The sequence below is a fragment of the Mesorhizobium sp. SARCC-RB16n genome (genome assembly GCF_008520305.1).
Lineage (GTDB): Bacteria > Pseudomonadota > Alphaproteobacteria > Rhizobiales > Rhizobiaceae > Mesorhizobium.
In genome coordinates this window covers 57672-115342 of sequence record NZ_ML703278.1, presented here as the reverse complement: position 1 = coordinate 115342, position 57671 = coordinate 57672, and the positions used below count along the sequence as shown (strand labels likewise).

The window sequence follows — 57671 nt, the reverse complement described above, 5'->3', positions numbered from 1 at the left end:
TCACCGTATGCCGGGGATTGAGTGCCGCGTCCGCCGACTGATAGATCATCTGTATGCCGCGAAGCTGACCGGCAGCGCGCTGCTTCAGCGAAGACGCAAGTGCGGCACCGTTCAGGCTTATGGTGCCCGATGTCGCCGGCAGCAGACCTGCAATGACCCTGGCAAGCGTCGACTTTCCTGAGCCGGACTCGCCGACGACAGCAAGAGTGCGTCCTCGCGGCAAATCCAGGCAGATGTCCTCAAGAACCTTGAAGTCTCCATAATGGGCATCGACATGGCTGACCTTCAAAATGGGCTGAGTCGGGGCTTCCTCCGGCTTCTCGAGATTCCGCACGGTCCACAGCGAGCGTGTATAGGCCTCCCGCGGGTCAGCCAGCATCCGCCCGGTCTCTGCCTCTTCAACCAGTTCCCCATGTCGCAGCACCATTATACGATGGGCCAGTTGGGCGACGACGGCCAGATCGTGGGTGATGTACAGGGCGGCAGTGTGATGGTCGGTCACGATCCTGCGGACAGAGGCCAGTACTTCGACCTGCGTCGTCACGTCGAGCGCGGTCGTCGGCTCATCGAAGACAATGAGGTCGGGCTTGCAGATCATGGCCATCGCGGTCATGGCGCGTTGCAACTGACCGCCGGATACCTGATGAGGGTATCGGTCGCCGATCTCATTTGGATTCGGAAGCTGCATTTCGGCGTAGAGTGCCTTCGCCTGCGCGATGGCTTGCTGGCGCGTCAATCCACCCAGCCTCATGGCACACTCGATCGTCTGATCGATAATGCGGTGCGCCGGGTTGAACGACGTCGCAGCGCTCTGGGCGACATAGGCGATGCGCGTGCCGCGGATTTGCCGCCGGGCTGCCTCGCTTTCCCGCAGCAGATCGATGCCGTTGAAGCTGACACTGCCCCTGGCGATGCGACAGCCCGGCCGGGTGAAGCCCAGGGCCGCGAGCCCGAGCGTCGATTTTCCCGCGCCCGATTCCCCGATGAGGCCCAGCACTTCGCCACGCCGCAGCGACAGGCTTATCCCCTTGACGATCGGCTGCCAGGCGCCGGAATTGTCGACTTCCACCACTAGGTCACGAATGTCGAGCAGGACTTCGCCTGTATGGCGCGCGGCGGTGTCGTGAGGCTTACTGATCATCGCGCAGCCCGCTGGCGATATCGAGGAACCAGTCGATGACGAAGTTGATGCTGACGGTCAGCAGCGCTATTGCCATGGCAGGCAGCAGCGGCGTGATGTTGCCATAACTGATGAATGTCGCGCTTTCGCGCACCATGGTGCCCCAGTCCGCGGAAGGCGGCTGGATGCCAAGGCCAAGGAACGACAGCGCCGAAATTGTAAGGAACACGAAACAGAAACGCAGACCAAACTCGGCAAGCAGTGTCGGCAGGATGTTCGGCAGGATTTCCCTCGCGACAATCCAGCGCGCCTTTTCCCCGCGCAGATGTGCGGCCTCAATGAACTCCATGACCGCGATGTTGCGTGCCAGCGATCGCGACAACCGAAAAATCTGGGTCGCGCTGAGGACGGCGATGATCAGCACGATGCTGGGGATGGAAGAGCCGAATAGAGCCAGCAGAATGAGCGCAAAGATGAGCTGCGGGATCGCCATCAGCGTATCGGCCAAAGTGGAGAGCAGGTAGTCGAGCCATGGATGCGAAATGACCGACAGAATTCCAAGCGAGCCGCCGATGAAGAACGCGATTGTCGTGGTGATGAAGGCGATGCCCACGGAGTTGCGGGCGCCGTAGATCAACCGGCTGAATACGTCCCGGCCAAGCTGATCCGTACCGAACAGGTGAACGAGGCTCCATGGCGCAAACGGCTCGGTCGAGACGACGTCCGCCTCGCCAAAAGGCGCAAGCACAGGGGCGAAGATGGCCATCACGGCATAGAGGATCACCACGGCGAGACCGATCCTTGCTGGCCACGATGTCCGTTTCAGGTTCTTGCGAAGCATGGAAAGGCGCGATCTGCGGTATTTGATCGGCCGCAACGGCGCGTCGGCGTGGTCGATATGCATCGTGCGCCTCATCGTGGGTGCGCCAGGCGCGGGTTGGTGGCAATGGCGATGACGTCTGCAAGCAGGTTGAGCAGGATGTAGGCCGTGGCGAAGATCAGGGCGCAGCCCTGGACGACCGGAATGTCGCGTGAGCGCACCGCGTCGACCATGGCCTGGCCGATGCCCGGATATACGAACACGACCTCGACGACGACCACGCCAACGATGAGATAGGCCAGATTGAACGCGATCACCGCGGATATCGGCGCCCAGGCGTTGGGAAGCGCGTGCCTCAAGATGATGATCCAGGGCGCCGTCCCCTTGAGCTTGGCCATCTCTATGTAAGGGCTGGAAAGAAGGTTGATGATTGCGGCGCGGGTCATGCGCATCATGTGAGCAATGATACCGAAGCAGAGCGTGGCCACCGGCAACGCCAGACGCTCGGCAATCTCCACCACCCCCATGCCGGGGGTAATGCGTGCCAGCGAGTAGAAAATGGGCAGTTTGACGGCCAGCAGAAGCATCAGCACGTAGGCCACGAAAAACTCCGGGAAGGAGATGCCCACAAGGGTCAAGGCGTTCAGCGACCTGTCCAGCCAGCTGTTGCGCCGGATCGCGGCAATGATGCCAAAGAGAAGCGCCACGGGAACGGAAATCAAGGCAGCTAAAGCTGCCAGGAACAGCGTGTTCTTCAGGCGCGGACCAATGATGCCGTTGACTGTACGCGGCGTTCCAGAACCCGACGAGAAGGAGAGACCGAGATCGCCCTTCAGGGCGCCGCCGATCCAGGAGACGTAACGTTCGGTCACCGGCCGGTCCAAGCCGAGCGACCGCTGGAAATTGGCCACGGTCTCGGGCGTTGCGGAACGTCCGAGGGCGACTTTGGCAAAATCGCCCGGCAAGACGGCGATTGCAGCGAAGATTATGAGAGATACGATGAAAAGGGTGACAAAACCTGATCCCATTCTCGCAATGACGGTTCTTGCAAGAGGCGTAATGGCTGGCGAGTGCAATAGATCATCTTCCGATCGGGGCGCCGGCAGCATTGGTCGAGCTACCGGCAAGGATTGGCTACGGGCGCGTTCCGGCTAGGCAAGCCACCAACGTTCGGCCATTCGAAAGTTGTCGCACTGCAGCATATTGCCTATGGGCCCGTGCGCGATCTTCTTCGACATGGCATCGATGAACAGTGCGTAGGCAAGCACAAGCGCGCCGCCATCGTCATGCAGGATCTGCTGCATTTCGCCGTAGATTTTCTGGCGCGTGGCTTTGTCGGACTCAGCCCGGCCTTTCACCAGCAACTCGTCGAAGCGCTTGTTTTTCCACGCGGTGTCATTCCATGGCGCACCGCTTGCATAGGCAGTGGTGAACAGGGAATCACACGTTGGCTTGCCTAGCCAGTCGACACCCACAAACGGCTTGTGCTGCCAGACATTGTCCCAGTAGCCATCGTCGGCTTCCCGCACGACGTTGATCTCGATGCCGGCCTTGGCGGCATGGTCCTTGAACAGAAGCGCGGCATCGATGGCATTGGGAAATGCCGTTTCGGCGACGGAAAGATCGACCGTGAGCGAGGTCAGGCCGGCCTTGGCTAGATGTTCCTTGGCCTTCTCGATGTTGTAGCTGTGAACAGGCAACGGATTGATCGCGAACGCGATCTGCGGGGCGACGGGGTTGTCATTCGCCGTCTTCGCATTGCCGAGGAATGCCTTGTTGACGATGTCGTCGCGATCGATCGCGTATTTCAGCGCCATGCGAACGTCGGGATTGTCGAACGGAGCCACCGTTGTGTTCATGCTGAAGCTGAAATGGCGCACCCCGCTGACTTTCGATATCTCGATGGCCGGATTTTGCTCCAGCATTTTCAGCGTCTTGATATCAGCATCGACCATGTAGTCGATCTCACCGGTCAGCAGCGCGTTTGTGCGCGCGGCGACATCGATGATGTTGACAAATTCGACCTTGTCGAAATAGGGCTGGCCAAGCTTGTGATAATCGGGATTGCGCTTCATCCGCACGCCGATGCCGGGCTGGTTATCCTCTATCGAGTAGGGCCCGGTGGCCACGCCCCTTGCCCAGTCAATTCCGCCACCGGCCTTTGCAGGCATCACCACAAGGTGACAGTCGGCAGCGAGGTAAGGAAAATCGACATTGCCTCCGCTCAGCGTGAAGACCACGTTTCTGTCGCCATCGGCTCTGATATCCACGATGGACTCGACGACGGCCTTCGCGGCGGAACTCGACGCGGGGCCCATATGATGGCGATAGGATTCGATGACGTCATTGACCGTGACTGCCGCGCCGTCGTGGAATTTGAGACCGGGCCGCAGCGCAAACGTCCAGACCTTGAGGTCGGCAGAGGATGAAAAGCTCTCCGCCAAGTCCGGAACCGCGGCACCCGTCGCGTCGAGTTCCGTCAGCGCGTTGCAAAGCGTGCCGCCGAAAATCACCTGCTGATATGAACTCTGCCATGTCGCCGGATCAAAGGAATCCGCCGGCGTGCCATCGTTGATCGCGAACCGGACCGATCCGCCCTGGCGCGGTGCGGATTGGGCGGCGCGCGCATCCAATGGGGAGAGCGAAGCACCAAGCGCAAGCAAGCCCGCCCAACCAATGAACTGGCGACGTGTTGAAGTAGTGAACCCCTTGAGGGCCTCGCCGGACTGCGAACCTTGTTCATTCTTCATATGCTTTCCCCTTTTCCTTTTATGGGCCAGTCGGCGGCCATGCAGCCTTGCCGGCAAACGGGGAAAGCTGCCCGCCCCGTGCAATGCAAGTCACAATCGAGACTGTCAATTTGCCGAAGTCGGGCGGCTGGAACTATAGCGGCCACGGCGTTCAGTCACTTTGCATTCCCTAGAATGGCATACTGGCTTCTATTGCAGGAAATAGATCACACGAACGCCATCCCTGGAATACGGGTTACTCTCATGGTGATATAACTGAGTGTTATGGGTTTTGCGAAAAGACTGCCGTCGGCCCAGACGCTCTTCACGTCCGAAGCGGCGGCTAGAACACTGAGTTTTTCTGAGGCCGGACGGCTGCTGAATGTGACGCAACCGGCGGTCAGCAAGAACATTGCGGCGCTCGAGGCTCACATCGGTACGAGATTATTTATCGCAAGAAGTCGAAACTCCGCCTGAACGCGGAGGGTGAATCGCTACATCGCGCGGTGCAGCCTCCGTTCCTGGCGCTCGAGACTGCGATTGATCAGATCTCGAAAGGGAATGAGATGAGTTGTCGATGTCCCGACGTCTGCCGCGCTCAGATGGAGAATTCCGCCGTGCGTTCCCTGAGGCGACCTTGGATCCGCAACTTACTGGCAGTGAAGCCGTCGGCCCGATTGACCCTGTGATCTGGGCCTGCGACTCGGGCAAAGCCCCGACCACGGTCGACGGTCAGTCGATCCAGCCGGTATAAATCCCAAGCCCCCGCTTCTTAATCTGGCTGCCGATCACTACCCGTTGGATTTCAGATGTGCCTTCCCAGATTCGCTCAACCCGAATATCGCGATAGAGTCGCTCGACCGGGTTCTCTCGCATGTAGCCACGACCGCCTAGAATCTGCAGCGCCTTGTCAATAACACGGCCCGCCATCTCGGAGGCTTGCAACTTCACCGCGCTGGCATGGGCGTGCGCAAGCTTCCGGTCTGGTCTTTGCGAGGCCTGCCATGCGATGCGGTAGAGGAGCGATTTCGCGGCCATGATCTCGACTGCCATGTCCGCGACCATGAACTCAATTCCCTGAAACTCGCGAATGGGCTTACCGAACTGGACGCGTTCCGCTGCGTAGTTATTCGCGATCTCGGTGGCCCGTGTTGCCGCTCCGACGCAATGGGCCGCAATCTTGAGGCGGGTCTCGACAAACCAGTCCTTCGTCAGCTCCAGTCCGCCGCCAACGGTACCCAGGATATCCTCCTCTCCGAGTTCCACCTTCTCAAAGATGTACTCGGGGTGCTCGGACATGAAGTTATGCATAAACTTTGGCACGCGCTTGACACGGATACCCGGCCGATCCTTGTCGACAAGAAACACCGTAGGCTTCTCTGGATCGCCATCGACAAGGGCGTGCACCATAATGAAGTCGGCGATGTCCCCGTGCGTGACGAACCATTTTTCTCCAGAAAGGTAGTACCGGCTGCCGAGCCGCACAGCGGTAGTTTTCACATGGCGTGGATCCGATCCCGCGTCTGCTTCTGAAATCGCAAAACAATAGGTGCGCTCGCCACGGCAACTCGGTTCTAAATACCGACGTAGCTGCTCGGGGGTGCCTTGCTTGAGCGGAATTGCGGGTTGCCATGCCACGCCCCCGATGCCGCCAGTCGCCATCCCAAACTGCTCGTTGACCAGGGTCTGTTCGAAGAGCGATAGGCCCTGGCCACCATGTTCACGCGAATGGTTGATGGCATTGAATCCCGCCGCGAGCACCTCCTTCCTGAGTCGTGCCAGGATATCGCCGGGCAGCGATCCGTGCTCCTCGATTGCCATTTCATTGGGAAAGAGGTGGGTCCTGGTGAACGAGGCGGCTCTTTCCTGCAGGTCGCGCTCGCGCGGTGAGAGTGTCAGGTCCATCTATCTTGTTCCTTGCTTGGACGGCCGCGCGCAAGATGCTTGCCACCATCGATTAAGAGCGTCGTGCCCGTGATGTAGTCGCCAGCTGGTGACGCAAGGTAGGCTACCGCCGCTGCGACCTCATCGGGCTCACCCATGCGTCGGATTGGTAAAACTTCGATTCCAGCTTCGAGATGCGAGATGTCATACTGCGCAAGGGCACTGGTGCGAATCGTCCCAGGTGCAACCGCGTTCACGGTAATATGCGGGGCCCATTCGGCGGCGAGCGTTTCCGTCAGGCTGATAACCCCTGCCCTCGCCGCGGCGCTGTGGGCGTAGCCTGGCAGGCCGCCTGCGATTGAGAGCACGATATTGATGATGCGACCACGTCCCCCCGAGGCTATGCGTCGTGCCGCGAACGCTTGCGACATGTGCCAGGTTCCGGTGAGATTAAGGTCGACGACGGCACGGAAGCCGTTGGCTGAGATGCGCAGGGCGTCCGCTTCGAACTGGCCGCCGGCATTATTGACGAGGATGTCAGGAACGCGGCCCTGAGAAGAGAAGTTATCGAAGGCAGCTGCCACTTGCCGCTCGTCCCGGATGTCGAGACTCTGGACGTTCACATTGACATTTCTTGATTTGAGACGCTGGGCGGCCTTCCCAAGCCGCTCGGCATTTCGGGAGGCTATGATCACGCTTGCACCAAGAACGCCGAGCTGCTTGGCGATGGCGAAGCCGATGCCACTGCCGCCCCCAGTTATCAGCGCGACCCGGCCGTCGAACAGATTTGGCGCAAAGACCTGACCAATCATTTACGTCCTCGGCAAAGCTCAGCATGACAGAAAACGGCTGTGCAGGTGCACACGCCTTCAGGGAACCAAAGAACGGAACGGAACTCATGCTTCATGTGGCCCTCAGTCAGCGAGTATCACGCCACCTGCCGATGCGAGTAAGCGCTCGCGCCTGCCAGCCGCCGCTTCCAACCAGCCGGCCTCCAGTTGTGGCACGGAGTCCACGAGGATTTTCGTGTAAGGATGCTCGGGCCGGTTCAGGACTTTGTCTGTAGGCCCGCGCTCGACAATTTCGCCTCGGTACATGACAGCGATCTCGTCGGCGAAACTCGCGGCCGTGGAAATATCGTGCGTAATGAACATAAATGCCAATCCTCGCTCAGCCCTCAGGCGACGAAGGAGGTCGATGACCGATGCGGCGACCACAGGATCGAGTGCGGACGTGATCTCGTCGCAAAGGATAAGTTCAGGCTGCGCAGCTAGCGCCCGCGCAAGGTTGATACGTTGCTTCTGGCCGCCGGATAGCTCACTAGGCTTTCGCCCAGCGAAATCGGCCGGCAGTTGAACCATTTCAAGAATATCCCTGACCAGCGCACCGCGCTCCCGGCGGCGCTTGCCGCCAAACAACGCCAGTGAGCGGCCAAGGATCTGCTCAACTGTATGAGCGGGATTGAGAGCGACATCTGGCGACTGGAACACGATTTGAATACGCCGCAATTGGTCTTTTGAACGTTGCTCGACGGTTTTCGGCAACCGCGTTCCAGCAAGGTGAATCTCTCCCGACGCCGACGGAAGCAATCCGGCGATAACCCGGGCGAGTGAGCTTTTGCCCGAGCCCGACTCGCCAATGATGGCGACGACTGAAGACCGGCGCACCTCGAGGTCAACCGACTTCACTGCTACTACCCGGGGACCGCGGGTCGGATTTTGTCCATAACCCGCAGTAATGTTCGAAACTGTTAGGAGTGGGGATCCGACGGTCGCCGTCGGGGCGGCAACCGTCCCTGGTGCCCATTGCTTGTAAGCTGAAAGGAGAGTGCGCGTGTACGGCGCCTTTGGCGCGTTGATGATCGCTTGGGAAGGACCCTCTTCTTGAGTGACACCATTGTGTAAGACCACTACGCGATCAGCGATCTGGGAGACGACAGCGAGGTCGTGACTTATATAAAGGGCTGCGGCCCCTTGCTGCCGGATTGCGCGCTTAAACGCCTCGAGGACCCCGATTTGGGTGGTTACATCTAAGGCGGTCGTGGGTTCATCCAAGACTAGAAGCTGCGGCCCACAACACATTGCCATCGCGGCCATGAGTCGTTGCAACTGGCCACCCGAAACTTGGTGGGGGTATCGAGTTCCGATATTGGCCGGGTCTGGCATTGACAGATCGTGATAGAGCTCAAGCGCCCGGGCGCGGGCCTTGTCAGCCGGCATAATGCCGTGGACGAGCGCTGGCTCGATGACCTGCTCTCCGATCATCAGCGAGGGGTTGAAACTTGCGGCCGCGCTCTGTGCCACGTATGCGACTCGCCTTCCACGCATAGAGCGGAGGGCGGAGGGGCCCATTGAGAGAAGGTCGGTGCCATCAAGCAGCACACGTCCCGAGGCGACCTGCAATCCGGGTCGAATGTGACCCAGCGCGGTGAGGCCAAGAGTGGTCTTGCCGGAGCCTGACTCCCCTATGATGGCAAGCACTTCTCCCGGTGCGATCGCAAGGCTAACGCCGCTCACGACTGGCTTCCTCGTCGCGACGCTCTCGATTGTAAGGTTCTGGATGTCGAGCAATCGACGGTTCATTCGCGGGTCCTGCCGTATATGCGCCCGGTTCGCATGGATAATTCATCCACAAGAAGGTTCAATGCCACGGTAATGCTGGCGATCGCCGCGGCCGGGATGATGGGCGCCAGGGAACCAGAACCCAGTCCCTCCATGTTCTCTCGCACCATACTTCCCCAATCGGCGGTCGGCGGCTGCACGCCTAGTCCAAGAAAACCAAGGCTGCTCATGAAGAGAATTATGAAGGAAAGTCGGAGCGCGAAATCAGTGAGCAGCGGCAGTGTGGTGTTGGGCAGAATTTCCCGGGAGAGAACCCACCAGGTGCCCTCCCCCCGCGCCCGCGCGGCCTCGATGAACTCTTTTTCCCTCAACTCCATGGCAAGGGCCCTAGCTATACGATACACGGCCGAGGCGTAGACGAATCCGCTAGTAGCGATGAGCACCGGGATCGATGAGCCGAGCGCCGCGATAACGACGAGACCCATCATGATATGGGGGAAAGAAAGGAGCGCGTCGTTCAGCCTGCTCATCACTGAGTCGACGATGCCGCCGCGGATAGCCGCGAAGAAGCCGAGACAAATACCAAGGCACTCTGCGATCAGCGTCGCGATCAATCCCGTAGCCAGCGTTGTCCGGGCCCCGTAGATTAGGCGGGAGAAAACGTCCCGTCCGATATAGTCCGTGCCCAGCAGGTATTCGGCCGTCGGTCGCATGAAATTGGCGTCCGAGACGATGTCAGCCTCGTTGTGTGGCGCAAGGAACGGCCCGAACAGAGCCACAAGAATCCAAAGCAGGAGGATCGCTACGGCAAACACGCCTGTGGCGCTCAGAGTTCGGCGTTTTGCATTTCGCAGGTTGGCGGCAGCCGAACTGGGTTTGACTGCGGTCATTTCTTCATTTCCTGGTGTCGAAGCCTAGGGTTACCGATGATTGCAGCAATATCGGCCAGCAGCATGAGAGCGATATAGACGGCACAGAAGATAAGAACACAGGCCTGGATCACGGGGAAATCGCGGGAAGAGACAGCGTCGACAAGGAGCCGCGCTAAGCCCGGATACACGAATACCGTCTCAACGATCACGATACCGCTCACGAGATACGCAAGATTGAGGGCTACGACATTGGCGATCGGGCCGACGGCGTTTCGTAGCGCGTGAACAAGGATGATGCGCCGGTAAGACACGCCTTTCAGCACGGCCATCTCGACGTAGGGCAACGAAAGGACGTTCACCACGGTCGCACGGATCATGCGCGCCATCTGTGAAACGATGACGGCAGCGAGCGTCGCCACCGGCATGGCCAGCGAAGTTACCATTTGCCCGAACGACCGGAATTCGGTGACGTACGCAATGGCCGGCAGCCAGCGAAGGTTAACTGCGAAGATCAGCACCAGCAGCGTTCCCAGAAAAAACTCCGGCAGCGCGGACACACACAAGGCACCGATCGAGCTGACCCGATCGAATACGCCGGCAGGTCGGGTCGCGGCCCCAAGGCCGATGACGAAGGCAATCGGAACTGCTACCGCCGCTGATAGACCCGCCAAGATCAGCGTGTGTCCAAGCCGCTCCGCGACAAGCGTTCTCACCGGGACCTGACTCGCGAGTGAAACGCCAAAGTCAAGGTGGATGACGCCGGCCAGCCAGCTGAGGTAGCGAAGCGGTGCCGGCCGGTCGAGCCCGAGTTGGACGCGCAGCTCCTGGAGGCTTTCTGGGGTGGCATGCTGCCCGAGTACAGCCTGTGCCACATCGCCGGGCAGCAATTCCGTTCCCGCAAAAACCAGAAACGAAACCACCAGCAACGTTAGCAGCCCCTGCAGCGCGCGGCGACCAATCAAATTGAGCATCAGCAAATTCCCAAATGGGCGGTGAGCGTTCCCACCGCCTGCGGTTCACTGAAGGCTCAGCTCTCGAGCCAGACGCTGTCGGCGAAGTTAAAGCCACCAAGATTGCCAGTTGGGACGGGGGTCAACCCTTTCACCTTGCTTGAATGAGCGTCAATGTAGTTGACGAAGGCGGGGATCGCGTTTCCGCCCTGCTCATAAATGATTGACTGAATATCCCAGAATGTTTGTTTGCGCTTGTCCGGATCGACGGTGCCGCGTGCCGCGTCGATGAGCTGGTCGAGGTGGGGATCCTTGAACTGGGTGTCGTTCCACTTGGCATCCGACTTCCAGATCAGCGTCGCCATGAGGCTTTCCGTTGGTCGCGGATTCCACACCACGGCATGGAAGGGTCGCTTTATCCAGATGTTCGACCAGTAACCGTCGGATGGCTCGCGCTTGAGGTTAATCGTAAGTCCGGCCAGGGCTGCTTGGCGCTGCAGCACTAGCCCCATCTCAATGCTGTTCTGAACGGCGTCCGTGACATGGAGTTCGATACTGGCGTTTTCCATTCCTGCCTTTTTCAGGTGGAATTTTGCTTTGTCGATGTCGACCCCACGCTGAGGCAAGGAGCTATTATAGACTGGGCTCTTCGGCATGACGAAGTGATCATTGGCGACGACCCCGTAGCCATTGAGTACCTGCTTCACGATGCGCTCCCGGTCGAGCATGTTCTTGACCGCAAGACGAAGATCGAGATTGTTGGTTGGCTCCCGATCACACATCATCGCGAATTGCACGAAGCGCGGGCACGGCGTGGAGAACACTTCGACGCTCGACGCTTTTTTGGCCTCGTCAATCGCGTTTGGGCGCAGGTCCGACATCATGTCGATATCGCCGGCTATGAGAGCATTCAACCGCGCGACCGGATCTGCGATCCCGAAATACTCGATCTCGTCGAGGTAAGGTCTTCCTGGCTTGAAATAGTTGTCATTGCGGGTGACTACGGTGCGGACGCCGGGGGAGAACTCTTTCAGCCGGAAAGGTCCAGTCCCGATGGCCGTCGAAAAGTCGGTCGTCCCTTTCTTGACAATCATAAAGCCGAACGTCCCAAGCAGCACGGGAATGTCAGCGTTCGGGCTCTTGAGCTTGACGCGAACACCGTCCGTGCCGTCCGCAGTCACCTCGACGAGATCATCCACCAGCCCCTTGGAGGCTGAGGCAACCTTGGGGTCCTTGTGACGCATGATCGAATAGATGACGTCGTTGGCGCCGAGTGCCTTGCCGTCATGGAAGGTGACGCCTTTCCGAAGTTTGAAGACCCACTCCGTGACGTCTTGATTGGCCTCGAACGACTCCGCAAGTTCCGGTTGGGCCTGCCCATTACCATCGATGCGGGTCAGCGCATTATAGAGCATATGCCCCCGGGCATAGTCCGTGCTTTGTACGAATTTCGCGGGATCAAGCGTGTCCTGCGCGCTTTGCACATGACCGGCGACGCGCAGCCGCCCACCACGCCTGGGTTGCGCCGTGGCGAGGTTCAATGACGATGCCCCTGCCGCGAGCGCGGTTCCGGTAGCGATCAGCGATTTCGTGAATTGGCGACGGTTCAGCATTTCTTCCCCAGTGGTTGATACGATTTCACCTGACACCCATCGCTCGTTGTAAGTGGCGACGTTGGTTGACATTTTGTCTTGTCGTGTCATTTTGTCAACAGAAAAACAGGTGAGGCGACTTATTTAAGGCCGCCGCCCGTGGCCCGGGGAAAGCCCGCTATGTCAACTTCCGTAATCCACTACTGCACCCCCTCAGACTCAAGGCGCATGCCGCTGCACAATTGGCTACTGTGGAAGGCACAGAGATCCCGGCGATACGGTCTCCACTCGCGATATCCATATTACGGCCTATGCGTGGCTTCGGCCGATGAAGATGCATGCAGCAGGGGAGCATCGGGGGTCGAGCGCTACCCGATTCAGAAGGCCCTATATTGCACAGCCTCAAGCCGACGCACGGCGAGAAAGCTCAGCCGGCACAAAGTCCATTCCAGGGATGTGACAGTTCCGCGAGTTCACAGCTCCACGCCATTTCCGCCTTCTCTCGCGCGTTCCGACAAACGCTGCAAACGTGGACAACGTGCATGACTGCGCGGCAGCCATATCAATCTGGTTCATGCAGGGCCAGGAACGTCAGCGAGAATGTCGGCCATGAGCCAATTATCCTCGTGTTCTATCTGGTCCCGCACTTTACCATGCTGGCTTTCTCCTCGGCGGTAGAGGTATTGCGCCAGGCCAATCGTGTGTTGGGTTATGAGGCGTATCGTTGGCGGGTCGCATCGGAGTCCGGTGGCGCGGTTGAAGCCATTTGCGGACTTTCAGCCGTAACCAACAGTTCCATTTTAACTGAACGTCGTCGCTTATTCGAGGAATGTCGCCCGAGCATGGTCGTTATCTGTGCCGATCAGGATGTGGAGAGCTACTCGAGTAAACCTTTGGAAGCTTGGCTTCGTGAATGCAGGCATTGTGGGGTGGCCGTGAGCGGCGTTGGGACGGCCACCTACATACTGGCTAAGGCCGGGTTGCTGAACGACAAGCACTGCACGATTCACTGGGAGAACCTTCCCGGCTTCAGCGAGCGATATATGGAAGTTCCTGTGAACGCAGTCTTGTATCAAGTAGACGGTAATATTTGGACATGTGCAGGCGGTTCGGCTTCACTGCACATGATGTTGCATCTCGTTCAACGGCATTTTGGTGACGAGACCGTGGCAGGTATATGCGAGCAGGCAATCGTCGAGCGTGTAAGGGCGCCGAATGAGCGCCAGAGGCTGCCGCTTTCGCAAAAGCACGGCATCTTGAATCCGATAATGATCAAACTCATTGAGCAGATGGAAGATCATCTGGCGGAACCACTGTCGATCGAAAAACTTGCAAAGGACGTAAAGCGCTCCCGCCGCCAAGTTGAACGCCTATTCCGTAGCGAATTAGGTCGCTCGCCTCTTTCTTACTATCGAGAACTACGGCTGGAGCGAGCTCGAATGCTGCTTACTCAGTCTGCCATACCGATTGTCGATATCGCCATCGCCTGTGGATTTATCTCGGCGTCCCACTTTTCCAAATCCTTTCGTGAAACATATGGGATGGCACCACAAGAAATTCGTAGAGGGCGAGCGACGTCAAAGCAGATTGTCTTAGACATCGCGACGAATGATCTTGAAGAGGTCGCATAAATCTTGACGGTTTTTGTAACAATGATCAGCACGCGGCGCGTATTTATGATCTTCTTGAGGCCAAGCCTGTAGTTGGTGACTAACGACCGCAGCTTACGTCGCCTCAATCTGACAGGTTGCTGATGGCAAGATCCATGAGAGAACGCGAGTCAAAAGGAATGATGACCATTAGGTAAGTATTTATGCAGCGCGAAGATTCACTATTGTCCACTCTAGCCCCTCTTCAGAATCGTGCATTCCGCGCGATCTGGGCGGCTACGCAAATTTCAAGTCTCGGGTGGTTGGTGCAGACAACCGCCATCAGTTGGCTCATGGCCACGACTTCGACCTCCGATCTGATGGTGGCGCTTGTGCAGGCCTCGTCGACGCTGCCTGCGTTCTTTCTCTCCATTCTCGCTGGGGCCATTGCCGACAGCTTCAGTCGCCGCGGCGTTATGCTCGCCGGGCATTGCCTGATCGCTTTGGCTTCCGCAACGCTGGCGATTTCTGTTGCGCTGGGATTTGTCAGTCCATGGCTGATACTTGGATTGGGTTTCCTGGCGGGGTGCGGCTTTGCGCTGAACGATCCAGCCTGGCACGCGTCGGTTGGCGATATCCTGGAAAAACGCGACATTCCGGCGGCCGTGACGCTGATGTCGGTGGGCTATAACACCGTACGCAGCATCGGCCCGGCTCTCGGCGGCCTTATCCTTGCTTTCCTCGGACCACTGGCTGCATTCGTCCTTGCAGCGGTGAGTGATCTGGTGCCGCTGACCGCCGTCTCCCGCTCGAAATGGCATGTGCGCTCTTCTCCGCTCCCGCGTGAGCGGATTAGCACGGCTATTCAGGATGGATTGCGCTTCACCGCGATATCCTCGGAGATCAGAGCGGCAATCGTGCGCGGCACGTTGTTCGGGCTGGCGAGCATTTCCATCCTCGCGCTTCTTCCCCTGATCGTTCGCGATCATTTGGCAGGCGGCCCGATCGCTTACGGCGCTCTCCTGGCCGCTTTTGGCACGGGCGCCTTTGCTGCCGGCCTTGGCAGCAGCTATATGAGGCGGACGGTGTCCCAGGACCGGCTGATCGCGCTCGCGTCCGTTGCCTGTGCCCTATGTTGTCTCGCGCTGCCTCTTACATCGTCCCTTCCTGTTGCCGCTCTTGCCCTGGCAATTGGGGGTGCCGGCTGGCTTATCACCTGGACCGGAATTGACGTGGCCATTCAGTTGTCCAGCCCGCGCTGGGTCGTTGGGCGCACGCTCTCTATCTACTACGCTCTCTCATATGGCGGCATGGCCGCAGGCAGCTGGATCTGGGGCTCTATTGCCCAAAACTACTCCCTGACCATGGCTTTCGAAGTTGCCGCCGCGGTTTTGCTGCTTGTTGCTGCCGCCGCTTTCGTGCTGCCGATCGAACTGTGGGAAGAACCGGAACATGAAGCATCAGAGTTCGTACCGCCGTCGCTGGCACTCGACCTGAAGCCAAGAAGCGGACCGATCGTCGTCAGGGCCGAGTATCTGATCGCCGAGCATGATCTCGAGACCTTTCTTGCGTGCATGCGCGAACAGCGCCGTGTTCGGAGCCGGGCGGGTGCGCGGAACTGGACGCTGCAGCGAAACTTGCTCAAGCCCTCTCTGTGGACCGAGACGTACCGGACGCCGACGTGGATGGACTATCTTCGTCTGAACCATCGCCTGACGGCGGCGGACAAGGAGGTTGGCGACCGGCTTGCCGCTCTGCACGATGGCGATGGTCCGCCCATTCCAGCGCTGTCGATCGAGCGGGCAACCGGGGTGGTTCGCGCCCGCAGCCAACCGATAACGCGCATTTCGCGCCCATGAGGTTGAAGCGATGATGACACCAGTACGCCATGAACAGCCGCGTTCGCAACCGACTTTCACAGGGGGGAGTCCTGTCGCAGTCTCTGCGATCAACACAAAGCACTACGCGTCTGAAGAAGCTCCCGACCTGCGCAAGGCATTTTCCCCAGCCGCGCAGGAACACTTGGCGGCCATTGGCACTCAGCCAATGCCCCCGCTTTTTCGGGTGCAGTGATGAGGACATCGGCGTGCGGCGGCGTGTGTCGACTTCTCACCTCCGCACATCCGCGACCATTGCGGCTGCGAATAAATTTTCCCCTAGCCTCCCAAGGCGCGTGGCTGTCGCCGGACTCGTTTCGGCGGCAGCCACATCTTTCCGGACGACAACGCGGTTCGGGAGTGCCGACACAGGACGGAGCGAGCGATGATCACCGCAACAACGGCTTCGAGGGCCTTTCGCCTTTCCGCTGTATCGCTGGACAATTCTCTGGGCATTCCAGCGAATTCTGAACGAAAGCGCGAACAGGCAATCGTCATAGGCGACCTGTTAGATAATAACAGTTTTGCGCCGGTCGGCCATAGCGGTGGCCCTTACCGGCTGTCTCTTGCTCTGGTGGACAGGCGACTGACGGTGTCTATCACCACAGAAAAAGGCCGCACGTCATGTGCCATTATCTGTCGCTATCCTCCTTCCGACGGCTATTTAAGGACTACAGAATTGTTTGCGAGAGCTACGCGACCGCCGAGGCGCGGTTGAGCTCCGAGAGGCTGGAGGCGATCGACATGGAACGCCGCGCCATCCACGACGAGGCCTCCGCACTGCTGAGAGAACGCCTCCGATCGAAGGTGGCGATCGATCACGACACGGCACGACGGCTGTTCACTCTGATCGAATTAGCGGTCCCGCAGAACATCGCCTGTCGGGAGAGATTGACGTGAAGAGGCGGGCAAGTGCAGCAGGCGTTGGACGGAAAACCGCCGCTCGAACCAATCACAGCCTCGTCCCCATGCTTTCAATTGAGAGAGTGATATCGATGAAGCAAGCACCGGAGAAGACTGCTTGATCGGCCTGCGAGATAGAACATCGTCCGACGGCTGGGTGGTAGCGCCGATAAACTGAAGCCGACATTCAACCCCATAGGACAACTCCGGGGAGCACCAGGCCGCCGGAGCCGCTCACTATTTGATGGAGAAATTTGAATGCGACAATGGCTGGACAGGCTCACCGATCTTGCCGCCCTCCCGGGCGACGAACGGATTATAAAGCACGGGCTTGCGAATTTCACTGAGGAGATGGGCTTTGCCGGCTATGCTTATATCAATATTCTATCAAGCCACGCACACATCGTTTCAAACTATGGGCCAGGGTGGCAGTCTGCATATGCCGAACAGCAGTATTTCGAGATCGATCCGGTCATTCGACGCGCCAGATCGCTGAAGGGGGTTTTCACCTGGAGCGGGGAACGCGAGAGCTCACAATTGTCGAAAAAGGAGCGCTCCTTTTACGCACACGCGGCTGATTTCGGCATCCGCTCCGGCGTGACCATCCCAATCAGAGCCGCGCGTGGCACGCTTGCGATGTTCACGCTTGCCTCGGAGAAGCCCGAAAGCGAATTGAGACATGGGTTGGATCCGTTGGCTGCCGCCGCCGCAGTCGGACAACTGCATGCCCGCATCAGTTTTACCGATCTGGCGCCAACCGTCCCGCAGCCCGATTTTTTCGATTCCACGGCCGCCGACTATCTTTACTGGCTCTCCGAAGGCAAGACAAAGCAGGAAGTGGCAGACCTCGCAAACGCCTCATATGACAGAGTGCGGTCAAAGCTTCGAACGGCGGCAAAGTATCTCGAAACCGGCAATACGATGCACCTTGTCTCCACCGCCATTCGCAAAGGGCTGATCTGAGACTTCAGTTCGCCGGCACCTTGGGAATATAGCCGAGGATGTTGATCAGCGTGTTCGTCGCATACATTTGGGCGTGCATCTCCATGCAGGCCCGGATGTAATCGAGATGCTGAGCACCGCCGACGATCTCTTGAATTTTGTCTTTCTCGGGCAATGCCTGCTGGAGCTGGTCAGCTCTTGCGACGAGAAGCCGGTGGGTGCGAATGGCTTCTATGGTCAGAAGCTCCAACTGAGGCTTTGGAAGTCCCTGAGTAAGCCCGAACAGGGCGCGAATTTCAGGTTTCGATTGCAACGCGGCTGTTTCCGATCCCATTTCCATTCTCCCGGCTTGTCCGCGGTGCGCCCCCGCAAACGTTAATCCCTGATCCCAAGCCGGGGGTTGGAAACTGTCGTGGACAGTCCTGAGACCTTTAGCACCGAGTACCTGGACATACGTCACAGGCCCCCGGCCACATGGTCAGAGGATCTGGCGCCGTATCGGCCGGCGCCAACCGCCACGAGAGGTTTCCACACCCCGGGGCAGCGCGTACTGCCCTACCCGCCTTATACCGGGCAGGTTCTGTTTTCGCCAGCGCGAACAGATGGATAATTGCCGCCGTCATGGTGCAAATCTGCACTCGCTGATGACTACTTTGCACCGATGCCGGAAAGATCGATCCGGATGCCGGCCGTGCTGGGGTTGCCGTCACGCGCAGGCTCACCGGACAGATCGTTCACCTCCTCCCCGCCCGACTTTACCGGCTGCTCGGAAGTATCGGCCAAAGGCTCTTTCTTGATAGGCTGGGGCAAATCGACTTCGTCGGGATCCGGCGTCCGAAACACCGACTTGCCCTCGAAGTAACCGCTCTGCCATGCGAGGACTGCGTCCTCAAACACCTCTGGCTTTTCGTCCCCGTCCAACGGATTGCCGTACCACTTCAGAACGACCCGGTAGGTTTTCGCGAACAAGGCTGTTCCCATGCGCAGGTTCGCGCAGGCATCGACCAGATCGGGTTTCAGTTCACCGGCCTCGAGCACACCAAGGCCCGCTGGATATTGGGTGATCCCGACACGCACGACATTGCGGCCGATACTCTGGCGGATGAGATCCAAAGTTTCATCTGGCGTGGTCGGCTTTGGCACGAGGATGACGCGTTTGCCGGAGCGCACCGTGACAGCTAACGGATCATTCGATCCAGCTGCCGCGATGAACTTTTCTACGATCGTAGGTTTCAGGCTGGCATCAGCACAGGCCTTGATCAGAGCGGCATCGACCATGCTTTTTCTCCATTCCTCAATTGTTGAATGCAATGATGAGCGGCAGGCCAAACAGCCTGGCCCAGGCAATGGCGCTCGCGCGCTGGATAGCAACGATGGACGTTCCTACGGTCCACCATCCGTTGCCGGTGGCCACGACGGTGTCGGCGGAATGCAGCATCGACTGGAGCGCAGGCCAGACAACGAGCTGCTCGTAGCAGATCAGGGGAGCCAACCTTGCCCCCTCCACTTTGACCACGGGATTGGCGAAGAAGTGCGCCCGGGCGCTGCCACCCTCCCCCATCCAGGCTTTCCATGGTTGCCACATCGAGATGGGGACCGGCATGCGCTCGCGATAGAGAATTTCCGCTCGGTCGGCCGAGATCGATACCAGCACATTGTCATAACCCTCGCCGTCGAGCAGGGCCGCGCCGGCAATGACGGTGATGGTGCGGCCACGCAGGCCCTCCCGCCACAAGCGCTCCACGGTCGGCGTCCAGAAACCCAGCGCACTCTCGGGAAGGACGACAAAGCGGATGGAAGAATCCGCGGCCGACTGCACCGTTGCAATCAGGTCACGGTGGTGGGCGAGCGAGGCATCGCGCCCCAGCCTTTGTCCCTGTTCGAGATCGACGCCCTTCCATCCCTCCGGTAGGATCGGCGCTGTCCACGTTGCGGCGGACCACACCCAAAAACCTCCCAACAAGAGTGCTGCGGTCATCCGGCCTCGCGATGTCATCATTGCGAGCCCGATGGCAGTGGCGCCAACACCCCACCATCCCCAGCCCGGAAACAGCACGCCTGCCGCAGTGATCGGCTGCGCCCAACCGATGATGCCGAACGGCGGCAGCGCCATCACCACGGTCGCCAAGAGATACCGCACCGCCCGGCCCTGTCCCGGCCGTTCTGACCAGGCCGCCGCATGGACGAGGACAAAGGCTGATGATGCCGCCAGCCAGAGAAGCAGCCCCGGCCAGAGATCGGCGGCGTAGAAATTGGCAACGCCTTGCGGCAGTCCGCGCGATGCGGCGAGAAAGTACCCAGCCGACACCAGGGCTGCGGCGGTCCGCGACGGTGAAAGCGCCCATAGCGCCGGGAATATCATGGCAAGCGGAAGCGCAAGGACGTGGCCGCTCCAGCTGACCGCTCCGACCGCGATTGCCAGGACGACGAGGAGAGCTGAGCGTGCCAGCTCAAGGCGTGAAGGTGAAGACCGGCCGGGCAAGGCCGAGCAATCCGGTCGAGGGTACTGGTCCGAAATAGCGGGAGTCATAGGAGCTCGCAAAAGGTGAGTGCAGATAGAGATATCCCGCCGGCACGATGCCGCCGGCGAAGGGCGTGAGCGACCGGCCGGCGCCGTCGGTCTTGCGCAGGCGCGAGGACGAGAGAATTTCACCGTCGATGCGGACGACATCGCCGATTTCGACATGCTGTGCGGGCAGAGCAGCCACCGCCTTGACGAGCGGCGCGACGCTGCCCGGGCAGAGGCCACGGGCAAGGTAGCCTCGACGACGCGCCTCCTCGAACAGAGGCGTGATCGGCGGGCAGACAAACACCAGGTCACCGCCCGAAATAGCGTGCCGCGGCGGCTCGATCCTCCAAAGACCGAGCGGCTCGCTCGGCGTCAGGTTCAGACGATAGCCCCCGCTCCAGGCCACGACGGAGAGGAGGCTGCTCATCAGCGCCGTCCCGCCGAGCCCCATGATTGCACGACGACGCGTCATTGTTTTAGCGCTGGCGTCTGGCGCTGGGTCAAACGCAGGTCGTCGACCTGCTTCAGTGTCGACGTCGTGCGCTCATGGGCGGCCAGTTGTTGGGCTACGCGCATCACCGGCCAGGCCTCCTTGAGCTCATCCTTTTCCTGCGGCTTAAGACCGGCGGCGAGCTTGTCGAACAGATTTCCTTCCGGATTGCGCGCCCCGTTCGAGAGCAGCGCGCGCTCGCCAAAACGCTCAGTGACGGCCTTGTTCAGCCCGTCGATCTCGAGCTTGGCCTCGCGGTTGCTGATGGCAAATCCGACAGCCGCCGGCAGATCGTTGCGGTCGATCGCATCGCGCACGCGCTCGAGCACGATGCGTGCTGTGGGCGACAGCGCCGGAATATCGATCGACACGCGCTGGCGCAGGCTCTGTTCCTCTCCCTGCAACCGCTCCCGGGCCGTCTCGCGCATCGTCAGATACTGCTCGATGTCGCGCTTCAGGGCCGGCACGTTGACCTCGGCAACGCGTCGCGCCCCGCGATCCGCCTTGCTGGCGAGAAGTCCGGTTTTGCCATTGAGCGCTCCAATCGATGTTGGATCGCTGTGGAGCTTCTGGAGCGTATGTCCGGCGCCCTCCCGGTCGCCGAGAACCGCATCAAAATTCATGGCGCGGAAGGCTGTTTCCGGATCGGCGAACACGTAGCGGAAGCGCGTGGACACCTCGTCCCATTGCGCTTTCAACGCCGGATCGTCGCCAAGCTTCTGGTCGACGGCATCCCGTAGTGTAAACGCGAACTCCTTGACGCCAGCGACCATCGGTCGGGCCTCCTTCTTCTGTTGCAGGTTGGGCGATTGGAACAGGCCAAGTCGCTCGCCGGCGACCCGCAGGCGTCTGCCGAGATCGGAAAACTTCTCTTTCTGGCGGAGCGTCCAGTCGAGCCGGTCACGCATAAGCGTGCGGGCGACCTGGACGATGTGCAGGCCGCGGTTTTCGGCAAAAGCCAGAGCCTGGCGGTAAAGCGTGGCGCGCTGGTAGTCGAGCGTCGTCTCCTTGGCGTTGCGTCGGGAGAGAACCGTTTCGAGACCGCCGTTGAAGCTAAAGGACCGGCTCCCGTAATAGACCTGCAGATCTTCGCGATGGCGGGTCATGGCGACGTAAGTCAGATGGCGATCCAGTGACAATGACGCGAGCACCTTGACGCGATCGACGGTGGCGCCCTGGCTCTTGTGGATCGTCGTCGCATAGCCATGATCGAGATTGTTATAGGCGCGCTGTTCGACCGTCACTCGGCGCCGATGCTCACCTTCGCCAACGGAGATTACGACCCGGTTCGGCGCTGCCTCAACGACCTTTCCGAGCATGCCGTTCTTGACGCCGAGCGCGGTGTCGTTCTTCAGGAAGACGATCTGGTCGCCGGCGTCGAACTGGCGCAGGCCGTCAGCTGTGCGGAACGCATGGCCCTCACCGACAACGCCACGCTCGACCAGTTTTGCACGCGCCATATCGTTGAGCAGGCGCACGTCGCGGCGCAGATGCGCGAGCATCAGCGTCGACTTCGCGGGATCATAGTCGCGGTTCCAGTCGGCGATCAGACGTTCGATGGCATCAGCCTTCAACGTCGAGCCGTGCACTCTGTTCTGGGTGCGATAGGCGGCAAGTGCCGCACCGACATTTCCGCGTGCGAGATCAAGCGAGGCTTGCCGCATCCACTCTTCACGCTGGCGGTAGATCGTCTCCAGTTCCGCATAACCGATGCGCTCAGTGATGGCCCGGAAGGCTGCACCCGCCTCGATCGGCTGCAGCTGGTCCGGATCGCCGACCAGGACGAGCTTGGCGCCTGACTTGACCACGGCCTCGACGAAGCCTGCCATCTGCTTTGAGGCGACCATGCCCGCCTCGTCCATGACGAACACGGTCTTGCCGTCGAGCGCGTCACGGCCCTGCCGCCAGCGCAGTTCCCAGGAGGCAAGCGTGCGGCTCTGGATCCTGGCTTCCTTTTCCAGACCCTCGGCCGCCTTGCCGGCAAGCGCGCCACCGACGACGCGATATCCGGCAAGCTCCCATGCTTCGCGTGCCGCTTTCATCATCGTGGTCTTGCCGGCGCCGGCGCGGCCGACGACTGCGGCGATCCGGGCAGAGCCCGCCACATGCTCGATCGCCGTTCTCTGTTCCTGCGACAGTCGCGCATGACGCGCAAACGTCGCCTGCAGCACTGCCTTCCGAACGCCATGCGACGATTGCCTCGAAAGCCAGGTCGCGCGATTGGCCATCTCGGCTTCGAGCCGGATCAGCGTCCGCGTCGTGTATTTCGCGGGCACCCGCTCGCCGGTCGCGAAGTCGATCGTATCGCGCTGCAGGCGCAGCACCTCGGCACTTCCGAGAACACGCACCACCAATTGTTGGAAGAGTGCGGGATCATCGACATAGCGATGCAGCACCTTGGCGATGTCGCGCTGATCGAAGACGCTTTTCTCCGAGGTGATGAGGTCAAGGACGTTCTCTGGTCGCCGGAGAATGCGGCGCACATTCTCGGACCGCTGCTTCTCGTTCAGTTCCAATCGTTCGAGCTCGGGCGAGAAGCCTTCCTGCCTCGCCTTGCGCTCGATGGCTTTGGCGCCGACGCCGAGATGGATGGTCGGCACGAGCGCGATGCCCTGCTTCTCGTAGGAGCGGCCATCGACACGCAGTGCGATCCCGTTCATTGCCAGGTGATGGTTCTGGCGTTCGAACCAGCCGTCGCGCAGAGCATTGAACTCCGCGGTACCGCCGGCCCAAAGGTCATAGATGATCTTGCCCGCCTCGGACTTCAGCGGCTGGCCGTTCTCGCCGAGAACCGCAACCTTCTTGGCGCCAAAACCGTCCTCGGTCAGAGGGCGCAACGTCATCATCAGGTGGATGTGAGGGTTGCGCGCGCCAATCCGGTTCTCATCGTGATGAGAACCAAAGGAATTGGCGTCACTGGATTTGCTCGTGTCGTGATAGACCCAGTCGGCGACCATGCCCTTGGCAAGCACGTGGCGGTGGACGAAGTCGCGCACAAGCGCGATGTTCTGCTCGGCCGTCAGCTCCAGCGGCAGCGCAATGGTGAGATCCCTGGCAAGCTGCGCGTCGGCGCGCTTCTCGAGGGCTTCGACCTTGTTCCAGAAGGCTTCCGAGGCGCCTGATAACGACCGGTCGGCGATCAGCGTTCGCACCCAGGCCGGCGCGTCGGCCGGCAGCGAAAACTCCTCATGCACGAGACCTTGTTTGCTTGTGTAGTCGATCGTGCGGGCTTCACGCTCATAGTCCATGCGGGCGCAGTGCCGGTAGGCCGCCGAGAGCACGGCACTGCGGCCGCTGCCACGGCTGACGATGCTGACGGAGAAATGGGCGATGGCCACGGCGCGAACTCTTTCCCGGTTGCAAATGATCTCGGCATGTTCATCGGGAGCGGCGGCCCCGCCAGGGCCGCAAATCGGCACGTCGCGTCAGCGACGTATAATTGCGCCCTTGGATCCGCTCCTTCGGAACGGCGGGATGATGGCCGAAAGTGTCGGCGTTGCCGACGTGCAAATCTGCACCTTTCCCTGAAGAGCCATTCGGGAGAATCTCTGGCGATCTCGAAACAACGCCAGGTCAGCAGGAGTAACCTCCGGAATGAAGAAGCCGTCATCGAAGATCAGGGAAGAGATCGCCCGCCTGCACGAACAGCTGAAAGCCGCCGAGACACGCGAGGCGGAGCGCATTGGACGGATCGCCCTGAAAGCGGGGCTCGGCGAGATCGAGATTGACGAGACCGAGCTTCAGGCAGCGTTCGAGCAGGTTGCCGAACGGTTTTGCGGAGGCAAAGGGGCAACAACGCGAGCTGCGACCGGAAAGAAGAGCCCGGGAGATGGTCGGGCCGGCAGCAGATCGCCCGCGAAGGACGAGGCTGGCGCGTCTCAGAGCAACGCTGGCGAGGCTTGAGCGGATGGCCAGGACGATGACGAGTGATGCCCGCAAAAAAGACACGCGCGAAAAAATCGAGCTCGGCGGCCTGATCGTCAAGGCCGGCTTGCGCTATGAAAAACGCGCGCTGCTGCTCGGGCTGCTGATCGATGCAGCCGGACGGATTGGCGGCGATGACATCGAGCGGGCGCGGCTGACGGCGATCGGTGCGGAGGCATTCGGCCGTGACCCCGAATAAGCTTCTGCTCGCCGTCCTGCCCGCCGCGACCATGGTCGCGGCGGCGATTGTCATTCCCGGCATCGAGCACTGGCTTGCTGCCTTCGGAAAGACCCCGCAGGCCAAGCTCATGCTCGGCCGCATTGGCCTGGCGCTCCCATATTTGCTCGCGGCCGGCGCCGGCGTGATCTTTCTATTCGCGGTAAACGGCAGCGCGCATATCAAGGTCGCGGGCTGGAGCACCGTGACAGGCAACGCCGCGGTCGTCGTAATCGCCGCACTGCGCGAGATGGCACGGCTCTTCGACTTCGCGGCAAAAGTGCCGGCGGGCCGATCGGTGCTCTCCTATCTCGATCCGTCCACCAGCATCGGCGCGGCTGGCGCGATACTCTCCGGCGTCTTCGCAATGCGGGTTGCCATGAATGGCAATGCGGCCTTTGCTATGCCCGCGCCGCGACGTGTTCGCGGCAAGCGCGCCGTGCATGGCGACGCCGACTGGATGAGCATGACGGAGGCGGCAAAACTGTTTCCGGAGAGCGGCGGCATCGTCGTCGGCGAACGCTATCGGGTCGACCGGGACAGTGTGGCGGAATTCTCGTTTCGCACCAATGCGCGGGAGAGCTGGGGCGCCGGCGGCAAGAACCCGCTTCTGTGCTTCGACGGTTCCTTCGGCTCGTCACATGGCATCGTGTTTGCCGGCTCCGGCGGCTTCAAGACGACCTCGGTAACGGTGCCGACGGCGCTCAAATGGGGTGGATCTCTCGTCGTGCTCGATCCATCGAGCGAAGTTGGGCCGATGGTTATCGATCACCGGCGCAAGGCCGGCCGCAAGGTGATCGTGCTCGATCCCGAAACCCCGGCGATCGGCTTCAACGCGCTCGACTGGATCGGTCGCTTCGGCAACACCAAGGAAGAGGATATCGTCGCGGTCGCGACCTGGATCATGACCGACAATGCGCGGGCGACATCGGCGCGCGACGACTTCTTCCGGGCGTCGGCCATGCAGCTGCTGACGGCGCTGACTGCCGACGTTTGCCTGTCCGGCAATACCGACGAGAAAGATCAGACCCTGAGGCGGGTGCGTGCCAATCTCTCGGAACCGGAGCCCAAGCTGCGCGAGCGGCTGACACGCATCTACGAACAGTCGGAATCCGATTTCGTGAAGGAGAACGTCGCGGTGTTCGTCAACATGACGCCGGAGACCTTTTCCGGCGTCTACGCCAATGCCGTGAAGGAAACGCATTGGCTGTCCTATCCGAACTACGCGGCACTGGTGTCCGGCAACAGTTTCTCCACCGACGAGCTTGCGAGCGGCGAGACCGACATCTTGATCGCGCTCGACCTCAAGGTGCTGGAGGCGCATCCCGGTCTTGCCCGCGTCGTGATCGGCGCGTTCCTCAACGCGCTCTATAATCGCAATGGCCAGCTATCCGGGCGGACGCTATTCCTGCTTGACGAGGTGGCAAGGCTCGGCTACCTCCGCATCCTGGAAACGGCGCGTGACGCCGGCCGCAAATACGGCATCAGCCTGACGCTGATCTTTCAGTCGATCGGCCAGATGCGCGAAGCCTATGGCGGTCGTGACGCGACATCCAAATGGTTCGAGTCGGCCTCCTGGGTTTCCTTTGCCGCCATCAACGATCCCGAGACGGCGGACTATCTGTCGAAGCGCTGCGGCGAGACGACGGTCGAGGTCGACCAGACGAGCCGCACCAGCCAGTCGTCTGGCTCGTCGCGCTCGCGCTCGAAGCAGCTCAGCCGACGCCCGCTGATCCTGCCTCATGAGGTGCTGCGCATGCGCACCGACGAACAGATCGTGTTTACCGCCGGCAACCCGCCGCTCAGATGCGGGCGCGCGATCTGGTTTCGGCGTGAGGACATGAAGGGGTGTGTAAAGCCCAATGCGTTCTTCCGGGACAGTGCGCAGCAGCGATGATGTCTCCGTCTCAAGTCGCGTCCGCGGGCATGTCCTCCAGGAGCCCGTCGTAGACTTCGAGCAGTGCGTTGGTGATCGCCTGACCCAGAGCGTTTCCGGCGGCACGGACGTCGTCCTCCGTGCCGTCCCGCGCCGCCTGGGCGAGTTCGAAACCCTGCTCGCCAACAATCTGCTTGGCGACTTCGATGGCCCAGAGACCGAAGTCACCGCGGCTTCCGATCTGGATCGTTTCGTCCATGATGAACCTCGAATGTTTTTCATGCGCCATACAGTCTCGCCACGGCAAACACCAGTGTGCGCGCCTTGCCGCAGCGTTTTGACACCGCCTTGCGGCGACTCAAGAATCTCGGAAAACTACGCCGCGACGGCTACCGGAAGAATTTGGCCACATCAAGTTGTGGAAAATGGATTGGATTGGACGGTTTGCCTGCGCGCGGGGCCGTGACAATTAGCGAATCCAGTGGAATGTTGCTGTCGCAATCCAAAGGGGCTTAAGCATGACCACCACCAACGAGATCGCAGACAAGATTGCCGCCGACCACGGCCTGACGAAGGCACAGAGCAAAACGATTGTCGGAGCTGTCTTCGCCGCCATCACTGCTGCAGCAACATCCGGTGCTGAAACATCGATCCCGGCCTTTGGAAAGTTCAAGGTGAAGGCAACTCCGGAGCGCGACGCGCGCAACCCGGCAACAGGTGCGACGATCAAGGTCGCTGCCGCGAAGAAGTTGACCTTCCAGCCGGCGAAGGCGCTCAAGGATACGATGAACACGTAGCGGCGTCTCGCGATACGCGGGTTCATGCGACCGGCAACTGATACGCGGCCCAAGTTTCCACATTCATCACGATCATGAATCAATTGCGGCAGACTGATTCATAAGTCTCGTTGGACGCTGACGCTGAAATTTCCGACTCTGTCGGCATGCTTGCTCAGCCCTATCATCTTTATGTCGAACGGACGGATAGCGCGAAGAACATGGCGCGCTACTATGCCATGTCGATTGAGCCGACATTGTTCGGCAATGCCTGCTTGAGCCGTCGGTGGGGGCGTATCGGTTCCGCCGGTCAGCAGATGGTCCATCATTTCGACCGGGAAGATGAAGCGGTCCGGCTCTTTCTTGATCTGCTCCGACAGAAACGAAATCGCGGTTATCGTCCGCGGACTTCGGCGCTGCTGTGAAGCTGCCCGCCAAAGCAGGCGTGGTGCCGGATGGTGAACACCTCTCCAGAAAGGAGGCTCCGCGTTGATAGGGCCGTCCCTGTTCAGCGCCATCAGAGCGAGATCGGCTTGGGCGATTTGGAGTTCCGCCGTCGAGCTGCCCGGCGCTCCGCGCATGTTGATGAAGGCGACCGTCGATCTTCTTCCTCCTGAAACGGTTCTCAAGGTTTGGCGGCAATCGAGAGGGCGACGGAAATACGACGCGATGTGGGAGAGGCTGCGCGACCGTACCATCACCGATGAGACGCGCCTGCAAGAAGACCTTTGTCCGGTCGTGTATGCTCTCGGGTGTGGCAGGCTACGATCGCGAGCGGCATCGGCCCAGGTGGTGCCCCGGCCGATGCGTGATGAGGCTGCCGGTTAGCGGTTGGCCCCGCCTCTCGGCGGGGCCAACCTCGTTAATCCCGGTTCGGGCGGGACCAGATCAGCTGCAGGCCTTCCTCCCCTTCGATTTCGATGAGGGTGGCGTAGATGGGTGCCGAAAAGCTCGGATCGTCGAGCTTGACCGAGAGGTAGTCGCGGCCCTCGCTGGAGGTCTTTTGCCAGGCGGCGCCGAGTTCGACATTGGCTGCCGCGAAGATGCGGAAGTGCGGGCCTTTGTCGGAAGGGTTCTCGACGCGGACCAGCTTGGCCTTGACGTTGAGATTGAGGGTCTTGATCGTGCCGGTGAAGCCGCTTTCGGAGGTGGTGAAGGTGCCGATGGTAGCCATGTCCAAGTTCCTTTTGCTATTCGGGCCGCGCCCATCGCGACTCGATGGCTGTCGCAAGGATCGGGAACGATCGGACCGCACCCTTGGGCCGAAACGCAGTGAAGGGCGGCCAGACAAGGCTTTCTTGTCGCGCGAGGAAGGGCGGCGGCTTGGCCGCTCGGGGAAGAAAGTCTTGGACGACCGTTGCGGGAGGACGATCGAGGCGTAGCCGTTCTCCGGTCAGACATGCCTCATCGAGCCCGCAGATGGAGCGCCGGCGACAGTCGCATAGGATCTGTAGTGGCGGTCGCGCTCGGTTCGTCCGCATTTCCGAAGACGGTCTCGCGACGAGCCCATTTTCGAATTCGATGAAGTGAGGTTCGGGATTCCAGCGTTTCGATTATTGCCGGCGGCACAGTTGCCTTGCCGGTTGCCGAAAGTCGTCGCCCCGCGATTCGCCGGAAATCTATGCCCTAGCTGGTGATGCTGCCAGTCAGGAATTCCCGCATCATGGACATTCCATCCCGCATCCAGAGCGGCGGCAGAATCTCGAACATGTGGTCGTGGTCTCGTTCGCTGATCGCGAACCACTCGCCGGAGTAGAGCACGCCGGCATCGTCCAGCCAGCGGTTGGGCCGCCGCGCATGGCGGTCGAACATGCGGAACATTTGGCCGGTCGGGGACGCCTTGAAAAAACCTTGACGCGGCCGGCGGGCATGCGGCAGCCGGTCTCCTCCTCTCCTCTTCCTGCCTTTGGCTCACCTTCACCCACGACCTACTGCAGGTCCAGAGATCGCAAAATCGCCTGCAGATCGGTCCAAATGTGGCCCTCGGTTTCAAGACCGATGCTTACGCGGAAGTGAGTCGTCGAATCGGCCGAATGGACAATATGGCGATCGGGAGCAATAACCATCGGGACAATCATGCTCCTCGTTCCACCCCAAGAAGCGCCAATGGCGAAAGTCTTCAGCTGATCAAGCGCGTGGTCGACAGCTTCTGCGGAGATGTCGTCAACCCTTAAACTGAAAACACCCGAGCTACCCTTGAAGTCACGACGCCAGAATCCATGGCCGGGTGACTTAGGGAGCGAGGGATGCAGTACCGCGTACTTCTGACTACCAGACAGACGCTGAGCGAACTCTTCCGAGAGAGCACCAACGTGCCGCAATCGCAAGGCCATCGTTTGTAGTCCACGCAATGCAAGCGAGCATTCATCGGGGGAGACGCCAACTCCGAGGCAGCTAAGAGTGTTGCGTACTCGCGCATAGAGATCGATATCGCGGAACACCACGGCACCGAGCAGAAGGTCCGAATGTCCTCCAACATATTTTGTTAGAGCTTCCGCAACCATGTCTACGCCGAGGTCGAGCGGTTTGCAGAGCAAGCCCGTCGCCCACGTATTGTCGCAACCGACCAATGCACCCGCAGACCTACATATTTTGGATATCGCTGGAACATCACAGACTTCCATGCTGGTCGAGCCAGGCGCCTCTACCCAAACAAGCTTGGTACGTCCTTCAACAAGACGACCGCGAAGATCCGTCAACTGCATCGGATCGAAATATTCGGTTTCAATACCAAGGTTGCCTAAGAACTCTCTCGTAAGACTTTTAACGGGGGGGTAAACATTATCCGCGACGAGTAAATGATCACCTTCTTTGAGAACTGTCAGCATAGCGACCGAGATAGCGGCCAGACCCGACGGTACCACTACCGCCCTTTCTGCATCATGGATGCGCGCCAATTGGCTCTCCAAAACCCGCACCGTGGGAGTGCCAGATAGCCCATAAGTGTAACCATCAGGCGCTCGGTTAGCTCTACAGCGATAAGTCGCTGCATCAGGAAATACGATTGTCGACCCGCGATATACGGGCACAGCCAGACTTTCGAAACCTTCAAGTGGCGTTTCCGGAGGTACGACGCAGAGCGTGTCCCGTAGTTCTCGATTCTTCGTCACGGCAATTGCTTTCGTTAGGGGGAGAACCTGTGCAGGCGACGAATTCACCTATGATCGATCAATTATCTCCTTTGAGATAATCAGTTTTGTGAGTGCCTCTTCTTGTCAATGGCTCTGTCTTGCTTACTCTTATGGCTTCTGTCGCCCGTTAGACTCATGCTTGTCACCTATTTCTCATATTTTGGATTGCTCCCGGGCGCACGCAAGTCGCCTGTTGATCGGTGAAGGTATATCTGGTATATTAGGCCTGTCAAGCCGGCAGCGGGAGCTGTCGAAGTCCTTGGGGGGTAGAGCCTCCGGCGTCAATTTTTACAGGAGCTAGCAATGTTAAGTGCACCAATTTGGCCGGGCACGCTCGAAGTCAGCAGGCGAATCACTCAACTAAAGAAGAACATGGCAGACGTGGAAATGGACGCTATCTTGATCACGTCAAAAGATAACTTCGAATACTACACCGGTTACAGAAGTCTTTTTTGGCTTTCGGACACCCGCCCGTTAATGGCGATTGCTCAGCGCGACACCCCCGGGATTTCAATCGTGCTCAACATCGGGGAGAAACGTAACGACTACTGTAACATCAACGCGGACGTGCACCCAATCTTCTACCACGGCTTTACGGACGCTGCTCTGGATGCCATCCAAAACATTTTGAAGGATCTGCCAAGAAGTTCTCTTATTGGGATCGATTACGGTCGCGATATGAATGGTAGAGGATCTCTTGCGCTTGTGGATCGCATGCGAGAGGACCCTCATCACATGCGACTAGCAGATGCCGCAGAGTTGATCTGGCGTCAGCGCATTGTCAAAAGCATGCACGAATTTGAAGCAAAGCGCGCCGCATGCCAAATCGCGACAGATTCATTTTTCGGCGGCTTAAGCGATATCAGCTCCGGCATTAGCGAATATCAATTCGGACAACTCCTTAAGATCCGGATGATCGGGCTCGGTGCAGATAGCGTTGATTGGATTCCGGTGCGCTTCGGACACGGCGGAGCCAGCTATGGTCAGCCGAATGCCGACCGCAAACTCGAAAATGACGACTTTATCTGGGTGGACATGGGTGTGCGCCGCGGCGACCAGATTAGCGATCTGAACAGGATAGCCAAGGTGGGTAAGCCGACGCCCGAGCAGGAAGATATTTATGCTTTTGTGCGGGATGTCACTCTTCGCCTCGCGGAAGGCATTCGTCCAGGCATGACCGGGCACGACGCTTTCGCGCTGTTCGAAACTCTCTGGTCGGCTCGGGACTTCTCCAAGGGTGGTAAACTCGCGATTGCTGGACGGGTGGGCCATGGTTCCGGCATCGCGTTAACGGAACCTCCATCGTTGATGACTGGCTCCGCAGAGGTCATTTTAGAAGACATGGTTTTGCATGTCGAACCTAAGATTGAGATTGCTGGCGGAATGTTTCAGGTGGAGGAGGTGTTTAGGGTCACTCCAACCGGGCCCGAATTCCTTAGTGCGATCTCTCCCGCGAAATTGCCGTCAGTGGAGCTCTAAATGCCGAACTCCGTCTCTTCTACAACGGTCATGAAAGAAGATCCGATCCAGGGGCCTGTTTGGACAGGAGTTGATTTCGGCGGGCCCGGTCTTCAGACGGACTTTGTGCGTGTCCCCTATTCTTCCGACAAATCTGCTTATGGATGGATTCCAGTGCCGATCATTTGTGTCAGCAATGGGGGAGGAGGACCGACCGCGCTTTTGACAGCAGGAACGCACGGTGACGAATATGAGGGACAGATTGCCCTTCGGAGGCTGATCCACGAGTTACCAACCACGCGTCTCGAGGGGCGGGTTATTATTTTGCCTGCTCTTAATCAACCGGCTGTGAAAGCTGGTCGGCGTAATTCGCCTCTTGACGGCGGTAATCTAAACCGTCTCTTCCCCGGAAGCTTGACTGACGGGCCGACTGCTGCAATAGCGTATTTCGTTGCGCATGTGTTATTTCCGATAGTCGATCTTGTAATCGATTTGCATTCGGGCGGTACTTCATTGGATTATCTCCCAATGGCGCTCGCCCATGCTGGACGAGGACCCGCCGAGTCAGAGTCAATTCGGCGACTCTTAAAGAGTTTCGGGGCCCCTTTTAGTGCTATAACAAATGGGAGCGGCGGAGGCGGAAAATCTACTCTGTACGCTGCGGCGGAGCAGCGAGGTATCGCGGCGATAACAACCGAACTGGGCGGCGGACCAACCCTTTCAGAAGTTGGTCTGTCGATAGCCGAGAAAGGTATCCGTCGAGTGCTTCGCGACTTCGGCATAGCACCCGACCTCGGCGACGACCCGAATCCCACCACTCGGTTTGCTCGCTCCCTAGGCCCGAACCATACGATATACGCGCCCTGCGACGGGCTCTTTGAACCACTTGTAAGGCCTGGTGATAAGGTGGCGAAGGGTCAGAAGGCAGGATTTGTATATCGGACCGATGATATGGTTGCGAAACCATGTGTGCTCGAGTTTTCAACAGATGGAATTGTGGCCTTCAGGCGTTTCCCGACTATGACAGAAACCGGCGATGCGCTCTTTGGTCTAATTTCGGAGACAGAGAATGACAGGCCATCACACGCTTCAAAATTTTAAGTCCGTATCTCTTCCGATCTCGTGTTGGGCTATGATCGAGGTGCTCTGTTCGCCTCTGAGCCGCGGCCACGAGCTAAGTGCCGGGTAAGAGTGAAAACAACGATAACAAAAAAGATGTGGGATTGTCGCAGCCAATCGCGTGAGACGACGTCTCGGCTGTTCTGAAACGACCGATAGATCTCCTCGAGGGTCTCAGTTACCGGCGCAGGCTGTGGCTCCTAGGATCCGCGCTTACCACCGTTCACGAAAACGGCCGGTGCGCCCCCTGGCCGGAGAAGTATCGAGGGCGAACGCTTAGTGCTCGATCCCTCGGCCACCTGCGGCATTGCTCGCGCCTCGAAATTGGGCGAGGACCTGGCCTTGATCTGCTCGGCCACGGTGCGAACAGCCGGTCTTGAAGTGTTGCACGCGATCGTCGGTCAAGACCCTTGCGCTCGGGAGACGAAACCTGCGCCAAGATGGGTCGGATAGCGGTCGATGATTTGCGTTGGTGAGCTGCTACGGGCATGCCTACCTCCAGGGTAGGTATTAATTAGTCGCCGGTGAACTATTCGCAAGGCTTTGATCTGGTTTCCTAATTGGTGAGGAATGCGGGAATAGCGTTGCAACATTTGCGGTGTCTGGTGGCCGTTTTCTTGCAATTCGATTTGACGATTCCCTTGTGCGCCGATGCGTGATTCACTCGTTTTGGCGGGCGAATCGAGGGACGGCGAATGTCCAGGCCACGCGAGAAGCGCGAGACGGGAGAGCAGGACCTGTTCCGCTCCAGGCTCGATCAGATCATCAACATGAAGCACGAGCTGGTGCGGCTGGCGCAGGCGATCGACTGGCCGGTGCTGGAGGAGCGTTTCGGCGCGGTCTATTCGGACGGTCCTGGCATGCCGCCCTTACCGACGCGACTGATGGCGGGCCTTGCGATCCTGAAGCACACTTTCGACTTGTCGGACGAGGAGTTGTGCGCCCGCTGGATGGAGAACCCCTACTTCCAGTATCTGTGCGGCGAAGAGTTCTTCCGCCACGAGCTCTCCTTCGAGCGCTCATCGATGACGCGCTGGCGCCAGCGCATGGGCGAGGAGCGGATCACGGCGCTCCTGCAAGAAAGCCTGGCGGTGGCGGTCAAGAGCGGAGCGATGAAGCCGGCCGATACGCGCCGGGTGATCGTCGACACGACCGTGCAGCCGAAGAACGTGATGTTCCCCACCGACGCCAAGCTCGTCAATCGGGCGCGCGAGCGGCTGGTGCGGCTGGCGAAGAAGGCGGGGCTCGATTTGCGCCAGACCTACGTGCGGGTCGGCAAGCTGGCGCTGATCAAGCACCAGCGCTACGCGCACGCCAAGCAGTTCAAACGGGCCAACAAGGCGCTGCGCAAGCTCAAGACCTATCTCGGCCGCACCATTCGCGACATCTCCCGCCGGATCGCCGGCCAAGCGGACCTCGAGGCGAGCTTCAAGTGGCCGCTCTACCAGGCCTCGGCGGTTCTGGAGCAACGTCAGCGCCAGCGCGGCCGCAAAATCTACAGCCTGCACGCCCATGAGGTCGAGTGCATCGGCAAGGGCAAGGCGCATGCCCCTTATGAGTTCGGCGTCAAGGTCTCGATCGCCACGACGCTCGAACGCTCGAAGGGCGGCCAGTTCGCCCTGCACGCTAAGGCACTGCCCGGCAATCCCTATGACGGCCATACGCTCGCGACCGTTATCCCCGACATGGAAAAGACCATCGGCAACGAAATCGGCCGCATCCTCGCCGACGCCGGATATCGCGGCCACAACGCACCTGAAAGCCACAAGCTCAGGGTCTTCACCGCCGGCCAGAAGCGCCGCGTCACACCTGCCATCAAGCGTCAGATGCGCAGGCGATCGGCAGTCGAACCCGTCATCGGCCACATCAAGGCCGAGCACCGCATGGGCCGCAACTACCTCGCCGGCGAACAGGGCGACGCCATCAACGCCATCCTCGCCGCCGCCGGCTACAACTTCTCGCTCCTGATCAAATGGTTCAGGCTGCTTTTGTGGCTTCTCATCACAGCACTCCAAAGCCGCCCCAGATCCAGCGCAGCCTGACCCACTTCATTGTTCACGGACGACTAATTACGCGACCCCACTTTTACCAGAGCGCACCCTCCTCAAGGATCTGAACAGGCCACCCGTTCGATTCTCGCCACGGCGCACCATCACCTCCGAATCTCGTCGAAGCTAGGCAATCGCGGTCGACCTGCGGCGAGCACTGTTCTCGACAACCCTAGTGCAACAATTGCTTTAGGAACTGCTTCGTGCGGTCGTGCTCAGGGTTTCCGAAGAATTTCTGTGGCGCAGCTTCTTCGATAATGGCCCCTTTGTCCATAAATACCACGCGGTCGGCCACCTCACGAGCAAAGCCCATTTCATGCGTGACACAAATCATAGTCATTCCCTCCTTGGCGAGCGCAGTCATAACATCCAGCACCTCTTTTACCATCTCGGGATCAAGCGCCGAAGTGGGTTCGTCGAACAGCATGATCTTGGGCTTCATGCACAGCGCCCGAGCAATTGCAACGCGCTGCTGTTGACCGCCTGACAACTGCCGTGGATACTTCTTGGCCTGCTCGGCGATGTGAACCCGTTCGAGCTTTTCCATCGCGATTTGATTGGCAGCATCCTTGGGGATCTTTCGTGCTCGTCGCAACGCCAAGGTGCAGTTATCCAAAACGCTTAAATGAGGGAACAGATTAAACTGCTGGAAGACCATTCCTACATCACGCCGTACTTCAGCCAAGCCCCTCATGCCAGGTCGTAGTTCAGCCCCACTGACGACGATGCGGCCTTCGTCGTGTGTTTCCAGTTGATTGACACAGCGGATAAGGGTCGATTTGCCTGACCCTGAGGGACCACAGATCACTAGCCGTTCGCCAACCGCAACATTCAAGCTAACCTTGTCAAGCGCTTGAAATGTCCCGAACCACTTTGACACGCCTTCGATCAACACCGCAGCTCTGCTGTCAGCTTTCTGAGTGAACTCCACCACAAGGGTTCTCCGTTCTGTACGTTCGGGTTCCATTTTTCTTCTCCTCGACGAAGCCCTGCCGCTCCTTTTTAATGTGACGTGCCGAGCAAGCCGAGCCGCCGTTCCAATGTCCCCACCAAGAAGGCCGCAATCAGCGCCAGGAGCAGGAAGAGAACTCCTGCGATGAACATGGGCTCGGCATAGCGATACGTGTCTGACGCCACATCAAACGCGCTGCCAAGCATTTCAGGAACCGCGATCACCGCGAGCAAGGGAGTGGACTTAAGTATGCCGATTGAGTATGCGCCAAGCGGTGCCGCGATATTTCGCAACATCTGGGGCGCGACAACATACATCACCGTGTCCCAACGATTTAAGCCCAAGCTGAGTGCTGCTTCACTCTGGCCAGCGGGCACGGCCTCGATCCCAGCTTTGAATACTTCCGAGATGTAACCCGAATAATAGAAGCTTAAGCCGAATATACCAACAAGGATCGCAGGCAGGACAACACCATAATACGGCAATACAAAGAACAAAAAGTAGATCTGGACTAACGCCGGGGTTGACCGGATCGCATCCACCAAAAACTGCACTATGGGACGCACCCACCGGTTGCTGCGCCGAAGCATTTCCCACAAAAAGCCGAGGAGGGTTGCCCCGATAAAGCTGAGTATACCCACCAATATGGTGTTTCCGATGCCTTCCAAGACACGAGGGATGATTTCGACCGCGAAAGCAAGATCAAAGCTCATTGACACGCTCCCCCAGTTTGCCCGTAGATCGCTCCAAATGTCGGCCCAGCAGGGTGACGGGATAACAAACCATCAGATAGCAAAGCAGCAGCCCGGAGTAGATGGCGACCGGATCGTACGTCGATTGAGCTATCTGCTTCGCTCGGAACGTCATGTCTGTCAGTGTGATGAGCGAGACCAGCGCAGTACCCTTGATGAGTTGGATGGCCTCGTTGACAAACGTTGGGATCATTTTTCGAAGGGCCTGTGGTAGCTCAATCCACCTAAGGACGGCAAAGCGATTCAACCCCAAAGCCAGTCCTGCTTCACATTGCCCACGATCAAGAGATTGCAGAGCTGCACGTACAGATTGACTCGAGTACGCTCCAGCGTTCAAGCCAAGCACCATAGCTCCTACTGCAACAGCCGAAAGCTCGATACCAAAAGCTGGCAACGAATAATAGAAGACGTAAAGGAGAACAATCACGGACGTGCTACGCCAAAACTCTATCAATGCGGTAATCGCCCAGCGGGCGGCGCCCGTTGAGAAGTGTTGAAGCACTCCTGCTAAGACCGCAAAGGGTACGGCGTATAGCAATCCAAAAAAGGTTACCTCTGCGGTGACGTCGGCACCCTGCAGGATGCCAAGCACGATTTCGATAAAGCTCATGCTCATTACTCCGCAACTTGCCGCTAATTGTCGCCCCAAATGCTCCTGGCAGTGCCATGAACGTCCCCGCCCGGCGTTTCGAGGAGGCGGTTCTGTTGACTTCCATCGGGCTTTCCCTTTGAACAGGCAAACAGAATAATATACATGGTATGCCAGCATGTCAACAACACTGCCGGGGAGCCGCCACCGGGAACGTCCTTGACGTCTATCACGTAGGCTACTAGGTATTCCAAGGTGCGTTCGGAGCGCCCTGTGGCGAAAAGAAGGAGAGCTGTATGACTAATTCGCCGCTTCGGCCATCAGCGTCACTGCACGAATCTGTGCGCGAAGAGATTCTCGCTCGCATCAGAAACGGAACATATCAGCCAGAGGCTCTCATTCCATCGGCAGCTATGCTCGGAGACGAATTCGGCGTCAGTCCAATTACCATCAAACGTGCCTTACGTGATTTACAATCAGCCGGTGCATTGGTGGCGGTTGCGGGCAAAGGAACCTACGTCAAGAAACGCACCCGTATTTTGCGGCGACTAGATATCTCGTCGCCGTCTTATGAAGGCGCAACGATTCAGTTGCAGTCGATCACGAGGGAGAAGATTTCGGATTCGGCGATGAGCTCATTCAATGTGCCCACCGACGCAATGCTCTGCGTACGCAAGATCGTTTATACTGACGGTGCACCGTTTATGTACGATGCAACCTATCTGTCCTCGGACGTCAGCAATGAGATGATTGAGGAGTTCGGAGACGTCTTCGTTGCAACTGCATTGAAACGTCACGGTATCGACGTCGTAAATACGGACCTTATTATTGACGCAGCCCCGGCCTTCGGAAAGGTCGAGGAGATTTTCGGCATTCCTTCCGGCTACCCTATGCTGCGGCGGTTCTACAAATTCACGACCAGTTCTTCGTCGATGACAGTGTTTGGTGTCGTGCAGGCGCCGTTCGATCAGCTCGCCTGTTCGATAAGTCTTCCGGCAAGCCCAGTACCGGAAGCCCGCAAAAACTCGGGCAGCGGGCTCGCGGGCGACTTCTCTGTCAATAATGATGGTGCGTTAAGTTAGAGAGTCGCCAACAAGGGCCAGGTTAGGCGTCCCGCTTAGGGCCATCAGAACTCCACCAAGGGGGCGCGGCACCACTTTAGCCATCCAGCAGCCGATTAACAATTCTAACCAAACGTTCCCGCAGATGAGGAGGCCCGACGTGTCAGAAATTGTAATCGCCACATGCGCTTTTCCAGGGACGTACGATATAGGCAAGAGTCTTGAGTTGCATCTGTCCTACATCGAGGAGGCTGCCGTCGCTGGCGCGGCCATCGTCGTTTTCCCCGAGACGAGCCTGCAGGGGTATCCGAACTGTTCGAACTTCTCCAGCATCGAGGGCGTGCTCAATGAGGTTCAACGCGTAGCCGAAACGGTACCGGACGGGCCGGCTGTGCGGCGCCTAATCGCTGCCGCTATGAAGCATCAAATCCATGTGGTCTTCGGTCTCATCGAGGCGGGCACGCAGCCGGGTATCCTATACAACACACTTGTTCTCGCGGGCCCGCAAGGATACATCGGTTCGTACCGAAAGGTCCACCTCGGTATCGGAGAGCAACTTGTTTTTCGGCCTGGGGACCGATGGCCGGTATTCGACACCCCGCTCGGCAGGATCGGCATGCTGATCTGCTACGACAAGTGTTGGCCGGAAGCATGCCGCGAACTCACCTTATCCGGTGCCGAATTGCTGGTGATGGGAACGGCTTGGCTTGCGATGCCCGGCCATGGCGAAGGAGAAGACAACCTCTATGTACAATGGTACAACCTGTTTGATCGGGTCCGCGCTGTAGAAAATTACCGTTGGTTTATCTCATCGAATTTCGTCGGTGAACTTGGCGGCGAGACCTTTATCGGTTTCAGCCAGATTGTCGATCCACTAGGCTGTATCGTTGCAAGCAGCGGGCTTGACCGTGTCGGGTTGGTTACTGCAAAAATAGATATTCGTGCCGGCCTCGCGCGGACTACCGCTATCCGCGGAGGCCCGCGCCTCATCAGGGATCGCCGTGCCGAGACCTACAAGGTGCTCAACGGCTCTCTCCCGATACTTGTGGACGGCTGACGGTGGGCTCGGCTGTCGAGGGCTGTGACTGATTTCTGCGAGTTTTCTGGCTTGGTACAGCGGTCTGAAATAGCCCACGAATGACCCAGGCACGATCTCCACCTTTGATAAGGGATAGGAATAATGTCGCGTCTGTGACTGATAACAGCCGGAGATAGAAATCCTCGAAGGGGATGAGCGCAGACGGCGGTAGACCACCGCGGAAAAGCTGTCGATGTCGAGGAGACCTGCGCGGCACACGTGTGCCTCGCCACCCTGTCCCCCAACCTTCCACTAGCGCAAGCTGGCCGCGTGAGGCGCGATGACGGCAAGTTGGCCACGGGCGAGGTTGTGGCAGCGTCGCAGTATGGGGCGCTTCAGAACGAACTGCGCGAGCTGCAGTATCAATGCGGGTGAACTTTCCCAGAAGGGCTAAAAATAGAATTCCCCAACTAATGGTGTCTTCACCTATAGTGGGTGGCGATAGGCGCGCCAACGCCACCGCGGCCGGCCATCCGATGGGGTGCCCGCGAACCTGCCGCTTCAGGTTGACATCCCTAATATACCTACTATGATCAGGCCGTCGTCTTTCTCTTGCAAGGCGAACAACCGAAGGAGGTGGAAAATGAAAAATAAAGAAATGGTCGCGACACTTGCCATTTTGATGCTGGGTTGGGCCGGCGTCACAATGGGCTATGCCCAGGACACGTTGGCTAAAGCGAAGCAAACTGGGAAGCTAACAATTGGTATCGCCAATGATCCACCCTGGGCATTTGTAGATGCGAAGGGCAACGTGACGGGTCAGGCTCCTGACGTACTAAAAGCGGCATTGGCGCCGCTCGGTATCACGAAAGTTGAGGCAGTCGTGACAGAGTTCGGGGCCCTTATACCTGCCCTCCAGTCCGGTCGATTCGACGTGATTGCATCAGGGCTCTACATCACACCCGTGCGTTGCAAGCAAGTCGCATTTGGCAATCCGGATTTGCGGATGGGCGAAGGCTTTCTGGTGCTAAAGGGTAACCCGAAATCCATTCACAGTTTTAATGACGTCGCACAGAAGAGCAATGTGATCCTCGGCGCAAGCAGAGGAAGTGCGGAGGTCCAGTACGCCCTCGATGCCGGCGTGCCGAAAGACAGACTTTTACTTTTCCCGGACGAGCCTTCGCTTCTGTCCGCACTACTAGCCGGACGCATCGATGCGGTTTCGTTGACGGCCGTCACCATCTCAAAATTGCTTGCGGCCTCTGACAAGGTGGAACGCGTCGAGCCATTTTCACAACCAGTAGATGCCAAGGGCAAAGCTGTCTCTGGCTACCCTGGCCTAGCATTTCGCAAAGAGGACTCCGATTTGAGGGATGCGTACAACGTTGAGCTTAAGAAACTGAGAGAAAGCGGCAAACTGCTCGAAATTCTGAAGGCTTACGGCTATAGTGACGACGAGCTCCCGCCCGCTGAGGTGACTGCGGCGGAACTTTGCAAGTAATCTTTTTTTTGGCCTGATCCGAGTCAGCTGTAACTAACGTGAAAACGAAAGCAGTTGGAATGACCGAATCGAGCAACTTCTTGGCTTCGGTCATTCCACTCGACGGAAGTGCCTCTCGGGTGTCACTTTGACGAAGGACTTTGTTATTTGGGTCTAATCCTGCACCCGGCCCTACCGGCATGCTTTTTGCTACGCGACTGACCACTCGCTACGTTGGCAATCCAAGCGCCCTGGCCGCGCATCGTCTGGGTATAAACCGAACGGAAATTCGTCACAACGAGATGGAAAGCCTCTCAAGGTCCCTGACAACGCATGGGTTAACCGAAGGCGAGCTTCCTCCTGCCGGCCTGACCGCTTGTGATCTCTCCAATAGGATGAGCTATAGTGACGGCACTTCGGTGTAGTCGAGAAGGCCCTTGCAGACTTTCCTCAAGAATATTTAACTTAAATGCGCGGTTACACCTACCAACGAAAAGGAAAGTGTCAGGCAATGTCGAGCACTGTTACAACGAAACACGACGTGAGCTCTCGGCCCGAGCACATCCTGTTTCCTAAAAGTTCAGTTCACAAGCACGCGGGAGCCCTGGCGGGGTTTCTTGCCAAATTGAATTACGACGACATCCCTGCCGACGTTCTTCACATAGCCAAGCTCATCACACTCGACACAGTCGGCTGTATCGTCGCCGCGACACAGACGGCTCTTGGAGAGAAGATCTTGGCCGCGTACGATATGGGGCGGCAGCCCAATGGCTGCAGCGTCCCCGGCACCGAGCTACAGCTCGCACCATCGTTGGCCGCAAAGGTAAACGGCTGGCTTTCGGATGTGCTCGACTACGAGGACACTGCCTCAGGTCATCCTAGTGCCACTGTCATACCTGCAGCTTTGGCTATGGCGGAGCACCTTGAAGGAACACCGAAACAGTTTCTGACCGGCGTCGTTGCAGGGTATGAAGCGGGTCTTCGACTCCAGGACGCAACTCGGGCGAGCCCAGAGGCCCTCCGTCGGTTTGCATCCTACCATGCGTGGCACGGGGTCGCGGCTGGAGCGGCTGCAATGGCCGTATCTGGGGGGTCCGAAGAACAGTTTCGGTCAGCTCTGGGCCATGCTGCTGCAAACACTAATATTCCTCTTTGGTATGTTGAGTATGGCCGGCCGGCGCATGCGCTCAAAGCGAACTACGGCCAAATGGCCCTGGCCGGCGTCGACGCTGCAATTTGTGCTCGCCAGGATATTATTGGGCCTTTTGCAATGTTAAGCGATGCTGAGAGGGGCTTTGCACTGATAATAGGATCGGATCGGTTCGATGCTACGCAGCTATCACATAAGCTAAACGACATTTGGCGAGTTCGGCAAACCTGCTTTAAGGGTTATCCCGCCTGCTACTTGTTGCAATCAATAATTCATGCGCTATCGAACGTTGTGCGAACGAACGATATTCGCCAAGAGCAGATCGACAGGATACTGATTGGGTGTTCTAAAAAAGTCCACGATTGGTTCTCCTACAAAGAGACCCCTGGCGACCTTGATGGCCAGTTTTCTGTTGAGTACGTCTCTGTGATGGCCGCGCTTGGGATACCAGCGGGGAGAGAGTGGTACTCGACATCGTTACGAGAGAGTGCTGACGTATCTTGCCTGATGAGTAGGGTTTCAACTGAAATCGACCCGGTAGCTGAGGAGTCTTACTGGAAGGGAGACCGGCTATTCTCTTCCGTTAAAATTCTTACGACAGAAGGCCAATCTTTCGGCGCAACAGTCGAGTTCCCCCCCGGACACTTCCGTAATCCCCTTAGCGATTCTGATATCGAAAGCAAGTTTTTGCGCAACCTGAGCGGAACTTTGCTCGAGCGACGCGGAAATCAAATCGTCGAGAAGACAATGAATTTGGACCGCTTGAGTTCGATCAACGAACTCAGTCAAATTCTGCGTGCGGTTAAGATTGCCTGAGAGAAAGTCCGTTCCTCTGAAGCGCCTGATCGTGTTCGCCAAGCAACGTGGAGAAACACTGAATTAGACAGCACATCTGCATTCCGCCTGGAGTGCACGGTTCAGGATCCGATCGGCTCGCTCTCGCCGCGATTGACCCTGCAATCGCTTCTCACCGAGCCTTTCCGCATTCACGCAGCAAGCAATGGCGACGCCGGCGCCGAAACTGAGCACCTGTTGCGAATGGTTGGCTTGCCGGCCGATTTTGCTCGCCGCTATTCGCACCAGCTCTCTGGTGGACGCGGCGCGTCGGCGTCGCGCGGGCGCTTGCCCTCTCTCCCGGTTTGTCGGTATCCATCCGGTAGGGCTTCCGATTACCCATATCGTCGGCTTGATCCGAAGGCGATGTCGTGCAACCGGGTCATGCCGCGCCAGACGACCATATTGCCAGGCGGCGGATCATGGTTGCGGGCGAGATAGCCGCCAAGCATGGCGATTTGCAGCAGGTAAGCGGCGAGCGTGGGCCGTTGGAGGCGCGGTCTCGTTCGGGACGCGTCGATCCTGTCGAGCGCAGTGATCTCGGCGAAGGTGAGAACGCTGTCGGGCGCAGCGTCTGGCTTGGCGCGCTCCGACATAGTGATAAAGAATATGCGCCAGCTGACCACTGCGATGAGGGCGAGGAACTTCGCCAGCCTTTCGGCGGTCTCGAGCCTCGCCTCCTCGGCACGGCAGCCGGACTTCATGGCCTTGTGGAACACCACGCCTTCCAGCACAGGGCGTACGAGCCGAGCTTTCGACTGCCGGGGAAAGATCTTCGACTGGCAAGTTGGTCACCAGCTTCCAGTCGATCGGCTCGCGACCGGGCGGCGGATTCTCTTCGAGGGCGTGGATGTAAGTCAGAACCTGCGGACTGTAGCGCTTGTGCTTGCCCACCGGCGCCAAGGTATTGATGGCGGCGAACTTCACCCGCAGCCAGGTCGTTTCGTCCTGATCCACCGTAATGCGATGACGTCCCGCCCAAGGCGCCGCCGCAAGTTGGGCAAAGACGCGATGAGCAGGATCGTGTGGGGCAGCATCGGCAGGCCGCTCGGCCAGCCTGTTCGTCTGCACCCGCACGAGGAAGCTCGTACCAGGTCGTGCGCGGTGCAATAGAGCTCGTAGACGTCGTTCTCCCGGTCACCCACATGCACGCAGCGCTTGGGCGCGCGAACGAGCGCAATAGACTGGCGCAGGTTCTCCAGCCAGCGGTAGCTTTCCTTCGTCTCGATCGGCACGCGCGTCCAATTTCGTTCGTGTCCAGAACTTCGCCGTCGTCAGACCAAGGGTGTGCCGGTGAGGGTGACGGCCAGGCTCGAATGCATCAGCACCCGCACAAGGTCAGCACGCTAGGCTGGCCGGCCTTGTAGTGCCCGGCGTTGATGGTCTTGGTGAAGCCGATTTTGCCCGGCTGCGCGCGGCTGTAGATAAATTCGGTCGTGTCCTGCAGGATAAGGATCGGGCCTTCGCTCGCCGCAAAGCGCGCCGCGGTCGCAGCGAAATGACCAGCGAGAACGCTGTGTTCGGTTGTTCGGTCACACACGGGTTGTCAAAGAAGCGGTAGGCCGCCTTCGCCGCCGCCCAGTCGCCGCAGGCTGCCGGGATTGGCTTGCCCGGCGCAGCTGACATCTGATCCAGCAACCGTTGCAGCCGACGGGCCAGACGCTTGTCGGGAAGGGCCGCCGCAGAAAGCTCTTCCTCCTGCCAAGCGCCCTCGCTGCTGCTGGTCTCCCGCATCCGTGACGCCTCCGTGATTCGGCGTCACGGACAGAATCACGGCAGATTCATACGGAGCAATAGGCCCGCCGACGATGTGGGTAATCGGAAGCCGGTAGGGACCGCCTTGCGTGATTGAAGGAGTTCGTCCGTCGGAGTCTGCGACCTATGCTTAAGGTCATGGGGTCGATGGTCGATGAAGATTGAGGCGAGCGCCTATGCCTGGTGGGCCGGCAGTAAGGCGCTCGCAGCGGCGCGACCGTCGGCGGCGAACGGGCCCCGGATCCACTGCGCTTTCGGAATTAAGCCAGAGTTTGGAATAAACGCAGCAATAGCATTGCTCGTGGCACGAGCGACGGGATAAGAATCCGCTCGTTATGAGAATGTGCGCCATCGCCGTCAGGTCCCATTCCGTCGAGAGTGGGCGCAAACTGCGCTGTGAAATTGGCGTCTGAGCCAATTGCACCATTTACGCCTTCGAGCACGAACCCGAGTTCCGCCGCGCACGCACGCGCACGCTCAAACAGTGCTTCGATCTGAGGAGATTTCTCATATCCCGGCCGACCTCCGACCTGTGTTGTGACTTCAACTGCCACGTCGGTGCTATAGGATTTCAACGAACGTATCCGTTCGATTACTTTGTCCGCGAGCGCTACGTCAGATGCGAACATTTCGACACTAGCGAACGCAGAGTCGGGTATAATGCTGCAACTTGTTCCACCGCCAATGATGCCAACGTTTAGGATGAGACCCTTTTCGTAGTCACTCATCTCTTCAATGTCGAGGATATGCCTTGCGAGTTCACGTACCGCGCTGCGGCCGGCCGCTGGCTTAAGTACGTGGGAGGCTCGGCCAGTTACCTTCAGTTCAAAGCTTGCTGTCTTACCACGGCGCGAAGTCACGATTTTCCCGCCGTCGCGTGCGGGCTCAGTAACCAAGACATACCGTGCGCGGCGTGCTTCCTCTTCAATCAAGTCCCGCGACGTCGGGCTACCGCTTTCTTCGTCTGGAACGAACAGGTGGCGAATCGGCAGTTTGGTGGCCTCGCCATTACGAATTAGATGCAAGAGCGCAAGGAATGCTATTACTGCACCTCCCTTCATGTCGTAGATACCCGGCCCATAAGCGCTGTCCCCTTCGATGCGGAAAGGAAGCGTGGTTGTCAGCGTCCCAACCGGATGAACGGTGTCAACATGGCTCACAACGAGGATGCCGGGATCCTCTCCGCCCCAAGGAGAGCTCACGATGAGCTTGTCGCCATAGCGGTTTCGGCCAGGAAAGCGCTTGGTTCGCGCAGTGGCCACTTTCGCGTCGCTCTCGATCTTGTCGAGCAGGCAGTTTACCTTCGCGTCTTCGCCGGTTGGCGTCTCGATTTCCACCCAATTTTTAACTTCATCCAGAAGCGCCTGGGTGTCGAAGGGCGCCATAAGCGCAGTGATTTCACTCATTTCTATGTCCCGTAGTTTCAAATGTGAACGATCGCAGTCAGCGCGCCGGACTTGCTGGGCGGTAGTTCTTTCGCTGGTGTAAAGCTGAGACTTTGCCGGAAGAACCTGCCGTTCCTAACCCGGAGAAGTGCCCAAGTGAACAACAATCAACTATCGAGCGTGACAGTGTCGATTGACGACCAGCACACGCGCACTTGGTCCCCAGCCGCAGGCCTCGTCGCGAGACGATCCGACATCATCTTAGCTGTCATGTGCAGACCATTCGCACATTGTATTGCAACCCGCGTGGTCCCGCCGACAAATGCAGTCCCAACGACTTCACCATCCAGCACATTTTCTCCCGTCGTGACTGACTCGGCACTGCCGCAAATCCGAACTCGTTCGGGGCGAACCATTACTGTCAGTTCTGATCCAGTAGATCGCTTTTCGTGCGGCACCAAAAACGTCTCGTTGCCGGAAACCAGCATCCGTCCATTACCTTCGACTCGCCCAGTGATTATGTTCGATTCGCCAATAAACTCCGCAACGAAGCGACTCCGTGGCCGGAAATACAGGTCGTCAGGTGTACCTAGTTGCGCGATCGCACCCAAACTCATTAGGCAGATGCGGTCAGACATGTTTAGAGCTTCTTCTTGATCATGCGTTACATAAATGAACGTCGTTCCGAGGTCCTTGTGAAGACGCTTGATCTCCCCTTGCATTTGCTCTCGGAGGTTCTTGTCGAGCGCACCTAACGGCTCGTCCATCATGATTATTGCCGGCGCATAGACGATGCAGCGCGCAATCCCAACGCGTTGCTGTTGCCCCCCCGATAGTTGGCGCGGCTTGCGATCCTCAAGACCGCGCAGTCCGACACGGTCTAGGGCCTCAGTCACCTTCGCCCGGATGGCGCTCCTGTCAAAATGACGCGCACGCAAGGGATAAGCCACGTTCTCGAAAACCGTCATGTGCGGCATCAGAGCATAATTCTGGAAAACCATCCCGATCCCCCTTTCTCGCGGTGGCATGCGTGTGATGTCCCGCCCGTCCAGGAAAATGCTTCCAGTCGACGGCCCACTTCCGCCTGCGATCAGGTTAAGGAGCGTGCTCTTCCCTGATCCAGAAGGACCTAACAAGGTTAGGAACTCCCCCCTGTTCACCGCCAGCTTGGTGGGATGGAGCGCAGCTAATGAACCGAAGTATTTCGATATGTCTTTGAGCTCTATTGCATATTTAGGGTCGTTCTCCGACCGGTTTTTTGCTACCAGGCCTGCAGATCCATCCCGACGATTCGACCTTGCAGCCGACACTACGTCTTCCCCTAGTCCGTTGGGCCTGCTGTCATCTCGGGCGACTTGCTGAGTTCGCTCTTCTCTTGGTAACGGCATCATGTTTTAAATCCTCTACTTCTGTTCCCCGATGGGTCTGAATGATCAGCCGTCTGCTGGTGTGGCTTTTCGCAAGCTGATCGCGGCGACGCAGACCACCAAGGAAAGCGCCATCATTAACGTCGAAACGGCGGCAATTACTGGAGACACTTCCCAGTTGAGAGCGTTGTACATTCTAACAGGCAGAGTGATCGTATCGGGTCCGCTCAGGAACCAGGAAAGAATGAACTCATCGAACGACGACAGAAAGGCGAAAAGAGCAGCGCTGACGAGTGACGGAACGAGTTGGGGAAGAACCACTGTTACGAACATTCGGATCGTCCCCGCTCCCATCAATTCCGCGCCGAATTCAAGATTTCTATCCAACTTGTTCATTCCGGCCATAATCATGACGACCACGAACGGAAGAACCACCATAATGTGACCGAGCACTATTGAGAGTGTCGACGAGTTAATCCTGAAGTAGGAAAAATACAGGTATAGACCTAGCCCGGAAATCACTGACGGCACGATAAGCGGACTCATGATAACGCCAGTAATCAGCGCTCGGCCAAGGAACTCTCGGCGGACTAGCCAGTACGCGGCAAGCGTTCCGGCAAAAAGCGACAGGGACGTAGTTGCTAACGCAATTTTAATGCTATTGAGAAGCGGGTTCACCCAGCCAGGTGAGTTGAAAAATGTCCTGAAAAGGTCGAGAGAGAATTCGGTTGGCGGAAAGGTAAGAGTATTTGCGGTGCCAAACGCCATTGGAATTGTAATTACCAATGGAGATAAAAGAAAGACGTAAACGCTCACGGCCAGTGCTGTGCCGACTGCGCGATAACGGCGCTGGAGTGGATCATCTATAATGTCGGTCATTTGCGATTCCTATATCCTTCGGCTGCGGCGCCAGAGCGCCAACGGGGCGGCAAAACTCACAGATATAGCGAAAAGGATTACACTGATGGTCGAAGCTCGGGGCCAATCAAGTACCTGCCGGCTATAGTAATCAACCAAGTTCGACAACATCAGATCTTTCGGACCTCCAAGCAAGGCCGGAACCATGAATGAGCCCAAAGACATCACGAAGATACTCAAAAGGCCAGCTAAGACGCCCGGCAAGCTCAAACGAACGGTGACAGTCCAAAATATACGGGCTGGCTTGGCTCCCATAATGCTAGCCGCCCGGTAAACTGCCTCATCGATTGCAAGGAGGCTGGCAAGGATTGGTAAAACGACGAGCGGAACTTGCCAGTTAATCATTCCAATTAAAGTGCCAATACGATTGAGGATCATCGGCAGTTGAATGTGTGCATCGAACGCCCAACTAAGAATGCTGTTGATAACCCCTTCGCGTCCAAGAAGAACCATAAACGCGAAGCATTTCACCAGGATACTCGTCCAAAGAGGAAGGAGGACGAGGCCGAGCAGAATCGCCCGTCGCCGCGCCGGCTGACTAGCGAGATGGAGCGCTACCACGAACCCCAAGACTAAGCTTACGAAACAGGATATACCGGAAATGACGAACGTCGTTATCAGTGTCTGTCTGAACAGCTTACTCGCCACGACGTCGGCGTATAAATCCAGAGAAAAAGCCAGTCCATTGACGCTGGTGTAGACAACATATAATAGAGGCGGCATCACAATAAAAATGGCAATCAGTGCCGCTGGCGACATGAAAATGGCGGTCGCCCGAATGCTGCTAGTCATGTTCATGACCGTCCTTCGAGAGGTGTCGACTTGTGTAGGACGGGCCCATTAGCCCGTCCTACACAATGATGGAATCAGCCCACCGTCCATTCCTTGAACCGCGCACTCACCGCAGCATTGTTGGCCTGCCAGTAGGATGGATCAATGAAGAGGTTGCGGGGGTTTTCGTAATCCGGCTGCCACTTCCGCACTTCTTCGGACAACATCGGTCGTGCTTTTTTGGAGACAGGAACGCCTCCCAGCTGATTGTTAAGCCGCGCCTGGACCTCAGGCCGCAGACAGTAAGCGACAAACTTGATCGCATTCGCCTTGTTAGGGCCCCCCTTGATCACCGTCAGAATTTCCGAATCCAAGAGGTTCTGCTCAAAGGAGAAGGCCAAAGGTGCGCCCCCGCCTGGTTGGTTCGTGGCCTTAACGCGGCTGGCAAAGGTGCAGCAAAAGTCGACTTCACCTTTCTGTGCGAGGGAGATCGTCTGGGTGCTTGTAGCGGGCCACGAGGGAATACTCGCCTTGACGCGATCAAGCGCCTTGAAGGCACGATCCAAGTCTAGAGGATAAACATCCTTTGGCGATACTCCATCCGCAAGTAGCGCGGCCTCCAGCGTCATGACGGGACCATTGAGGAAAAGAGTGCGGCGTCCGGGGTATTTCGCGACGTCGAACAGGTCGGCAAAGGTAGACGGATGCTTACCTGCGTCAAACTTCGTTGGATCCCATGCGACACCACCGGCGTATATACCCCAAGGCACGACCTCGTTCGTCGGAGCGACTGCCAAGTCGGCGACATCGAAGCTAGAAAGATCCAACTGCTCCCACAAGCCGTCTTTCGAACCGGTGGCGCCTTCCGAGCTTGCGCCGTCGAAAACGTCCCACTCAACATTCCCTGCAAGCTGCTGAGCCTTCACTCTGGCCAAGTCTGGCGCAGGGACGACATTGACCTTGATGCCGGTTTCTTCCGTGAAGGGTGTGATGACGGCCTTTGCCACGGCGTCTTGGTAGGAGCCACCATATCCCGTGAACGTCAGCGACCCTGAATCTGCCATCGCGCTTGTAGCCCGCATAACTGCCGGCGCGGCCAGTACACCGGTTAGGCCCCACAGCACCGTGCGGCGTGAGACTGAGATAGATTTTTTCATAGTAGCTTCCCCTTTTTGATGTGGCTGCAGATCGTTGATACTCGCTCAGCATTGGGCGCGAGCCAGTTGCCGCGCCAATTTGCTCTTTTGCCAGCATGCCCCCAGCTGACGCTCTTGAGAGTTGCCTGTCTTATACCAGATATACATGGACTGTCAACTGGCGGCGGCGGGCGCGCTCTAGGGAATTACGCTCGCGCTCCTCACAAAGCGCAGCGGTGAATTGACTGAGGCCTTGGGCCGAAGTCAGGTCTGAAGGAAAGTTCAGGGACGCTCCGCAACAGGTTCATGCGACTGAGCAGGTTCCGCGCTGAATCTTCGCCGTACTGCAGGGTAAAAGGTCTGAAGCTGGAGCGGATCGATGGATGCCCGCCCCCCTGAAGACGCACCGAACTCCCGCCTACCTTCTTAGAAGGGGTGATCCCCGTCGGCTCGGGCACACGAAAGGTGGGCTTGAACTCCAAGCTGCGCGGCCACAATCGGGGCGGACTCCATCTCATCGTAATCGCCGTGCTATGTCGTTCGCCATGGCACTGGCAAGCGATGAATCCTGCTAGAAGGGTTGATCGCGGATCGGAGCTAAGACAGCAACTGTTTCGGGCGATTCAAGCCGACAAGCCGAATCTACAGAACGCCCAGGGCTCTACCACAGGGTAGAGAACATGTTTGCCAAGCTCAACGATTGGGTACGGATTGCCACTCGCTAACACCGCTGCGCCCCTTTCGGCTGTACGAAGCAAGGCGGAAAAGGAAGAGACGGGCAGCCTACCTTAATCGACGCTGCCGGCTATCAGACGCTCCCTCATACCCGCGCTCTTAAACCACCTCTCGGCGGCAGACGCGACCAGGACGAGGGTTTGGGAAGCACTGGGGAATGTGAAGTCGCGGTCACTTCTTGATCTTCCTGTGGCTTGCCGATGCACGATTCCCAGGAATACTTATAGTACAGGCAAATTGGTCAAAGGGGGCTTGGACAACGCCATAGCAACTAACTGCGGGGTTGGTTGTCGTAAATTTGTAGAAACGGCGGAGCATCGGATAGCCTGTTGGAATGCCGAACACCTCCTCGACCTTGCCGACAGCTGGGGCTGCATCGATGATGAGGTCCGTATTGACGACATTGATGTTGTGACGCTCCAGCGCCTGAACAACGAATCGTTCCCCGAACTCCTCGATGATTTCCTCGCCTACATGTGATGAGACGTAAGTGGCGTCGTACATAAACGGCGCGCCCTCTAGATTAATAGTCTTGCGGACACAGAGCATTGCCTCCAGAGGCGGATCGAAGGCTCTCATAGTGGGGTCTGAAATTTTCTCACGCGTGATGGATAGAAGTTGGATCGTCGCGGCCTCGAACGAAAGCTTGGACATATCAAGCGTGCGCAGGACGCGCGTCCGCTTCTTTACATAGGTGCCTTTTCCGGCGATTGAAACCAAAGCTCCTGCGGCCTGCAGATCGCGCAAGGAACGCTTTATGGTGATAGGACTAACACCGAATTCTGCTGCGAGCACGACGGTGGAGGGGATAAGGGCGTCGGGCTGATAGGCTCCGTTGGTGATGCGCCGTTGGATCTCCTCGCGTACTGACTCGTGTAGAGATGCGGACGCCCGAAACATTGAGGTGGCCATAATCATCCCCGCTCGATCAATACAACAACTTTCCAGCGGCTCTGCGGGATCCTTCCCACGAGGCACCGATCAACACGAAGTTGACATAACTGGCCTACCTTGTATGAAATTTCAACGGCGTCAACCCGGATGGGTGGTTAGGCTGAGATTTGAATCGATGGTACACCGACTCCGCTAAATGGCGCACACTTCTCATGAGCAGCCTTATGCTGCCTTTGTCGTGCCTTCTGTTAGTGTTCCTCCGGGATGAGCCGAGCGCGTAATGCAGGCGCTGCGTATTGTACACTATATCGCCGAAAGCGCTGATGCGCTGAGGGGCGTCATCGGTTGGGGGCGAGAGCCAGCAGCTGGTCCTGCGCGCCTTTGCACTATCATAATCGCCGACGCGGCCCATGCCTGCCTGGTAACGTGAGGATGCCAAAGTTCGGAGGCATATTGGGTGGAACGGTCGTCGTAACGGATAGTTTCACTCGGCCATGTCGCCTCGGCCGGGGTCTTCCAGCGAGTTTTTCTCAGCCGCGTTGTGAGGGTTGCAGCAACGGCTGCGATCGCCTCAGCGCTCAGGTTCGCACCCTTCGAAAAGTACTGGCGCAGCACCCGATTGGGGTTCTCGTTGGTCCGCGTTCCCGCCAAACGCTGTGGCGCTGTGGCGAGATCGGTGCATGGGATTTTTCGGAACTCCAATGCCAGATTGACTCGCCTCTTCCTCCAGAGATTGACACCATGTATATGAGGTATATCAATATCGAATCCCAAAAAATGAGGTGCTCGCGCCATGCCCACGAACGAAAATCTCGAAGACCGAACCTCCAGGTTTGAGCATACTTTGTTTCCTCGAGCAGAGGTTCATGAACATGCGGCTCAGATGGCGCGTTTCCTGTGCCAACTCAGCTTTGATGACCTACCCGGTGAAGTCATTCGTCTAGCGAAGCTCGTAGCGCTTGATACTATCGGCTGCATCATTGCTGGCACGCAGACGGATCTTGGACGGCAAGTGATCGCGGCGTACGAAACTGGAAGCGGCCCCCAAGGTTGCAGCGTTCTTGGAACTGCATTGAGGCTTGCGCCTTCGCAAGCGGCTAAGGTCAATGCTTGGCTCTCCGATATTCTGGACTATGAGGACACACTCTCGGGTCACCCGAGCGCGACGGTTATTCCGGCAGCCTTAGCTATGGCAGAGCACCGAACGGAATCCTCAAGGCAATTCCTCACCGGGCTTGTGGCAGGATATGAAGCCGGGGTACGACTTCATGATGCGACAAGGGCAACTCCCGAGGCTTATCGTCGGTTTGCCTCATATCACGCGTGGCACGGCGTAGCAGCTGGTGCAGCTGCTATGGCGATTTTGGGGGGATCTGAGGACCAGTTTCGATCCGCTCTAGGGCACGCGGCCGGCAACACAAATATCCCTCTTTGGTATGTGGAATATGGCCGGCCGGCACATGCCCTGAAGGCGAACTACGGACAGATGGCGCTTGGCGGAGTCGATGCAGCACTCTGTGCCGGACAGGGGATTATCGGACCGTTTTCCATGCTCAGTGACCCAGAGCGGGGTTTCGCGGCGATCATCGGATCTGATCGCTTTGATCCCGCTCAATTTTCGACCGATCTGGGCTCCACTTGGCGAATCACAAAAACTTGCTTCAAGGGATATCCCGCCTGCTACGCCTTGCATCCGACAATCGGGGCAATTCTAGCTATACAGAAAGAGCATGATGTGAATCCGGCCAACATCGAGAACGTCTGCATTCTAGGTGGAGCAAAGCTAGCGAGCTGGTTCTCATATGGAATGCCATCGTCCGAACTCGATGGCCAATTCTCGGTGCAGTATGTTGCAGCCATGCTGTTATTGTCAAAAGAGCCGGGTGTAATTTGGCATAGCTCTTCGACTTGGGACGATCCAGATGTAAGGGCTTTGCTGGCAAAGATAGCCGTCGACGTTGATCCTGAAGCAGACGCTGCGCTCTGGAAAGGAGAAGCGCAACGGGCGTCGGTATCCATTTCATTGAAAGATGGAAAAACCTATTACGCAACTGTCGATTGGCCCCCCGGCCACCCACGTAACCCGCTCAGGGATACCGAGATTGAACGCAAGTTCGAGCGAAACTTACAAGGCACTTTCCTCGAAAAGCGGACCGCACAAATCTTAGAGATGGCAATGAGTCTCGATAGACACGATAGCAAGATTACAGACCTTGTAACACTTCTGCGTGCGCCTTTTACTAATAACCTATAGTCAATTATCATTTGTGTTTGCGGCAGAACGTATTCATCGCCAAGACAGAGTAGCGTCTTGCGGTTCGGCTAGGCTAAGCGGTTTGGCCGTCGGGAGCCGGACCTGGGGAAGCTGGATTTGAGAACCGATGACGATCTGCCGGTGCAACGGGGCCGCAAAAGGAGCCAACCGCCATCGATAGCGGGCAGCGCTGATTAAACGCGATCGCCCGCGACGCGTGCCTGCCGGTCCTGGCTTGCTGTAGGCTGCAAATAGGCAACAGCGCACTGGGCATCTGCCACCGCGTGGAGATTTGCCCGCTTGTCACCATGCGACATCCGGGAAGCTTGACGCGATCCGGGTCGACTGCTGCCCGTTCGGGTCCAGCCATTTCTACGCAAAAGAGGCTCCGTTTCCTTTTTTCGGGGCATGCCGCAAAGTTATTAGCCTCAAATGGATATTTTTGGTCCGCTTGTCGCACTCGCAAGAAGCATCGAAAGGGTAGAATGGCACCAGGTGAGCGCGAGGCCAGAAAAGACTGCGGGCAATGCGCTTCGTGCACATCAGTAAGAGTCGCGACCCGTAAGCGAGCGCCCGTATTCAACGGAATGGCCAACTTCAAGCGAGGTGACGGCGCGTAGGCAGGTCACGAACGACGCGAAACAGTTCTCCAGAGGAACATCACTGAGCTTGGCGATCGGGAGGGTCGACCGGCTGAACGAGGACGATGGCATGATGCGGTCAGGCGACGAGCGGCAACAGGTGATGGGCACAGCAGATAAAAGGTGCTGCGCTAACGTAGGTTGTTTCTGGTCGACGATCATCGGCAGTCGCCCGCCCGCCCTATGCCAGCGAGTCGATGACGCCTGGTCCGGGCAAAACATGAGGTGAAGTTCGCCGGCCCGCCGGGCAAGATTGAAGCACAACAGCGCAAACTCGACCGGTTTTTGGAGGCGTTTTCCATTCCGGGCCGCCGTTAGCCTGAAGTGGAAAGAATGTTCGCGGCTGCAGAAATCCCAGCCTCAGCTGAGACCACAGATCGTCCCGAGATCGGATAGCCTGTGGGTCGTAACAACTTCTTTACTATGATCAGCCATCCTTGTTGAAGGCGCCCCTCCGCAGCCTGACTGCCCGCGCGTCATTGGTGACGCGCAGCCTAGTGCCGGCGACCGACGCTTTCATGTACCCCCCGCCCCCCGAGAGTATGCGTCGGACGCCGGCCAGGCTAGAATCATCCTCGCTCGCGCCGCCTCTCCCATCGATCTCTGTTCATGGGTTCACGAAGAAGGCTGCGAGCAACTCCAGGTAAGACGCCCAATAGAACAGCCGGGCGGCGGCGCCGGTGAGGGCTTTAGGCAAGGCGAAGGCTCTGGGCCTCCGTGCCTCTCTTGCCCTGCCCCTGTTCGAAAAGAACCTTCTGTCCCTCCACCAGCGCGGTGAGCCCAGAGCGGGACAGCGCGGAGGCATGCACGAAGACGTCCTTTCCTCCGGTTTCAGGAGCGATGAAGCCGAAGCCCTTTTCGACATTGTACCACTTCACAGTGCCGGCAGTTTCCAGCCGCACCTCCGATCCAACGACGGACGCTTCACCAACAGTCGCGTGTGGCGAAGTCTTGCTCCCTTCTCCGATCTCCAGTACCTGCGCAACCTGATGCCCCTTTCGCGTTTCTTCCAGAACGACCTTGAGATGGGCTCCTTCGGCGACACCGCTGTTTCCGAAGGCCTCCAAGACGCGGAGCGGCAGATAGGCTTCCCTGCCGTCCGAGACTTTGACGAACCCAAATCCTTTGCCCGCGTCGAACCACTTCACCTGCGCCTGGACAGGCTCTGCGATCGCAGGTGATGGGCTCTGAAAGAAGCTCGGCACGAAACCAACTTCTGCAAAAGGCGGCCCGTCCTCATCTCGATGCCGACGTGGCTTGCGGTGGTCTTTGTATCTGCTCATTTTGTCTCGGCTGGGCATAGGAGAAGGCACTCTGCTGGCTTATGAATAAGGTGGGGCCGACGGCCGATCAACGTGCTTTTTATACAGTGTCTCCTAAGTAAAGCCGCTCGGTGATCACGGGTGACCGGCATCCGCTTGCACGCGGATCGGCGTGAGGTGCGTCCTGGCTGCGAGCGGAGCGGAAGCCTCAGGCGGCCTCCTGCTCCGTATCCTCTTGCGGCTGAAGGCTGTGCAGATAGGCCACCGCGCGCTGCGCATGGGCTGCAGCCTGGAAGATCGCCCGCTTGTCGGAGCCGAGGATTGTGGCCCAGCTCTGGATATACGAGGCATGATCGGGTCGCGGCTCCATCTCCGGCACGATGCCGAGATCGGCGCAAATGAAACTGGCGCCAATTTCGACCAAAAGTTCTTCGCGCGCGCGATCGGTCTTGTCCTGATGGTACCGGCTCAGGTCGCGGTTCAGCCGATGAGGGGCAGAGGTCCAATGCAGGGTCTCGTGTCCTCGCACTGCGATCAGCGACGCAATGTCCCGAAATTGGTCTGGAAAGGGTAGCTGCACGTGGTCGGTGATCGGTGAGTAATATGCCTTGTCGCCGCCATAGCGCACCGTCGCGCCTGTATTGTCGAAGAACCGCTCGGCGTGTTCGATCTGCTCGATGGGATTGGGGGCCGGGTCCGCATGCCGATAATAATGGTCATCCAAGCCTTCGATCTGGTCACAGTTGAACACTGTATACGCCTTCAGGAACGGGATCTCGCGTGCGACTTCGCCGCCGCCGGGGTCCGCTTCAGTCTTGGTGAAGCGGCTGGCATAAACGACGGTCGCGCCACTTTCACCCTTTCGGATATGGGCGCCGAGTTCGTTCGCCTGCCGCAATGTCATCCACATTGAGGAAGAAAAGCCGCGCGCCATTCGCTCCGACCAGAGAAGGAGCACATTCACTCCTGTGTAGGCCTCGCCATTGTGGCGCAGCGGCCGGATGATCCGACCAACCATGTTGCGCCTATTCCATGGCTGGACCCATGGACGAACTCCCTTCTCCAGATCGGCAACGATCTTGTCGGTGATCCGCGCATAGATGTCGGCGCGCGATCCGCTTTCCCTGGCTTTCATGTTCTCAACCTCTCGATTTTGGAGCCGCGCCTATCGCGACCCGTCACGGGCGTCCGTCGCCAGGGCGATCGGGAGGGCGCGCATCCGCAGGACCGGAACGAAGAGGAGGGCGGCGAAGCCGTTGCGCGACCCACCGGGCCTGGCAGGACCGCGATCCGGGACGGGATGCGAGGGCGGCTGCTCCCTTCCATTCTT

Annotated in this window: 50 protein-coding genes and 2 pseudogenes (1 of these 52 only partly in view); 18 read left to right on the top strand and 34 right to left on the bottom strand. The window is 58.3% G+C overall.

All coding sequences use genetic code 11. From position 1 onward, the window contains the following. The 4 genes in view from C7I87_RS23230 to C7I87_RS23215 are tightly spaced (at most 42 nt apart) and all read right to left on the bottom strand, a layout consistent with a single transcriptional unit that may run on beyond the window. Window positions 1-1141: the 5' portion of an ABC transporter ATP-binding protein gene (locus C7I87_RS23230; protein WP_149906390.1), read on the bottom strand. It extends 536 nt beyond the left edge of the window; only the first 1141 of its 1677 coding nucleotides appear in the window; the start codon lies at window positions 1139-1141; its stop codon lies beyond the left edge, outside the window. Then, window positions 1131-2024 carry an ABC transporter permease gene (locus C7I87_RS23225; RefSeq protein ID WP_188393957.1) on the bottom strand — a complete coding sequence of 298 codons (894 nt, stop codon included), beginning with the start codon at window positions 2022-2024 and terminating at the stop codon, window positions 1131-1133. The genes C7I87_RS23230 and C7I87_RS23225 overlap by 11 nt, the downstream gene beginning before the upstream one ends. Before the next feature lie 8 nt (window positions 2025-2032). Then, window positions 2033-3049 (bottom strand): ABC transporter permease, encoded by a 1017-nt coding sequence (locus C7I87_RS23220; protein ID WP_149906388.1) that lies wholly within the window; start codon window positions 3047-3049, stop codon window positions 2033-2035. A 42-nt stretch (window positions 3050-3091) separates the two neighbouring features. Continuing rightward, window positions 3092-4690 carry an ABC transporter substrate-binding protein gene (locus C7I87_RS23215; RefSeq protein ID WP_188393956.1) on the bottom strand — a complete coding sequence of 533 codons (1599 nt, stop codon included), beginning with the start codon at window positions 4688-4690 and terminating at the stop codon, window positions 3092-3094. A gap of 264 nt (window positions 4691-4954) precedes the next feature. Here C7I87_RS23215 and C7I87_RS36800 point away from each other — a divergent pair, with 264 nt between their 5' ends. After that, the gene (locus C7I87_RS36800) at window positions 4955-5146 is read left to right on the top strand and encodes a LysR family transcriptional regulator (protein WP_149906386.1); all 192 of its coding nucleotides are present in this window, start codon (window positions 4955-4957) and stop codon (window positions 5144-5146) included. A gap of 255 nt (window positions 5147-5401) precedes the next feature. Here the strand turns inward: C7I87_RS36800 and C7I87_RS23205 are convergent, their stop codons facing one another. The 6 genes from C7I87_RS23205 to C7I87_RS23180 form a co-directional block, all read right to left on the bottom strand. Then, a complete protein-coding gene (locus C7I87_RS23205) occupies window positions 5402-6574 on the bottom strand; it encodes an acyl-CoA dehydrogenase family protein (RefSeq protein ID WP_149906385.1) in 1173 nt (390 codons plus the stop codon). Beyond that, window positions 6565-7365 (bottom strand): SDR family oxidoreductase, encoded by an 801-nt coding sequence (locus C7I87_RS23200; protein WP_210250645.1) that lies wholly within the window; start codon window positions 7363-7365, stop codon window positions 6565-6567. The genes C7I87_RS23205 and C7I87_RS23200 overlap by 10 nt, the downstream gene beginning before the upstream one ends. Window positions 7366-7467: 102 nt before the next feature. After that, on the bottom strand, window positions 7468-9135 hold the full coding sequence (locus C7I87_RS23195) for an ABC transporter ATP-binding protein (protein WP_149906384.1): 1668 nt from the start codon (window positions 9133-9135) through the stop codon (window positions 7468-7470). Beyond that, window positions 9132-10004 carry an ABC transporter permease gene (locus C7I87_RS23190; protein WP_149906383.1) on the bottom strand — a complete coding sequence of 291 codons (873 nt, stop codon included), beginning with the start codon at window positions 10002-10004 and terminating at the stop codon, window positions 9132-9134. Before C7I87_RS23190 ends, C7I87_RS23195 begins: the two co-directional genes overlap by 4 nt. Continuing rightward, window positions 10001-10957: an ABC transporter permease gene (locus C7I87_RS23185; protein WP_149906382.1), complete on the bottom strand. Its 957-nt coding sequence runs from the start codon at window positions 10955-10957 to the stop codon at window positions 10001-10003. Before C7I87_RS23185 ends, C7I87_RS23190 begins: the two co-directional genes overlap by 4 nt. A 56-nt stretch (window positions 10958-11013) precedes the next feature. Then, window positions 11014-12621 carry an ABC transporter substrate-binding protein gene (locus tag C7I87_RS23180; protein ID WP_188393955.1) on the bottom strand — a complete coding sequence of 536 codons (1608 nt, stop codon included), beginning with the start codon at window positions 12619-12621 and terminating at the stop codon, window positions 11014-11016. A 560-nt stretch (window positions 12622-13181) separates the two neighbouring features. Here C7I87_RS23180 and C7I87_RS23175 point away from each other — a divergent pair. The 4 genes and pseudogenes from C7I87_RS23175 to traR all read left to right on the top strand — a co-directional run bounded on the left by C7I87_RS23175 (window position 13182) and on the right by traR (window position 17860). Next, complete coding sequence (locus tag C7I87_RS23175) at window positions 13182-14159, top strand: GlxA family transcriptional regulator (RefSeq protein ID WP_246696372.1); 978 nt, start codon at window positions 13182-13184, stop codon at window positions 14157-14159. 182 nt (window positions 14160-14341) lie between these two features. Then, window positions 14342-15976 (top strand): MFS transporter, encoded by a 1635-nt coding sequence (locus C7I87_RS23170; protein ID WP_149906379.1) that lies wholly within the window; start codon window positions 14342-14344, stop codon window positions 15974-15976. Between the two features lie 403 nt (window positions 15977-16379). Then, a pseudogene (locus tag C7I87_RS23165) lies at window positions 16380-16894 on the top strand (UPF0262 family protein). A gap of 261 nt (window positions 16895-17155) precedes the next feature. Continuing rightward, window positions 17156-17860: an autoinducer-binding transcriptional regulator TraR gene (gene traR, locus C7I87_RS23160; protein WP_149906378.1), complete on the top strand. Its 705-nt coding sequence runs from the start codon at window positions 17156-17158 to the stop codon at window positions 17858-17860. Window positions 17861-17864: 4 nt separating this feature from the next. Here the strand turns inward: traR and C7I87_RS23155 are convergent, their stop codons facing one another. The 5 genes from C7I87_RS23155 to traA form a co-directional block, all read right to left on the bottom strand. Then, entirely contained in the window at window positions 17865-18173 is a 309-nt protein-coding gene (locus C7I87_RS23155; RefSeq protein ID WP_149906377.1) for a transcriptional repressor TraM, read from the bottom strand. A 314-nt stretch (window positions 18174-18487) separates the two neighbouring features. Further along, window positions 18488-19117, bottom strand: coding sequence for a TraH family protein (locus C7I87_RS23150; RefSeq protein WP_149906376.1), 630 nt, complete (start codon window positions 19115-19117; stop codon window positions 18488-18490). A gap of 16 nt (window positions 19118-19133) precedes the next feature. Continuing rightward, window positions 19134-20321 (bottom strand): conjugal transfer protein TraB, encoded by a 1188-nt coding sequence (locus C7I87_RS23145; RefSeq protein WP_246696364.1) that lies wholly within the window; start codon window positions 20319-20321, stop codon window positions 19134-19136. Beyond that, complete coding sequence (traF, locus tag C7I87_RS23140) at window positions 20290-20820, bottom strand: conjugative transfer signal peptidase TraF (RefSeq protein WP_149906374.1); 531 nt, start codon at window positions 20818-20820, stop codon at window positions 20290-20292. The genes C7I87_RS23145 and traF overlap by 32 nt, the downstream gene beginning before the upstream one ends. Then, complete coding sequence (gene traA, locus C7I87_RS23135) at window positions 20817-24176, bottom strand: Ti-type conjugative transfer relaxase TraA (RefSeq protein WP_149906373.1); 3360 nt, start codon at window positions 24174-24176, stop codon at window positions 20817-20819. Before traA ends, traF begins: the two co-directional genes overlap by 4 nt. Window positions 24177-24432: 256 nt before the next feature. On the opposite strand from traA, the gene traC reads away from it, so the two are divergent. From traC to traG, 3 genes are read left to right on the top strand one after another with little or no spacing between them, the layout of a single operon-like run. Then, complete coding sequence (gene traC / locus C7I87_RS23130) at window positions 24433-24741, top strand: conjugal transfer protein TraC (protein ID WP_149906372.1); 309 nt, start codon at window positions 24433-24435, stop codon at window positions 24739-24741. Window positions 24742-24745: 4 nt separating this feature from the next. After that, window positions 24746-24961 (top strand): type IV conjugative transfer system coupling protein TraD, encoded by a 216-nt coding sequence (traD, locus tag C7I87_RS23125; RefSeq protein WP_149906371.1) that lies wholly within the window; start codon window positions 24746-24748, stop codon window positions 24959-24961. Then, the gene (gene traG / locus C7I87_RS23120; RefSeq protein ID WP_149906370.1) at window positions 24948-26876 is read left to right on the top strand and encodes a Ti-type conjugative transfer system protein TraG; all 1929 of its coding nucleotides are present in this window, start codon (window positions 24948-24950) and stop codon (window positions 26874-26876) included. Before traD ends, traG begins: the two co-directional genes overlap by 14 nt. A 10-nt stretch (window positions 26877-26886) precedes the next feature. Here traG and C7I87_RS23115 read toward each other — a convergent pair whose 3' ends face one another. Next, window positions 26887-27114 (bottom strand): hypothetical protein, encoded by a 228-nt coding sequence (locus C7I87_RS23115; protein ID WP_149906369.1) that lies wholly within the window; start codon window positions 27112-27114, stop codon window positions 26887-26889. A 259-nt stretch (window positions 27115-27373) separates the two neighbouring features. Between C7I87_RS23115 and C7I87_RS23110 the strand changes: the two genes are divergently transcribed. Together C7I87_RS23110 and C7I87_RS23105 are read left to right on the top strand one after the other, a co-directional pair. Then, window positions 27374-27652: an HU family DNA-binding protein gene (locus C7I87_RS23110; RefSeq protein WP_149906368.1), complete on the top strand. Its 279-nt coding sequence runs from the start codon at window positions 27374-27376 to the stop codon at window positions 27650-27652. A gap of 110 nt (window positions 27653-27762) precedes the next feature. Next, a complete protein-coding gene (locus C7I87_RS23105; RefSeq protein ID WP_246696363.1) occupies window positions 27763-28056 on the top strand; it encodes a WGR domain-containing protein in 294 nt (97 codons plus the stop codon). A 437-nt stretch (window positions 28057-28493) separates the two neighbouring features. Here C7I87_RS23105 and C7I87_RS23100 read toward each other — a convergent pair whose 3' ends face one another. The 3 genes from C7I87_RS23100 to C7I87_RS23085 all read right to left on the bottom strand — a co-directional run bounded on the left by C7I87_RS23100 (window position 28494) and on the right by C7I87_RS23085 (window position 30741). Further along, the gene (locus C7I87_RS23100; RefSeq protein WP_149906367.1) at window positions 28494-28805 is read right to left on the bottom strand and encodes a DUF736 domain-containing protein; all 312 of its coding nucleotides are present in this window, start codon (window positions 28803-28805) and stop codon (window positions 28494-28496) included. 452 nt (window positions 28806-29257) lie between these two features. Then, window positions 29258-29452: a DUF1419 domain-containing protein gene (locus C7I87_RS23090; RefSeq protein WP_149906365.1), complete on the bottom strand. Its 195-nt coding sequence runs from the start codon at window positions 29450-29452 to the stop codon at window positions 29258-29260. Window positions 29453-29559: 107 nt separating this feature from the next. After that, window positions 29560-30741 (bottom strand): trans-sulfuration enzyme family protein, encoded by a 1182-nt coding sequence (locus C7I87_RS23085; RefSeq protein WP_149906364.1) that lies wholly within the window; start codon window positions 30739-30741, stop codon window positions 29560-29562. 324 nt (window positions 30742-31065) lie between these two features. Between C7I87_RS23085 and C7I87_RS23080 the strand changes: the two genes are divergently transcribed. The 3 genes from C7I87_RS23080 (at window position 31066) to C7I87_RS23070 (ending at window position 35381) form a co-directional block, all read left to right on the top strand. Further along, the gene (locus C7I87_RS23080; RefSeq protein ID WP_149906363.1) at window positions 31066-32241 is read left to right on the top strand and encodes a M24 family metallopeptidase; all 1176 of its coding nucleotides are present in this window, start codon (window positions 31066-31068) and stop codon (window positions 32239-32241) included. Continuing rightward, window positions 32242-33321 (top strand): succinylglutamate desuccinylase/aspartoacylase family protein, encoded by a 1080-nt coding sequence (locus tag C7I87_RS23075; protein ID WP_246696362.1) that lies wholly within the window; start codon window positions 32242-32244, stop codon window positions 33319-33321. Between the two features lie 713 nt (window positions 33322-34034). Beyond that, the gene (locus tag C7I87_RS23070; protein WP_149906362.1) at window positions 34035-35381 is read left to right on the top strand and encodes an IS5 family transposase; all 1347 of its coding nucleotides are present in this window, start codon (window positions 34035-34037) and stop codon (window positions 35379-35381) included. Between the two features lie 178 nt (window positions 35382-35559). Here the strand turns inward: C7I87_RS23070 and C7I87_RS23065 are convergent, their stop codons facing one another. Genes C7I87_RS23065 through C7I87_RS23055 form a run of 3 tightly spaced genes read right to left on the bottom strand, consistent with a single transcriptional unit; the run spans window position 35560 to window position 37701 of the window. Continuing rightward, window positions 35560-36354: an amino acid ABC transporter ATP-binding protein gene (locus C7I87_RS23065; RefSeq protein ID WP_149906361.1), complete on the bottom strand. Its 795-nt coding sequence runs from the start codon at window positions 36352-36354 to the stop codon at window positions 35560-35562. A gap of 35 nt (window positions 36355-36389) precedes the next feature. Next, the gene (locus tag C7I87_RS23060) at window positions 36390-37052 is read right to left on the bottom strand and encodes an amino acid ABC transporter permease (protein ID WP_149906360.1); all 663 of its coding nucleotides are present in this window, start codon (window positions 37050-37052) and stop codon (window positions 36390-36392) included. Continuing rightward, window positions 37042-37701, bottom strand: coding sequence for an amino acid ABC transporter permease (locus C7I87_RS23055; protein WP_149906359.1), 660 nt, complete (start codon window positions 37699-37701; stop codon window positions 37042-37044). The genes C7I87_RS23060 and C7I87_RS23055 overlap by 11 nt, the downstream gene beginning before the upstream one ends. Window positions 37702-37976: 275 nt before the next feature. On the opposite strand from C7I87_RS23055, the gene C7I87_RS23050 reads away from it, so the two are divergent. The 4 genes from C7I87_RS23050 (at window position 37977) to C7I87_RS23035 (ending at window position 43205) form a co-directional block, all read left to right on the top strand. Beyond that, window positions 37977-38762 carry a GntR family transcriptional regulator gene (locus C7I87_RS23050; RefSeq protein ID WP_149906358.1) on the top strand — a complete coding sequence of 262 codons (786 nt, stop codon included), beginning with the start codon at window positions 37977-37979 and terminating at the stop codon, window positions 38760-38762. A gap of 124 nt (window positions 38763-38886) precedes the next feature. Then, window positions 38887-39798 (top strand): carbon-nitrogen hydrolase family protein, encoded by a 912-nt coding sequence (locus C7I87_RS23045; protein ID WP_149906357.1) that lies wholly within the window; start codon window positions 38887-38889, stop codon window positions 39796-39798. Between the two features lie 604 nt (window positions 39799-40402). After that, window positions 40403-41260: an ectoine/hydroxyectoine ABC transporter substrate-binding protein EhuB gene (gene ehuB, locus C7I87_RS23040; protein WP_188393953.1), complete on the top strand. Its 858-nt coding sequence runs from the start codon at window positions 40403-40405 to the stop codon at window positions 41258-41260. Window positions 41261-41750: 490 nt separating this feature from the next. Continuing rightward, window positions 41751-43205 carry an MmgE/PrpD family protein gene (locus C7I87_RS23035; RefSeq protein WP_188393952.1) on the top strand — a complete coding sequence of 485 codons (1455 nt, stop codon included), beginning with the start codon at window positions 41751-41753 and terminating at the stop codon, window positions 43203-43205. 353 nt (window positions 43206-43558) lie between these two features. Here the strand turns inward: C7I87_RS23035 and C7I87_RS36085 are convergent, their stop codons facing one another. The 9 genes and pseudogenes from C7I87_RS36085 to C7I87_RS22995 all read right to left on the bottom strand — a co-directional run bounded on the left by C7I87_RS36085 (window position 43559) and on the right by C7I87_RS22995 (window position 52202). Further along, complete coding sequence (locus C7I87_RS36085; RefSeq protein ID WP_246696360.1) at window positions 43559-43942, bottom strand: hypothetical protein; 384 nt, start codon at window positions 43940-43942, stop codon at window positions 43559-43561. A gap of 602 nt (window positions 43943-44544) precedes the next feature. Continuing rightward, complete coding sequence (locus tag C7I87_RS36080) at window positions 44545-44763, bottom strand: hypothetical protein (RefSeq protein WP_246696373.1); 219 nt, start codon at window positions 44761-44763, stop codon at window positions 44545-44547. 56 nt (window positions 44764-44819) lie between these two features. Next, window positions 44820-44957: pseudogene (locus tag C7I87_RS36075) on the bottom strand (transposase DNA-binding-containing protein); the annotation flags it as partial. 281 nt (window positions 44958-45238) lie between these two features. Then, window positions 45239-46384, bottom strand: coding sequence for a M20 family metallopeptidase (locus tag C7I87_RS23020; RefSeq protein WP_246696359.1), 1146 nt, complete (start codon window positions 46382-46384; stop codon window positions 45239-45241). Between the two features lie 146 nt (window positions 46385-46530). Next, entirely contained in the window at window positions 46531-47751 is a 1221-nt protein-coding gene (locus C7I87_RS23015; RefSeq protein WP_149906412.1) for an ABC transporter ATP-binding protein, read from the bottom strand. Between the two features lie 45 nt (window positions 47752-47796). After that, window positions 47797-48609 carry an ABC transporter permease gene (locus C7I87_RS23010; protein ID WP_149906354.1) on the bottom strand — a complete coding sequence of 271 codons (813 nt, stop codon included), beginning with the start codon at window positions 48607-48609 and terminating at the stop codon, window positions 47797-47799. Window positions 48610-48618: 9 nt separating this feature from the next. Beyond that, window positions 48619-49446, bottom strand: a complete 828-nt coding sequence (locus C7I87_RS23005) for an ABC transporter permease (RefSeq protein ID WP_210250644.1) — start codon at window positions 49444-49446, stop codon at window positions 48619-48621. Between the two features lie 68 nt (window positions 49447-49514). Beyond that, complete coding sequence (locus tag C7I87_RS23000; RefSeq protein WP_149906353.1) at window positions 49515-50576, bottom strand: ABC transporter substrate-binding protein; 1062 nt, start codon at window positions 50574-50576, stop codon at window positions 49515-49517. Between the two features lie 885 nt (window positions 50577-51461). Continuing rightward, window positions 51462-52202, bottom strand: coding sequence for a GntR family transcriptional regulator (locus C7I87_RS22995; RefSeq protein ID WP_210250643.1), 741 nt, complete (start codon window positions 52200-52202; stop codon window positions 51462-51464). Between the two features lie 775 nt (window positions 52203-52977). Between C7I87_RS22995 and C7I87_RS22985 the strand changes: the two genes are divergently transcribed. Continuing rightward, entirely contained in the window at window positions 52978-54438 is a 1461-nt protein-coding gene (locus tag C7I87_RS22985; RefSeq protein WP_149906352.1) for an MmgE/PrpD family protein, read from the top strand. A 542-nt stretch (window positions 54439-54980) separates the two neighbouring features. Here C7I87_RS22985 and C7I87_RS22980 read toward each other — a convergent pair. From C7I87_RS22980 to C7I87_RS22970, 3 genes are all read right to left on the bottom strand, one after another. Beyond that, window positions 54981-55241, bottom strand: coding sequence for a hypothetical protein (locus tag C7I87_RS22980; RefSeq protein WP_149906351.1), 261 nt, complete (start codon window positions 55239-55241; stop codon window positions 54981-54983). Window positions 55242-55768: 527 nt separating this feature from the next. Continuing rightward, window positions 55769-56362, bottom strand: a complete 594-nt coding sequence (locus C7I87_RS36525; protein ID WP_149906350.1) for a cold-shock protein — start codon at window positions 56360-56362, stop codon at window positions 55769-55771. 187 nt (window positions 56363-56549) lie between these two features. After that, window positions 56550-57476 carry an ArdC family protein gene (locus C7I87_RS22970; RefSeq protein WP_149906349.1) on the bottom strand — a complete coding sequence of 309 codons (927 nt, stop codon included), beginning with the start codon at window positions 57474-57476 and terminating at the stop codon, window positions 56550-56552. Window positions 57477-57671: the final 195 nt, after the last annotated feature.

Bases quoted from the DNA above. Each gene is read 5' to 3' on its own strand.
- C7I87_RS23200 (WP_210250645.1), bottom strand. From the start codon at position 7,365: ATGATTGGTCAGGTCTTTGCGCCAAATCTGTTCGACGGCCGGGTCGCG.
- traF (WP_149906374.1), bottom strand. From the start codon at position 20,820: ATGACGCGTCGTCGTGCAATCATGGGGCTCGGCGGGACGGCGCTGATG.
- C7I87_RS23175 (WP_246696372.1), top strand. From the start codon at position 13,182: ATGCTGGCTTTCTCCTCGGCGGTAGAGGTATTGCGCCAGGCCAATCGT.
- ehuB (WP_188393953.1), top strand. From the start codon at position 40,403: ATGAAAAATAAAGAAATGGTCGCGACACTTGCCATTTTGATGCTGGGT.
- C7I87_RS22995 (WP_210250643.1), bottom strand. From the start codon at position 52,202: ATGGCCACCTCAATGTTTCGGGCGTCCGCATCTCTACACGAGTCAGTA.
- C7I87_RS23080 (WP_149906363.1), top strand. From the start codon at position 31,066: ATGTTAAGTGCACCAATTTGGCCGGGCACGCTCGAAGTCAGCAGGCGA.
- C7I87_RS23185 (WP_149906382.1), bottom strand. From the start codon at position 10,957: ATGCTCAATTTGATTGGTCGCCGCGCGCTGCAGGGGCTGCTAACGTTG.
- C7I87_RS22980 (WP_149906351.1), bottom strand. From the start codon at position 55,241: ATGATCGTCGACCAGAAACAACCTACGTTAGCGCAGCACCTTTTATCT.
- C7I87_RS23110 (WP_149906368.1), top strand. From the start codon at position 27,374: ATGACCACCACCAACGAGATCGCAGACAAGATTGCCGCCGACCACGGC.
- C7I87_RS23205 (WP_149906385.1), bottom strand. From the start codon at position 6,574: ATGGACCTGACACTCTCACCGCGCGAGCGCGACCTGCAGGAAAGAGCC.
- C7I87_RS23195 (WP_149906384.1), bottom strand. From the start codon at position 9,135: ATGAACCGTCGATTGCTCGACATCCAGAACCTTACAATCGAGAGCGTC.
- C7I87_RS22985 (WP_149906352.1), top strand. From the start codon at position 52,978: ATGCCCACGAACGAAAATCTCGAAGACCGAACCTCCAGGTTTGAGCAT.
- C7I87_RS23000 (WP_149906353.1), bottom strand. From the start codon at position 50,576: ATGAAAAAATCTATCTCAGTCTCACGCCGCACGGTGCTGTGGGGCCTA.
- C7I87_RS23190 (WP_149906383.1), bottom strand. From the start codon at position 10,004: ATGACCGCAGTCAAACCCAGTTCGGCTGCCGCCAACCTGCGAAATGCA.
- C7I87_RS23055 (WP_149906359.1), bottom strand. From the start codon at position 37,701: ATGAGCTTTATCGAAATCGTGCTTGGCATCCTGCAGGGTGCCGACGTC.
- C7I87_RS22970 (WP_149906349.1), bottom strand. From the start codon at position 57,476: ATGAAAGCCAGGGAAAGCGGATCGCGCGCCGACATCTATGCGCGGATC.
- C7I87_RS23010 (WP_149906354.1), bottom strand. From the start codon at position 48,609: ATGACCGACATTATAGATGATCCACTCCAGCGCCGTTATCGCGCAGTC.
- C7I87_RS23045 (WP_149906357.1), top strand. From the start codon at position 38,887: ATGAGGAGGCCCGACGTGTCAGAAATTGTAATCGCCACATGCGCTTTT.
- C7I87_RS23075 (WP_246696362.1), top strand. From the start codon at position 32,242: ATGCCGAACTCCGTCTCTTCTACAACGGTCATGAAAGAAGATCCGATC.
- C7I87_RS23170 (WP_149906379.1), top strand. From the start codon at position 14,342: ATGCAGCGCGAAGATTCACTATTGTCCACTCTAGCCCCTCTTCAGAAT.
- C7I87_RS36525 (WP_149906350.1), bottom strand. From the start codon at position 56,362: ATGAGCAGATACAAAGACCACCGCAAGCCACGTCGGCATCGAGATGAG.
- C7I87_RS23070 (WP_149906362.1), top strand. From the start codon at position 34,035: ATGTCCAGGCCACGCGAGAAGCGCGAGACGGGAGAGCAGGACCTGTTC.
- C7I87_RS23115 (WP_149906369.1), bottom strand. From the start codon at position 27,114: ATGGACGAAACGATCCAGATCGGAAGCCGCGGTGACTTCGGTCTCTGG.
- C7I87_RS23220 (WP_149906388.1), bottom strand. From the start codon at position 3,049: ATGCTGCCGGCGCCCCGATCGGAAGATGATCTATTGCACTCGCCAGCC.
- C7I87_RS23090 (WP_149906365.1), bottom strand. From the start codon at position 29,452: ATGTTCCGCATGTTCGACCGCCATGCGCGGCGGCCCAACCGCTGGCTG.
- C7I87_RS23100 (WP_149906367.1), bottom strand. From the start codon at position 28,805: ATGGCTACCATCGGCACCTTCACCACCTCCGAAAGCGGCTTCACCGGC.
- C7I87_RS23035 (WP_188393952.1), top strand. From the start codon at position 41,751: ATGTCGAGCACTGTTACAACGAAACACGACGTGAGCTCTCGGCCCGAG.
- C7I87_RS23065 (WP_149906361.1), bottom strand. From the start codon at position 36,354: ATGGAACCCGAACGTACAGAACGGAGAACCCTTGTGGTGGAGTTCACT.
- C7I87_RS23060 (WP_149906360.1), bottom strand. From the start codon at position 37,052: ATGAGCTTTGATCTTGCTTTCGCGGTCGAAATCATCCCTCGTGTCTTG.
- traC (WP_149906372.1), top strand. From the start codon at position 24,433: ATGAAGAAGCCGTCATCGAAGATCAGGGAAGAGATCGCCCGCCTGCAC.
- C7I87_RS23225 (WP_188393957.1), bottom strand. From the start codon at position 2,024: ATGCATATCGACCACGCCGACGCGCCGTTGCGGCCGATCAAATACCGC.
- C7I87_RS23020 (WP_246696359.1), bottom strand. From the start codon at position 46,384: ATGAGTGAAATCACTGCGCTTATGGCGCCCTTCGACACCCAGGCGCTT.
- C7I87_RS23180 (WP_188393955.1), bottom strand. From the start codon at position 12,621: ATGTCAACCAACGTCGCCACTTACAACGAGCGATGGGTGTCAGGTGAA.
- C7I87_RS23215 (WP_188393956.1), bottom strand. From the start codon at position 4,690: ATGAAGAATGAACAAGGTTCGCAGTCCGGCGAGGCCCTCAAGGGGTTC.
- traD (WP_149906371.1), top strand. From the start codon at position 24,746: ATGGCCAGGACGATGACGAGTGATGCCCGCAAAAAAGACACGCGCGAA.
- C7I87_RS23015 (WP_149906412.1), bottom strand. From the start codon at position 47,751: ATGCCGTTACCAAGAGAAGAGCGAACTCAGCAAGTCGCCCGAGATGAC.
- C7I87_RS23050 (WP_149906358.1), top strand. From the start codon at position 37,977: ATGACTAATTCGCCGCTTCGGCCATCAGCGTCACTGCACGAATCTGTG.
- C7I87_RS23155 (WP_149906377.1), bottom strand. From the start codon at position 18,173: ATGGGATCGGAAACAGCCGCGTTGCAATCGAAACCTGAAATTCGCGCC.
- traR (WP_149906378.1), top strand. From the start codon at position 17,156: ATGCGACAATGGCTGGACAGGCTCACCGATCTTGCCGCCCTCCCGGGC.
- C7I87_RS23150 (WP_149906376.1), bottom strand. From the start codon at position 19,117: ATGGTCGATGCCGCTCTGATCAAGGCCTGTGCTGATGCCAGCCTGAAA.
- C7I87_RS36800 (WP_149906386.1), top strand. From the start codon at position 4,955: ATGGGTTTTGCGAAAAGACTGCCGTCGGCCCAGACGCTCTTCACGTCC.
- C7I87_RS23005 (WP_210250644.1), bottom strand. From the start codon at position 49,446: ATGAACATGACTAGCAGCATTCGGGCGACCGCCATTTTCATGTCGCCA.